The following is a 57,671-nucleotide window of genomic DNA, read 5'->3' as shown; positions in this document are numbered from 1 at the left end:
TTGCTGAAAACGGCAGTAGAGTCGTGCTGACAGACATCAATAAAACAGCCGTGGAGAAAGCGGCTGAATCGCTGCAAAATAGCGGGTATGAGGCGATTGGCTTAAAGTGCGATGTCACATCTGAAGAAGAGGTTAAAATGGCCTTGGATGAAACGTTGAATCGATTCGGGCGGATTGACATTCTGATTAACAATGCGGGATTGCAGTATGTAGCCAATATTGAAGATTTTCCGACGCAGAAATTTAAACAACTTATTGATGTTATGCTCGTAGCCCCATTCATGGCTATTAAACATGTTTTTCCGACGATGAAGCAACAAAACTATGGCCGTATTATTAACATCGCATCCATTAACGGCTTGGTTGGGTTTGCCGGAAAAGCGGCGTACAATAGCGCGAAGCATGGGGTCATTGGTTTAACAAAGGTGGCGGCCCTTGAAGGAGCACCGTATGGAATTACTGTCAATGCCCTATGTCCAGGATACGTTGATACACCGCTTGTCCGCAACCAATTGAGTGATTTAGCTGCTACAAGAAATGTTCCGTTAGAAAAAGTATTGGAGGAGGTCATTTATCCACTTGTGCCGCAGCGGCGTCTGTTGTCGGTTGAGGAAATTGCAAACTATGCGATGTTTTTAGCGAGCGAACAAGCAAGAGGTGTCACCGGGCAGGCGGTCGTAATCGATGGAGGATATACGGCGCAGTGAAGATTGTATGTGATGAAGAAGGGAGCGACAGAGAATGAGAGAAGTGGTCATTACAGCGGCCGTGCGTACGCCGATTGGAACATTTGGCGGCGTCTTTAAAGACCTGTTGCCGACGGATTTAATTGTTCCTGTTTTAGAGGAAGCAGTAAAACGCAGCCAAATTGAGAAAGACGAAGTAAACGAAGTGATTTTAGGTCATTGCATTCAGAGAACGGATATACCCAATACAGCAAGAACGGCTGCCTTGCTAGCAGGATTCCCTCATACAACAACCGGTTTTACGATTCAGCGCCAGTGCGCTTCTGGAATGCAAGCAGTTATTTCGGCGGCTATGCAAATTCAAGTCGGGCTGAGCGATGTGGTCATTGCCGGCGGTGTTGAATCCATGAGTTCTAGTCCGTATATATTAAAGCAGCATCGTTGGGGAGCGCGTTTACAGCACCAGCAAGTCCGTGATAGCGTTTGGGAAGTTCTTGAGGATCCGATTCACCATGTGATGATGGGAGAAACAGCCGAGAATCTTGCGGAACGGTATGGGATCACAAGGGAGGAGCAGGATGAACTGGCGTTGTTAAGCCATCGGCGAGCTATTTTGGCGATGGAATCGGGATACTTTGATTCTCAAATTGTTCCGATCACGGTAAAAACACGAAAGGAGGAGATAGTCGTAACAAAAGATGAGCATCCACGAGCCGATGTGACGAAAGAAAAATTGGCTTCCTTAAGACCTGTATTCCGAAAAAATGGGACGGTAACAGCAGGGAATGCATCGGGAATTAATGACGGTGCTGCTGCGCTTGTGCTCATGTCTGCCGAGTATGCACAGCAACGAGGGATCGAGCCGCTTGCAAAAGTAGTTGGTTATTCTGTTGCCGGAGTGGATCCTCTAGTGATGGGACGCGGCCCGGTTCCAGCGGTACAAAAAGGATTAGAAAGGGTAAATTGGACGTTAGCGGAAGCCGATTTAATTGAAATCAATGAAGCATTTGCTGCTCAGTATTTAGCTGTAGAAAGGGAACTGCGTTTAGATAGAGATAAAGTGAACGTAAACGGAAGCGGCATCAGCTTGGGACATCCGATTGGATGCACAGGAGCGCGTATTGTCGTCAGTCTTATTCATGAGTTGCAGCGCCGTCAGCTTGAAAAAGGAATTGCCTCTTTATGCGTGGGCGGTGGAATGGGAACGGCGGTGTTTATTGAGGCTTTGTAAAGACTGGGCATAATATTTGTGAGGTGTTCCTAGAGTCAAAAATCGAACAACGAAGGGAGTCCAAAAGCGTCTGCTTTTAGGCTCCCTTGATCTATTTTTTGTTTCTTTCTCCTTTGTGGAGCAATTCACAACAATGGCATGAAAATCGAGTAGGATTTTTTCTGGCAACTGTCGAATAATCCACTATTGAGAATCTAGAGATGTGCTCAGTTCAACAGGAATTGTTCATCAGAGGGGGGATTGAATGAACTATCTATCTTCAGTTATAGAGACAAAGTTTATTCCGCCTTATCTCAAGGAAACGGTGATTGTACGCCCATCCTTGATGAAAAAATTAATTCGTATGAAAAATTATCCCCTCACCATTATTCACTCGGGACCGGGTTATGGCAAAAGTACATCGTTGGCTTTGTTGCTTAGCAATTCATATACACCGTTTTGCTGGTATACGGTTTCAGAACAGGACGATAACTTTTTTCCTTTTCTTATCCATATGGTCTATTGTGTTCGTACGTTATTTCCTGATTTTGGAGTGGAACTGCTGACGGTCCTTGAACAAGAGGCTTCTTCTAACTATGATCAAGAAAAAGTTGAATTTATTTGTTCAAAGTTTATTAATGAGATGAAAGCCCTTCGCGAGGAATTTATCCTTGTACTCGATGATTTTCACTTGCTTGACCGTTCGGAATGGATCAGTCAATGGATGAAACTGTTTATCGTGCACAAGCCAGCGAATGTTCATCTTGTGATCTCAAGCAGAGGCCGCCCTCCTTGGGATATTTTAGAGACGATGAAAGTCAAAGGGGAAATGTTAGAAATCACGGAGAAGGACTTAGTATTTTCGAGAGAGGAAATAGATGTCTTGTTTTCTGATTCCTACGGAATTCCTTTGGACTGGGAGACTGTCGAACAAATCTATACTATGACAGAGGGATGGATCATCGCTATCCAGATGATTTGGCACCAAATGAAAATGAAGCCGGATTATTCATTTTCTAACACTCAATCGGCCTCTATGGATGATTTATTTCGTTTTCTGGCTTTAGAAGTGTTTTTTAAGCAGCCAGACGTGGTGCGTGATTTTTTAGAGCGGACCAGTGTGTTTGAAGAATTCTCGGAATCGGTTTGTCATCTATGGTTTTCAGAGGAAGATACACGTTATATTTTAGACTACTTAATGAGGCAAAATTTATTTATCAATCCGATTAGTGAGGGACGATACCGTTATCACGCATTGTTCCGGGAATTTCTGCAATCACAAATCAGTAAAAAGGCAGACGTTTTTTATCATACTCATCAACAAGCTGCTGATTATTATATTCGTTCGCAAAACTACGAAAAAGCGATCCTTCATTTGTTAGAGATCAAGGAGTACGAGCGGATAGCTGTCATCCTTCAGCCCAACGGCAGATCGATGTTGGAAGAAGGGAAAATCGAGACACTTCTCAAAGTTCTTCTTCAAATTCCCGAACATGTAAAAAACCAGTACTATATGCTTTGGTTTTATCAAGGGGAAATTTATCGATATCGATCACAATACGAAGAGGCCCTCGATTGCTATCGACGGATGGAAAGCCATGCGGAGACAGCAAATGATGAAATAGGTATGGGTTTAGGGGTCGAAGGACAGGCACGGGTATATCTTGATACGGTGCAACCGAGCAAAGCAGATCCATTGTTAAGAAAAGCGGTTTTATTACTAGATCATCCACCCTTGGATTGGCTTGACGGGAATGAGAGAAAACGATCGCTTTACGTTCTCATGGCTGAAAATTTGCTGAATATGGGGAATACTGCGGATGCGGAAAAGTGGTATTTACAAACCAAATCGTTTGAATATGGCACAAAACATCTAAAAATGATTGAATTAGAAGCGCGACTCTATTTAAGAACAGGGCGGCTTAAACAAGCGAAAGAAATCTTGAAAAACTATAGGGAAAAACAAAACCAGCAGTTATATTTATCGAGAGCTCATCGGACCAGTGAAATTTTACTGGCGCTCATTTGTGTGTATATGGGAGAGATCAAAGAAGCCAAAAAACTAGCTGAGTCAGGAATCCTCCAAGGGATCAAATGGAAAGCTCCTTTTGTTGAAGCTTGCGGATGGATGAGAAAAGGACACGCTCTGCAGTTGAATGATGTATATGAACAAAAAATGGCTATTCAGTGTTATGAAACAGCGATCTGTATGATGGATGACATGAACATTTCACGCGGAAAAGCAGAGCCTTGGATGGGATTATGTTTGTTGTATGGAAGAAGCGGATGCTATGATCTAGCGTTGGAATGTGGGATGAGAGCGCTTTCGGAAACGGAAAAGGTCAAGGATATTTGGCTGTCATCATTTATTCTCCTTGCCCTAGGAATCGCATCATATTATGGCGGTGATATTCAAAAAGCGCGACAAATGTTCCACCAGTGTTTATCGATGTTTCGTCAATGCGGTTGCCAATACGGTTTAATGGTTTCATATTTTTGGATCTCGTTGCTTGAATTTGAGCAAAAAAACGAACAGGCATTTCATGCATCCTTTGGACAATGTTTGCATCTTATCGATGAGCAAGACTATTCATTTTTTGTTGAGAAAAAAACATTGTTTGGTCCGAATGACTTGCAAAGCATCGTACCGATGTTAATGAAAGCGAAAAAACAAGGAATTGAAACACACACCGCCAGTCGATTGCTTGAACGCATGGGGATGAAAGATGTTTCTTTTCATCCCGGCTACACCTTGAAAGTTCGCACTTTGGGAGAGTTTAAACTGTTTTTGGGACAGAAAGAAGTGAGTGAACGGGAATGGAAGCGGGAAAAGGCGAAAGAACTGTTTCAATTGTTCATTACCTGGCGTGGCCAGCTGTTGTCGCGAAGCAAAATATTATCTTTGCTTTGGAAGGATAGTCATGAAGCGGCAGCGGAACGGGATTTTAAAGTGGCATTAAATGCGCTAAACAAAGTCATCGAACCCCATCGTAAAGCGCGTTCGGAATCATTTTTTATCGAAAGACGGGGATTGTTATACGGATTAAACAGCAGGGCGGTCATTGAAATTGATGCTGTCCGGTTTCAAACGCTTATCGAAAAAGGTTTGGAAGAGAGGGATCGAGATGCGGCTGCCGAAATGTTAAAGCAAGGGCTCAGTCTATACCAAGGCGATTATTTACCAGACCGTCTTTATGCGGACTGGTGTGCCGAAGAGAGAGAAAGACTGCTCCTTTTATTTTTGAAGGGAGCAGAGCGGTTGGCGCAAATTAACGTATCCAAGGAGAATTTTGATGAAGCGATTTACTGGTGTAATCAAATACTCGCTAGAGATCGTTGTTGGGAAGAAGCCTATCGGCTGCTGATGTACTGCTATTATCGGAAAAACAACCGCGCTTATGCGGTCAAGCTATATAAAAAATGTTGCGAGCAATTGAAAAACGAGCTTGGCGTCGAACCGTTGGAAACGACAAAGCAAATGTTTGAAATGATTACAATGAATTGACGGCTCGCTTGTCTGCGATAATATCGATTTTCATGATCTCACGTTATGGTATATCTCCCCATCTAGTCCTATCTATCATTCATCAAGATCGCAAGCAACGTAACGCGAATTTTTGCTGTTGTAGGGGGAGTTTCCTTCAAGGGGCACAGAGTTGTTTTCCTTATCCATGTGGTTGACGTACGTTCAGTCGCTTCCTGGCTCTAAGTATATTAAGTGCTTAAGGGCTGGAAGCAATTTGTTTTGTTAGTAAGTGTCACACTCGTGAATCATATTTGCCCATGTGTTCCGCCGCTTAGCAGGCGGTTTTTTTATGCAGAGGAGCTTGTAACTGAATTGTAACTGTTTTATTCCATAATACATTCAAACGATGTTGAAACCAAAGGGGGAAGGCGAGTTGAAAAGAAAGAAAAAGTTGTTCAACTGGATGGGGTTGCTGGCTGTTGCTGCACTTCTGTTCGTATCGGCGTGCAACGCCAGAACAACCGGAGGCGATCAGGACGATGGAGAAAAAGGAGGTTCTGTGGGCAAAGGAACGATCAAAATCGGTGTGCTTGCGTCCTTAACAGGTGCGTTGGAGGCGTATGGAAAGCAGACGGTTAACGGGTTCGAGCTGGGACTCGATTATGCGACAAATGGCACTCGGGAAGTGGCGGGTAAAAAAATCAAAGTCATTTACGAAGATACGGAAACGAAGCCGGATACGGCCGTACAAAAGGCGACGAAACTGCTCGAAGACGACGGCGTGGATATCCTTGTCGGTTCCAGTTCGTCAGGGGATACGCTCGCTGTTCTGCCGCTTGCTGAAGAGTACAAAAAGGTGATGATCGTTGAGCCAGCTGTAGCCGACAGCATTACCGGCGCAAACTGGAACAAGTATATTTTCCGCACCGCTAGAAATTCCTCGCAGGATGCGATTGCTGGAGCGCAGGCGATTGCCAAAGAAGGAGTCAAAATTGCTACACTTGCCCAGGATAGTGCGTTTGGACGCGATGGAGTCGCTGCATTTAAAAGAGCCGCTGAAAAATTAGGCGCTCATATTATCTTGGAGGAGTATGCCGATCCGCAAGGAGTGGACTTTACATCGAATATTCAGCGAATCATCGAAAAGAAACCGGATTATTTGTTTGTTATTTGGGCCGGCGCGAATTCTCCTTGGAAACAGCTGTCCGACATGAAGGTGCAAGAAAAAGGCATTAAAATTTCGACTGGCGCTCCGGATATTGCTGCGTTGAAGACGATGGACGGCATTGTTGGTATGGAAGGATTTACAGTGTACCATTACACTCTTCCGAAAAATAAAATTAATGATTGGCTTGTCGAAGAGCACAAAAAACGGTTTAATGGTCAAGTTCCGGATTTATTCACTCCGGGAGGAATGTCTGCGGCGATCGCGATTGTCGAAGCGCTGAAAAAAACAAATGGAGATGCCAGCGGGGATGCGCTCGTGAAGGTGATGGAAGGCATGTCGTTTGACACCCCGAAAGGCAAGATGACATTCCGAAAAGAAGACCATCAAGCGTTGCAGACGCTATATGCCGTTAAACTGGAACGAAGGGAAGGATTTGATTATCCGGTTCCTGTATTGATCAGAGAGCTGACTCCTGAAGAAACGGAGCCGCCGATCATGAATAACCGGTAGTCATCCAAGGGCGGAGAAGGGGTTGATTCACATGCATCGACTGATCAGCCAACCTCCGCCTCCCTGAAATGAGAGGGGAGCTGGGAAAGTGGGAACGATTTTGGAAACGAAACAATTGACGGTTTGTTTCGGAGATCATGTGGCTGTGGACGATGTTAGCATCCAAGTCGAACAGCACCAGTTAAAGTCGATTATCGGTCCGAACGGGGCGGGAAAAACAACGTTTTTTCATTTGTTAAGCGGACAGTTAAAACCAACATACGGACGTGTTTTCTTCAAAGGAGAAGATATCACGAACTTGTCTCCTGCATTAAGGACAAGAAAAGGCATTGGACGATCATTTCAAATTACAAACATTTTTCCCCATCTAACTTGTTTTGAAAATGTCCGCCTTGCTGTTCAATCGAAGGAGAAAGTTTATTTTAACTGGTTTTCGCATGTGAAGCGTTTCAAAGAAATAGAAAGAAAGACATATGAATGGCTGGAGCTCGTTCTTTTGAACCATAAAGCGGGTGAATTGGCCGCTCACCTTGCACATGGAGAAAAGCGGAAGCTAGAAATCGCCATGCTGCTTGCACTAGAGACAGAGCTGCTTCTTTTAGATGAGCCGACGGCGGGCATGTCTCTTGAGGAAGTTCCGAAAATTCTGGAGGTGATTAAAAGAATTAAAGAACAAGGAAATCGAACGGTTTTATTAATCGAACATAAAATCGACATGGTTCTCGATTTATCGGATACGATTATGGTGCTTTTTAACGGGCGGCTGCTTGCTGATGGAAAGCCTGAGGAAATTATCGAAAATGAGCAAGTTCAGTCCGCGTACTTAGGGGGAATGTAAATGGCGCTTCTGAAAGTGGAAGGCGTTCATACGTTTATTCAGCAATATCACATTTTGCAAGGTGTATCATTTGAAGCGCAAGAAGGAAGGGTAACGGTTCTGCTCGGGAGAAATGGGGCAGGCAAAACGACGACATTGCGTTCCATTATGGGATTCTATAAAATCAACCAAGGCACGATCTGTTTTGATGGTGAACCGATTCATACGCTGCCCACTCACGAAATCGCCCGTAGAGGAATTAGCTATGTTCCCGAGGATCAAGGAATTTTTAGCGGATTAACGGTAGGAGAAAACTTAAACATTGCCATGCGGAAAAATGATGAAAACGATATGGAAAGGCTCGATTATGTGTTGAAACTTTTCCCGGATTTAAAAACATTTTGGCATAAAAAAGGCGGCCATTTAAGTGGTGGACAAAAACAAATGCTTGCCTTAGCGAGGGCGTATATTCATGACAGTCGGCTAATGCTCATTGATGAACCAAGCAAAGGGCTTGCCCCGATCATGGTTGAGAAAGTCATGGAATCCATTATACAACTGAAAGAAAAAAGAACAATCGTTCTCGTCGAACAAAATTTTATGATGGCAAGCGCGATTGGCGATGACTTTTACATTATTGACAACGGACGGACGGTGCATAGCGGGCGGATGGAACAATTGAAAGAAGACAAAGAAATGCGCCAACAGTATTTAGGGATTACGTAACAAGGAGGGTGAGATCATATGGACATTATATTCAGTTTAATCATCAACGGCTTGGCGACAGGCATGTTGCTTTTCTTGCTTGCGGCCGGCCTCAGCCTTATTTTCGGCTTGATGGATGTACTAAACTTTGCTCATGGGGCGCTGTTTCTTTGGGGGGCGTACGCCGGGATTTGGATCTATACATTAACCGATAGCTTTTTGCTCGGGATGGTGGCTGCGGTCGCCGCAGGGATTGTTCTTGGATATTTGTTGGAACGGTTCATTATTCTCCCTGTTTATGGAAATCATATTCAACAAATTTTAATCACTTTAGGCGCTATGCTTGTGTTAAGTGAATTGGTGAAAGTATTTTGGGGGCCGAATCAAATCGTGGCACAGCCACCGGAATATTTAGCGGGGAGTTGGGGGATTGGCGATTTCGTATTGATTAAATACAGGCTGTTTGTTATTTTGGTCGGGTTCATCGTATGGATTGCCTTGTTGCTTCTCCTAAACAAAACTAAGATCGGTTTAATTGTCCGTGCTGGTGTGATGAATAAAGAGATGGTACAGGCGTTAGGAATCAATATTCGAAAAGTATTTTTGTTTGTGTTTATTCTCGGGGCATCGATGGCCGGGCTTTCCGGCATCCTCCTTGGGCCGTATTCGGGGGTCATTCATTCGGGGATTGGTTTGGAATACGGAATTTTGGCGTTCATTGTGGTCATCATCGGAGGAATGGGAAGTATGCTTGGTTCGGTATTGGCCTCGGTGCTTGTTGGACTTGCCGGTTCATTTGCAGCTTATTATGTACCAGAGATTTCTGTCGGTGTCAATATGTTGATTATGCTGTTGATTTTGCTGTTTAAGCCGTCAGGATTAGCCGGGGATCAGGGGGCGGTGTAAGAGTGAGTCTGTCAAGGCGTTCCATCTCGTTGATGTGCGTGTTGCTTGTTCTAATCGCGTTGCCTTTTCTTTATGATTCTCGAACATTGCTTATATTGTTTAGCCAAGTTTTTATCTTTGCCGTATTTGCGATGAGTTATGATTTGCTGCTCGGGTATACGGGAGTGGTGTCATTCGGTCATGCCATGTTTTTCGGGATTGGTGCATATACGTTAGCTATTTTCATGAGAAGAATGGACGAATCGACTATGGCTGGCGTGTTTTTGGCCGCTCTCGTGACGCTCATGCTGTCGATGATTCTCAGCTTTACTATTGGTATGTTGACATTAAGGTTAAAAAGCCATTACTTTGCAATGTTGACTTTGGCTGTCGCCGGCTTGCTGATGGTAGTAGCGGAAAAATGGCGGTCCTTGACGATGGGAAATGACGGATTCACTTTTATGGTGCCAGATCCGTTTCGTGATCGACTGTCCTTTTATTTCATTTCCCTCTTGTTTATGGTGATCACTTATTTCTGTTTACAACGGTTTACAGAATCGCCCCTTGGAAGAGTACTAGTGGCGATCCGGGAAAATGAGGTACGCGCGGAATCTCTCGGTTACCGTGTGCTCTATTATAAGGTGATTGTCAATGTGGTGGCCGGCATTTTTGCCGGATTCAGCGGCATTTTATATGCAGTGAGTTTGCGTTTTGTCAATACATCGGTTTTCTCGACTGAGATCACGCTCGATGCGCTGTTAATGACAATCATCGGCGGTGTCGGCACTTTAATCGGGGCCATCATCGGCTCAGGGCTCATCGAATTGGCGAAACATGGTTTGATGGGTCTAGCAAAGGTGCATTGGATTTTTGAACGATGGATGATCTTTTTTGGAATTGTGTATATTCTCGCTGTCATGTTTTTTCCAAAAGGCATTGTCGGGGCATTAGGACAATGGAGAGATCGAAGAAAAAGAAAACAAACGGTTGTACATTCGGTTGCAAAAACGCAGTATGAAAAAACACTTTAGTCCACGGATGGAAAAAGTGAAGGAGATGGAATCTAATGAAAGACAAAAAAATAAAAATCAACGGTATTGATCTTCACCTCGTTGATTTTGGCGGTACAGGCGAAACAATTATTTGTGTCCATGGGTTAACGGCCAACAGCCGTTATTGGGATTCAGTGGCGGAACGTCTGGTGGACAGTTATCGTGTATTAGCCATCGATTTGAGAGGGCGTGGCGACAGCGAGAAGCCGAAATCCGGCTATAATATCCGCCAGCATACTGAAGATATTTTACAAGTTGTTAACCACCTTGGATTAGAGAAAATCATTTATATGGGACATTCCCTTGGCGCATTAATTGGCGCCAGTTTTGCTGCCACCTATCCACAGCGTTTATCTCGCTTGATTCTTGTTGATGGTGGGGTAAATATTGATGAACGAGTATTCGTGAAAATTCGCCCAGCCATTGACCGACTGGATACGGTGTTCCCCGATTTTGACACATATTTGAACGAAATGAAGAAAAATCCTTTTTTTGATGAATGGAACGAATATGTGGAGCAATATTTTTATGCAGATGTCGAGCATCGGTTTGACGGTTCTGTCTGTTCAAAGGTATGTAAGCAAGCGATCATGGAGGAATTGAATATGTTGAAAGAGACATCCATTGATGGATTTTACCAGCACATCAATATTCCAACTCTATTGTTATGGGCTCCCGACTCTTTTAAAGATGGGGAGACGTTTATGGTGACGAAGGAAAAATGGGAACGATTAACATCCTCTTTGCCACATAGTTATTTTGTGGAAATTCACGACGCCAATCATTACTCGATCATTTTATCAAAATATGAGCAACTGGTGGATGAGGTCAAGAAATTTTTGCATGACACTGAAAAGATTTGTTTCCAAAATCAACTCTAAGGGAAGGAAGCAACATGAAACGGATAGGGCTAAAATCAGTTGTATTGCCCAATGGGGAAACGATCGGTTATCGTGAGAGGGAAGGCGGAGAAAAACACGTCCTCCTTGTTCACGGCAACATGGTCTCGTCCAAGCATTGGGATTTGATGTTTGAACAGATGGATGAAACGTATAAGCTGTACGCTATCGATTTGCGCGGCCAAGGAATTTCATCGTACACCCGTCCGATCCACTCACTAAAGGATTTCTCTGAAGACGTCAAGCAATTTGTCGATATGCTTGGCCTTAAAACGTTTTCCCTTGTCGGCTGGTCAATGGGCGGCGGTGTGTGCATGCAATTTGCTGCTGATTACCCGGATCAAGTAGAAAAACTGGTTTTATTGGCTTCCGTTTCTACAAGAGGATATCCATTTTACAAAGTGGATGAGCGCGGGCAACCGATTTTGACGGAACGCTTGAGAACAAAAGAAGAGATCGCCCGTGATCCTTTGCGCAGTGTTCCGATCACTGATGCATACCGAAGAAAGGATAAACATTTTTTAAGGCAATTGTTTAATGCAACGATGTATGTGCATAACCAGCCTTCGCCAGAGAGGTATGAGGTTTACTTAGACGAGGTGTTGATGCAAAGAAATTTGCTTGACGTATACCATGCACTGAATCATTTTAATATCAGTCATTTTGATAATGGCCTAACCAAGGGAACAGGTGAGGTGGATCGTATTGTGGCTCCCACGCTTGTTGTTTGGGGAGAGCATGATCAGGTCGTCACGAAGAGTATGCAGGAAGAGATTGTTCATGATTTTGGCGAGAGAGCCAAGTTTACCATATTATCTAATGCCGGCCACTCACCGTTTACTGATAATCTTGAAGAGTTGTTGCAAGAACTTCAAAGTTTTCTTAGTTAGCGGGATCTATATAGAGCAGGAAGGTGAAAGGGCGAACAAGCCAAAGGCGTCACCGGCCAGGCGGTCGTGATCGATGGCGGGTATACGGCGCAGTAAACTCCCCCTTCGCCTTGCTTGAAGCGGGAGTCTTTTTTCGGGATTGACGATCTAACGTTTTGCCGCATGTCCATGCTGAGTTCAACGCGGCCGTTTTCTCTCGCAACGATAAAACGCCCCCGGCATTTTTAGCGACGGGGGCGTTTCGCTTCGAACGCTCAGCTCAAGGCAAATTCGAAGCTGGCTAGGATTTTGACTTCTTTCCCGACGAGGAATCCGCCAGTTTCGAGCGCGACGTTCCATACCAACCCGTAGTCTTCGCGGTTGATCGTTCCTTCGACATCAAAACCGACCGAGATGCCGCCGGTGAGCGGGTTTTTCACTTGGCCGTTGTATTCGACTTTGAACGTTTCTGTTCTCGTCACGCCGCGGATCGTCAGCTTCCCGGTCACTTCATATTCCGTGTCGGACAGCTTGCGCACGGATTCACTGACAAACGTAATGGTTGGATAGTTCTCGACATCGAAAAAGTCGGCCGAGCGGAGATGGTTGTCGCGGTCGGCGTTTTTCGTGTCGATCGAGGCGGCATCGATCGTCGCTTTGACTTTCAGCGACTCGAGTTCGTTGATGTCGCCTTCGACCTCAACGTCAAAGTTGGTGAATTCCCCTTTCGCTTTGGAGATCATCATATGTCTTACTTGGAAGGCGACAGAGCTGTGCGCTTTGTCGAGTTGGAATGTTGTCATCGCTTTTCCTCCTCTTTATGATTCATATTCGCACCACTATCATAACAAATGTATATCTCGAAATCAAATATTTTTTATTAAAGATTATTAGTATGGAGCACAGGGGGCTTTCCATGATAAGATGAAAGAAAAATGATGTGCGGAAAGGGAGAATAAGATGAATGAAATCGGCCTTTTAGCGAAAATCAAACAGCAAATGGAACGGTTTTCACCGGCGGAAAAAAAGATAGCCGCCTACATTCTCGACCATGCCGAACTCGTGCCGAATATGACGACGAAGGATTTGGCCCAGGCGGCTGACACAAGCGAAGCGAGCGTCGTTTGTTTTGCCTCATTCGTTGCTACTGAAGAAAAGAGCAGTTGGCCTGACGACGGAAAACATTTGACCTGTTTCGCAAGGGGACAGCATCATGATTTAGAAGGCTGGCGATTGAACAGGAAGCGGAGCGTCGTCCCTCGTTTCAAGTTGAGAACCTTTTATAAAACGTCGCTCTTCTTCGCATTCGCGCAACCGCCGGCTTATATATAAAGAAGCAGCTATTTTATGGCCTTTTAGACCCGCTTCAGCTCGAGAAAAAAAGCCGTTAAAAACTTCCGCACATTCATCCGGCATTCCGTCTCCATTTGGCCGCGCTCGAGTTCATTCATCCGCCGGCGGATGTCACCGAAATCAAACAGCCTCGGTGCGAAATGCTCAAACGTCGGGTTCGTGTAGTCAGTCAGGCCGAGGGAAGCGAGATGGGTGAACGCCTGCAGGACGAGGCGGCGGATGCGCTGTTCCATCGCCCGCGCTTCCTTGGCAGTTTCGCCAGGGGGGAGGCCGTATTCCCGCTCGACGAGTTCGGCGTACAGCTCTTTGAGCGGCGGCAGTTCGCGCACAGGCTGGCCTTTTGCTTCCTGTTCTGCCAACCAGCGCACCACGAGAAGCACGTCCGCGCTGCCCGCTTCTCCAGCGACCCCGAGAAGAAGGAGAAGCTGTTCGGCCTGCTGTTCCATGATGGACGGCTTGGAAACGGCGGTGTCGGCCGTTTGCGGCTCAAGCCCTTTGAGCACTTGACGGATTGACTCGAGCGAGCGGACGGCGGAGAGATGATCGGCGACGCGCTTGAGCACAGACAGCACTTCATAACGGTTGATCGGTTTTTGAATGTACGTGTCAATGCCATGCAAATAGGCTTGGCCGATCATTTCTTTGTTTTCCACTTGCGAGATCATGATGAATGTCCCCGGGAATCCTTCTTGGCGCAGCGCTTTGATCGTCTGAATTCCGTCGCGCCCCGGCATTAACAAGTCAATGAGCACGACGTCTACGTGAAGCAAGTCGGCCGCGCGGACGTTTAGCCCGTCTTCTGCACACCCGACCACCTCACCGAGCCCGGATTCATGAATTAATTTTTCAAGCATCTTTCTGACAACAGGGTCATCTTCGATTAGAAAAAAACGGAGCCCCATCTTCCCGTTCTCTCCCTTCCTTGACTTGCCTATATGACGGCATTTCCTTGCCGATCGGCGTTGCGATCGGAGAACATTTCGGCGGCGGACGGTGTGTCTTGCAGGAGGCGGGCTGTCGGCACGGCAAGACGAAATACCGTCTGCCCCGGCTCGCTTTTGACAAGCTGGAGATGCCCCCCAAGTGTTTGGGCGATATCGCGCGCATGGGTGAGACCGATGCCAGTCGACGGGTTGCCGCGCCGGTCGTATTTCGTTGTAAATCCGGGCTGGAAAATCCAGGCGATGTCATCAGCCGCAATGCCGGGGCCGGTGTCTTCCACTTCGATGATCAGCTCGCTTCCGCGGAGACGCGCATGCAAGGTGACGTCGCCTGCCTTCTCAATGGCTTCGACGGCATTGGATACTAAGTTGTTGAGCACGGAAAGAAGCGGATACAGCTGATCGGTCATAAGATCGATATGGCCGTTGTACGAAAAGGTGATCGTTTTTCCGGATAAGTTGGCGTATTTTTCATTGGCGCGAATGACCATGGCGCACAGTTCGGCGATCGGCACGCGTCCGCGCACCGATTGGCGGCCGATGAGCTTAGACAGGCCGGCGAAAATACGTTGCATATCTTTTTTCATCTCGTGAATATGTTCGGCAAGCTCCAGGGCGACGCGCGGTTCAACGTGTTTTCGTTCGATCAGCCGCGAGTAAAGGTCATAGCTTTGGCGCGTCATGTCTTCCATGAGAGCCATTGATTTTTGCAAGTAAAACATTTCTTCGTATAATCCGCTGCTCACCATCATGAGCCGCTCGAGTTCTTGCTTTCTCGCTTCAGCGAGTGAACGGACATGCTTTGTCACCCACATATTGTAAACGCCAATCACGCAAAAACTGCGCAAAATGGCGAACAACCATAAGACGATGATCGTTTGGCCGCTGAAGGAAAACGGTTCGCCCATCCCATATCGGATCCCTAGTTCACAGGTGTTCGCCAAAAAGTCGAGCGCTGCTCCAACCGTTCCAGCCTGAATCGGTGCGGCCATTCGTTGGCGAAACCGAACAGCAGCCGCCATCATGGAAAAGCTGATATAATACCCCGCTGCCGGGAGATGGGTCAGCAGACTCTCAGAAATCGACATTTCTCCGGTCAACGAGTCCAGAAAGACACGAAACCCAACGACCGCTGCTCCGGTGCTTGCGCCGATGACAAGCGGCGAAAGGGAGCGAAAGGCGACAAGCCCGAGAAAAAAGACGGCGCTGCCGAGTGAGACGCGAAACGGGCTGTCAAACGGATTCATTTTCATTTCACCTAGAAACGCAGCAGCCGAAAGCAAAAGCAAAAGAAGCCAAAGCGGTTCTTTTTTTGCTGGTGTCAGTGGACGTCACCGCCTTTGTGAAAGTCGTGAACGAATCTCCAATTCTATTATATAACAGGAAAGCGAAAACAACGGATGATTTTCGTGAAAAAATCTTCATTTCCCTTTTGGCGCCTCAACGAGTGATGGAAATGAACGCTCAAGGAGCGAGCGGTGCCGCGAATGGCAAGAAAAAACCGTATGCCCCAGCTGAAGAAGGGGATACGGTTTCCTTATCGCTGGCGGTATTCCAACCGGCGCGAAACGAGCGACAGCGAATAGTTGACGATAAAGTACATGAACGCCACCAGGATGAAAATCGGGATGACGAAATTGACGTTGCGGCCGTTAATGATTTGCGCATGGTTCATCAATTCCGGCAACGAAATGACAATGGCGAGCGACGTATCTTTCAATAAAGAAATGAATTGGCTGACGATCGGCGGAACCATGCGCCGCAATGCTTGCGGCAAAATGATGTACCATAGCGTCTGCCCATACGTAAGCCCCGATGAGCGCGCCGCTTCGATTTGCCCTTTGTCGATTGACTGCAGGCCGCTGCGGACGATTTCCGACAGCATGGCCGATTCAAAAATGACCAAGGCCGAAATGGCGGCATATAGTTTATCCAGCTTTAATCCAACTTCCGGAAGGGCAAAATACGTAAAGAAAATGATTAATAACAGCGGCAAATTCCGGATCGTTTCGACCAGCACGGCGAGCAGCTGGGAAAGCACTGGGATTTTCGTATAGCGAATGACCCCGATGACAATGCCGAAGATAAAACTCAAAACAATGGAAATGAACGCCACTTCCAACGTGACGAGAAACCCTTGAAGCAAAAACTTCAAATGGGCGGGCGCGTAAGCACCGGCAAAATCCATCATTTGGCCTCCTTTCCTACCGCGCCTTGAGCAACCGGCGCTCTAAGTAGCCGACGCCAAGGCTGAGCGGGATCGTTAAGACGAGGTAAAACAAGGCGACGAAAATATAAACGTCAAAGGTGACGAACGTTTTCGAGGAAATCAAGTCGCCGTAATACATTAAATCCAATCCGGCGATGACGCCAAGCACCGAAGAGTTTTTCACCAAGTTGATGAACTGGTTGCCAAGCGGCGGAATGACGATTTTCACCGCCTGCGGCAAGATGACGTAACGCATCGCCTGTAAGTAGGTCAACCCGGAGGAACGGGCCGCTTCCATTTGTCCTTTCGGAACGGCTTGAATGCCCGAGCGGATCGCTTCGGCGATAAAAGCAGCGGTATACACCATCAGTCCGAGCGTTCCGGCGGTAAACGAGTCAAACCGGATGCCGACGGCGGGCAAGCCCATAAAAAAAACAAAGACGATCAACACAAGCGGGATGTTGCGGATAAATTCCACGTACGCCGTTCCGACCCAATTGAGCGGGCGAATCGGCGCGATGCGGAAAATGGCGATGATGGTCCCTAAAGCCAAGCTGCCGATGAGGGCCAGCACGCTGGCCTTGATCGTATGGCCAAACCCTTGCATATACAAATCCCAATGTTCAACCAAAATGGAGAATCGTAGCAAGACGAAGCGCCTCCTTTCTTTGCGGAATCATAGCCCATCCTTTGGGCAAACAGGTGGGCGGATATGTTCCGCCCACCGTTTCGCCTGTTATTGTTGCGGCTTTTTGCCGATCCATTTTTCGTAGATCTTATCGTATTCGCCGTTTTCTTTAATTTCTTTCAAGTATTCGTTGATGACTTGCAGCAGTTCTTTGTCTCCTTTGCGGACGGCGATGCCGTACGGTTCTTCGGTGAACGTTTCATCCAGGACGCGATAGTTCGGATCTTGTTTCGCCATCCCCCAAAGCAGCGCGTTGTCCGTTGTCAGCGCATCGCCTTGGCCCGCTTTCAATGCGGTAAACGCTTCCGCGTAGTTTTCAAATTCAAGCACGTTGACTTGCGGGGCCGCTTTGCGGATGTTTTCCGCCGATGTCGAGCCTTTCGCCGTCAAGACCGTCATGCCTTTTTTCAAGTCTTTTACGCTGTTGATCGGGCTGTCTTTTTTCACAAGCAGCGATTGGCCTGCCATAAAGTACACATCCGAGAAATCGACTTCTTTTTTCCGTTCCTCGGTGATCGTCATGGTGGCGATGATCGCATCAATTTCCCCGTTGTTCAACATCGGGATGCGCGTTTTGGACGTCACTTCTTTCAATTCAATTTTGTTTTCATCACCGAGAATTTTTTTCGCCAGCCCTTTGGCAATATCAATGTCAAATCCTTCGACTTTTCCGGTTTCCGGGTTTTTCAACCCGAATAAGTTCAGATCGTATTTGACGCCAACAACAAGCTTGCCGCGTTGTTTAATTTTTTCAAGCGTATTGGCCGCTTCCGTTTTTTCTGACGATGTTCCGCCTTCCCCTTTGTCCGTCGTGCTGCAGCCCGTCAACGCGACAGCGCTCAATAAGGCCGTCAAGGCGACGGCGATCCACCATTTCCATGTTTTCTTTTTCATGAACAAAACCCCCTTTGATTGACCGGAATTAATGGTTTAGAATGCGGCTTAAAAACACGCGCGCCCGCTCCTCTTTCGGCGCCGCGAAAAACTCCTCAGGCGGCGCTTCTTCTAAAATGCGGCCTTGGTCCATAAAGACGATGCGGTCGGCCACCTCGCGGGCAAACCCCATTTCGTGGGTGACGACAACCATCGTCATCCCTTCTTTCGCCAGCTGCTTCATGACATCGAGCACCTCGCCGATCGTTTCCGGGTCAAGCGCCGATGTCGGCTCGTCAAACAGCATGATTTTCGGTTTCATCGCCAGCCCGCGGGCGATGGCGACGCGCTGCTGCTGGCCGCCGGACAGCGCGGACGGATAGGCGTTCGCTTTGTCTGGGATTCCGACTTTTTCTAAGTAATACATGGCGATTTCATTCGCCTCTTTTTCGGACATGCCGAGCACTTTGCGCGGCGCCAACGTGATGTTTTGCAAAACAGTCATGTGCGGGTATAGGTTGAAATGTTGAAACACCATGCCGATATTGCGCCGCAGCTCGTTGATGTTGACGCCTTTGTCGTTCACTTTGACGCCATCCACGATCAATTCGCCGCTTGAGATCGTCTCGAGCCGGTTGATGCAGCGCACGAGCGTGCTCTTGCCCGATCCGGATGGCCCGATGATGACGACGACTTCCCCTTGGTTGATCGTCAAGTTAATGTCTTTCAACACATGAAAATCGCCGTAGTATTTGTTGACTTGGTGGAAATAAATCAATAGCCCCCCTCCTTTGTGACAAATTTGTGAATGTTTTTCGAATTCATTGTAAATACACACCTACGAAAATCTACGGAAATCTACAAAAATTTTGTGAACCAAAGAAAAATCGAGGATGGACGCAAAGAGACGGAAGCTGTTTTTTGAATAGTAAGGCAAATGTCTTTGCAAATCCGCAGTTGAGGATTATAATGGGACATGAAGAATTTGGCATTGATTGCCGTCAAAAGGAGAGGGGAGCGAAGGTGAAGTATCGAAAACTCGGCCGCACGGGGCTGAAAGTCAGTGAGATTAGTTTAGGCAGCTGGCTTACATATGGAAATTCAGTGGAAAAAGAAGCCGCGATCCGCGTCATTGACAAGGCGTACGAACTTGGCATCAACTCGTTTGACACGGCGAACGTCTACGCGCGCGGGGAAGCGGAAAAAATCGTCGGCGAGGCGCTGCGCAAATATCCGCGCGAATCGTATGTCATCGCGACGAAAGTGTTTTGGCCGATGGGCGATGGTCCGAACGACCGCGGCCTGTCGCGCAAGCATGTGTTTGAGCAGCTCCATGCGAGCTTAAAGCGGCTGCAGCTTGATTATGTCGACATCTACTATTGCCACCGCTATGACAAAGAAACGCCGGTCGATGAGACGTTGCGCACGATCGACGACCTCGTCCGCCAAGGAAAAGTGCTGTATGTCGGCGTGAGCGAATGGACGGCCCAACAAATTCAAGAGGCGCTCGGCGTGGCCGACCGCTACCTGCTCGATCGGATCGTCGTCAACCAGCCGCAGTACAACATGTTCCATCGCTATATTGAAAAGGAAGTCATCCCGGTGTGCGAACAAAACGGCATCAGTCAAATCGTCTTCTCGCCGCTCGCCCAAGGGGTGCTGACCGGCAAATACAAGCGTGGCCAACAACCGCCAGCGGACAGCCGCGCTGCCGATCCGAAGGCGAACGCCTTTATCCAGCGGCTGCTGAACGATGATGTGTTGTCAAAAGTGGAACAACTCGAAAAAATCGCGGCTGAGCTTGGCATTACGTTGTCCCAGCTCGCCCTCGCCTGGGTGCTGCGCCAGCCGAACGTCGCCAGCGCCTTAATTGGCGCCAGCCGTCCGGAACAAGTCGAAGAAAACGTCAAGGCGGTCGATGTCGCGTTAAGCGAAGAAGTGATTGAGAAGATTGAGGGGGTTTTGGCGTAATCGAAAAATGGGGACAGGCTGACGCCTGTCTCCGTTTTCTTTTTTGATCCGTCCCGCATCGAAGGAGACTCCGTTTTCACGGGAGAGCGGAAAAGAATTGAGAGCGGCGATTGGATGATCGATTGACTTCTTTCCTTCTTCCTTCAAGCTGATCATAGACACGTTTGTGCTGGTGAACTACCCACCACCTGCGCTTGGCTTAGAGGTGGGGGCTTCAAGCGACTTGTGTGTGTTCGCCGAACGGTAAGCCGCACACAAGAACCCTTTACGCTTCCCTTCGTTCCGAAGGTGCCCGTTCTAGCCATATTCTATTATATTCGTTGGCTAACGCCAACCGACATTCATCTCCCCCTTTCACTTCGCTTAAAAGTGGGAGACTTCTTTCGGAAGAAAGATGTTAAAAGAGGATTTTTCTTACGGGTGGCGAACGATACAAACAAGTGAACAAGCAAGGGAGGGATGGCGATGACCGCTGTTCGCCGTATAGGGCTGACTCTTAGCGGCAGCCAAACGATGCACGAGGCCATCCAGTTGTTGGCGGAACATGGGATAGCTGCGGTTGATGTGGTTGACGAGCACGGCCGAACGATCGGGCGGTGCACACAGCGGATGCTGCTATGGGCAGCAGCGCGTGAGATGGACCGCACGACGCCGATCAGGAATGTATTGGCGGCGTTTTCATCGGAAGCAGGACGTGAAGACAGCGGCGCAGAGACAATGAACATGGAAGTCGACTCCGCCGCGGCTGCCGAGTTGGAACGCTTGCGGCATGAACTTGAGGAAGCGCATCGTCTGGCGGAGACGATGAAAACCGTATTGGATGCGGCGTATGAAGGCGTAGTCGTTGTTGACGGGAACGGTGTGATCCGCGAAATCAACCGGGCGTATTGCCAGTTTCTCGGCATCCGCCGGGAAGAAGCGATCGGGAAGCACGTGACGGAAGTGATCGAAAACACCCGTCTGCACATTTGCGTTCAATCCGGCATTCCTGAACGTGGATACATTCAAAAGATTTACGGCCAGCCGATGGTCGTGCACCGCATTCCGATTTGGCGGGACGGCAAGGTGATCGGGGCGATCGGCATGCTTATTTTCCAAGGGGTATCGGAAGTATACGAAATTTTCCGCCGCCTGCAGGAGCTGTCGCGTGAAGCGAGCCGAAAAGAATCGAAAGAAGATGAAGAATCAAAACGCAAGGCTGCTGCGCCTGCGGCCGTCGGAGTCGAGCGCATCATCGGCCGCCACCCGGCGATCGCCGCTGTGAAGCAGATGATCCGCCGAGCGGCGCGCGTGCCGTCGACGGTGCTCATTACCGGTGAAAGCGGAACGGGGAAAGAGGTGGTGGCGCGGGCGATCCATGAGGGGGGCCCGCATGCGGACGGACCGTTTGTCAGCGTGAATTGCGCCGCCATCCCTGAGTCGTTGTTGGAAGCGGAGCTGTTCGGCTATGAAGATGGGGCGTTCACTGGCGCGAAAAAAGGGGGGAAGCCCGGCAAATTCCAGCTCGCCCATCGGGGGACGCTGTTTTTGGATGAAATTGGCGATATGCCGCTGGCCATGCAGGCGAAAATTTTGCGCGCCCTCGAAGAAAAGAAGGTGGAGAAAGTCGGCGGGGTGTCGGAAACAGAAGTCGATGTGCGCATCATCGCCGCGACGAACAAACCGCTTGAAGACATGGTGCGGGAAGGAACGTTCCGGGAAGATTTGTTTTACCGCCTGAACATCATTCGCATTCATCTTCCGCCGCTGCGCGAGCGGAAAACGGATATTCCGGCGCTGCTCGCCCACCATATGGAACGGATGTGCCGGCAGTTTGGCGTCGCGTTGAAGTCGTTTACCAAAGAGGCCATGGAAGTGCTTGTCGACTATTCCTGGCCGGGAAACATCCGCGAGCTGGTCAACGTCGTCGAATGGCTGATCAGCATGGTTGAAGGAGATGTGATCGAACGCGAACACTTGCCAGCGTATTTGTCGACCGTTCAACCGGCCGTCTCCGCTTTGCCAGATCAGGGTGTGAGAATAGCGGACCTATGGAAAGAAATGGTTTACCAATCCGAGCGGGAACGAATCGCTGCGGCGCTGGTGGCGGCGGGCGGCAATAAGGCGGAAGCGGCAAGGAGGCTCGGCATTCACCGCTCGACGTTATATGAAAAATTGAAAAAATACGGATTATAGACACAACGGCGGAACAGCCGTTGTTTTTGTTGTGATGTCGGATTAGTGTCTGGTTATTGTTTGATAGATGTCTTGTTTGTGTCGGTGATGGCGCTTTTGTTTTGAATCGACTTCCTTGTTGCGGTGCGCTTTGTATGTTGGCACGAAACTTGCTTTCTAAAAGAGGTGAAACCGTTATCAAAATCAGGAGGGGACGCGATGTACGAATTGTTGGTGCCCAGCCGGGTTGTGTATGGGCGCAATACGTTCGCCGAAGTCGGCCCACAGGCAAAAGCGCTCGGAACGAAAGCGCTCATCGTCAGCGACCCGGTGATGGAGAACATCGGGGTGGTTGCCCGCTGTGAGCAATATTTGCAAGAAGCAGGGCTGCCGTTTGTGAAGTATACAGGAGTCGACAGCGAGCCGACGAATGTGCATGTGAAAGAGGCGCTTGACGTCTGCCGGAGCGAGCGGTGCGATGTCGTCATCGCCATCGGCGGCGGCAGCAGCATTGACGCCGCCAAGGCGGTCGCCGTCATGATGACAAATGAAGGGGAGATCAGCGACTATATCGGCAATCAAAAGCGGTTTGCCGAAAAACCGCTGCCGCTCATTGCCATTCCGACAACGGCCGGAACGGGTTCGGAAGTGACGAAAGTAACGGTCATTATCAATACGAAGACGGACGTCAAAATGATGATTTCCCAACCGGAGCTGCTTCCAGCCGTGGCGATCGTCGACCCGTTGCTCACGGTTTCGTGCCCGCCGTCCGTCACCGCGGCCACGGGCGTCGACGCCCTCTGCCATGCGATCGAGGCGTACATTTCCCGACGCGCCCACCCGGTGACCGATGCGCTGGCGCTCTCTGCCATCGAAGCGATCGTCGGTCATTTGCGCCGGGCGTATGAAAACGGTCAAGACATCGAAGCGCGGGAAAAAATGGCGATCGCCGCCATGAAAGCCGGCATGGCGTTTTCCAACGCCTCGGTGACGCTTGTGCACGGCATGTCGCGGCCGATCGGCGCGCTTTTCCACGTGCCGCACGGCGTATCGAACGCGATGTTGCTGCCGGGGGTGCTGGAGTTTACAAAAGACAGCGCCATCGAACGATTGGCGGTGATCGCCCGAATCATCAAGCCGCCGCTCAAAGACGTTTCCGATACGGAAGCAGCTGAGGCGCTTGTTGAAGAAGTGAAACAGCTTTGCCGCGATTTGCGCATTCCGAATATGAAAACGTGGGGCATCGACAAAGCGGCGTTTGACAAAGCGGTTGATAAAATGGCGGCCGATGCGCTCGCGAGCGGCAGTCCAAGCAACAATCCGAAAGTGCCGACCCATGAGGAAATCGTCGCCTTGTACCATTATTGTTATGACTATCAGTACGACACCAAAACCGTAAGTTCGTAAATGAGTCCGACGGCTGGGATGGCGATTGCAGGACGCATGACAGCGACCAGCAGCAAACGGACAGCAAAGAACGCCGCTTTTTGGAAGCGTTCAGCCCGCCGGCCGTTTCCGCGAAAGGAAGCGCTCGTCGATCATCCATAGCCCTTGTGTGCGTTCATGAACCAATCTTTTGAAAGATCGACTAGAAAGGTGGTTTCATCCATGAGTTCCGTGACCGAAACGAAAACATTGAAAAATTTTATCGGCGGCCAATGGGTCGCGTCAACATCCGGAAAAGAAGAAATCGTGCCGAACCCGGCGACAGGAGAAGTGCTGGCGAAAGTGCCGCTCTCTTCGCGCGAGGAGCTTGATGCGGCGGTGGCGGCTGCGAAAGAAGCGTTCCGCGAATGGCGCAAAGTGCCCGTTCCGCGCCGCGCCCGCATTTTGTTCCGCTACCAGCAGCTCCTTGTCGAGCATTGGGAGGAGCTTGCCCGCCTTGTGACATTGGAAAACGGCAAAGTGTACGAAGACGCCTACGGCGAAGTGCAGCGCGGCATCGAATGCGTCGAATTTGCGGCGGGAATTCCGACGCTTATGATGGGCCAACAGCTGCCGGATATCGCGACCGGCATCGAATCGGGCATGTACCGTTACCCGCTTGGCGTTGTTGCCGGCATTACGCCGTTTAACTTCCCGATGATGGTGCCGTGCTGGATGTTCCCGCTTGCCATCGCTTGCGGCAACACGTTTGTGTTGAAGCCGTCCGAGCGGACGCCGATGCTCGCCAACCGTTTGGCAGAGCTGTTCACCGAAGCCGGCCTGCCGGCGGGGGTGCTCAATATCGTCCACGGAGCGCATGAAGTCGTGAACGGCATTTTAGAGCACAAAGATATTAAAGCCGTCTCGTTCGTCGGCTCACAGCCGGTCGCCGAATATGTGTACAAAACGGCCGCCGCCCACGGCAAGCGCGTACAGGCGCTGGCTGGCGCGAAAAACCATTCGATCGTCATGCCGGACGCCGACCTTGATATGGCGGTGACGAACATCATCAACGCCGCGTTCGGTTCGGCGGGCGAGCGGTGCATGGCGTGTTCGGTCGTCGTTGCTGTCGGCGATATCGCTGATGAGTTAGTGAAACGGCTCAAAGAAGCCGCCGATCGCATCCAAATCGGCAACGGGCTCGACCAAGGCGTCTTTTTAGGCCCGGTCATCCGCGAGTCGCACAAAGAACGGACGATCAAATACATCGAAATCGGCGAAAAAGAAGGGGCGCTCCTTGTCCGCGATGGCCGCCGCGACTCGGCGACGAGCGGAAAAGGGTATTTCATCGGCCCGACGATTTTCGACCATGTCAAACCGGGCATGACGATTTGGACGGACGAAATTTTTGCCCCGGTTCTGTCGGTCGTCCGCGCCCGCGATTTGGACGAAGCGATTGAGATCGCCAACCGGTCGGAATTCGCCAACGGCGCCTGCATCTACACGGACAGCGCCAAAGCGATCCGCCAGTTCCGTGAAGAAATCGACGCTGGCATGCTCGGTATCAACGTCGCCGTCCCAGCGCCGATGGCGTTTTTCCCATTCTCAGGCTACAAAAACTCGTTCTATGGCGACCTCCACGCCAACGGCCGCGACGGCGTCGAGTTTTATACGAGAAAGAAAATGGTGACGGCGAGATATGAATAGGAAAACAATGAAGCAGCCCGCTTGGATTCGGGCTGCTTTTTTATCACCTCACACTGAGTCGTGACGGCATTCAAAAGGCGCGAAGTGTGATAGAATAAAATAAAAAAGGGTGTGAGCTTCATGGCTATGGACTACTTTCAGGTGAACTTGCCGAAAGAGTTTTTGCCCGCCATTAATGAATTGGAAGGCAGCACTGTTGAGGCGAAAATAAAGCTTTCATTGGCGATTGGGCTGTTTGTTGGAAAACAGGTGACGCTAGCGAAAGCGGCTGAATTGGCAGGAAAATCCTTAGGGGAATTTATCGATGTATTGCGTTCGAAGGCGATTCCTTGGATGGAATATTACGGAGGAACACATCAAAGATGATTGGGACACGGTGCAACAATTGAGCAATGAAAATAGGGATCGCAATGAGTAGGGTTACGGTCAACTCTACACCGATTATAGGTCTGTCGATCGTTGGTCAATTGACTCTTTTGTCTGACCTATTTGATGAAGTATATGTTCCGGAAGCTGTCTATCAAGAAATTGTTCATCACCATGCCCCACGCCATTATGGAAAAGAAGAGCTCAAACGATTGGTCAACGAGGGGGTGTTTCGACTATACCATGTAAAAAATCGCGGCCTTGTTGAAAGTTTGTATGGAAAATTCCATGCCGGGGAGTTAGAAGTTATTATTGGAGCGAAAGAACTTGGTGCTCAAGCCGTTGTGATGGATGAGCATGCTGCTAGACCATTGTCGAAACAATTCTTTTTAACATCTTTCCGAAAGAAGTCTCCCGCTTTGAAACGAAGTGAAAGTGGGAGATGAATGTCGGTTGGCGTCAGCCAACGAATAGGATAGAATATGGCTAGAACGGACACCTTCGGAACGAAGGGAAGCGTAAAGGGTTCTTGTGTGTGGCTTACCGTTCGGCGAACACACACAAGTCGCTTGAAGCCCCCATCTCTAAGCGAAGCGTAGGTGGTGGGTAGTTCACGGCCTATCGGTACAATTGGAGTTTTGATTCTAGGGAAGAAAAACAGGAAAATAGCGGAAGTCAAGCCGCTGTTAGACACTCTGCTTGACAATGGATTTTATCTCTCCCAACGTCTCTATCGAGAGGCGTTGTCGTTGGCAGAAGAAACGCCGTAACCCCGCCCGCCGCGCGGGGTTTTCTTTTTTAACCCCTGTCAACAACCCCCTTGACAAAATCGCGTTTACTTATCATTGAAGGGCCGGTTGTAAGCGTTTTAAGATAAAGATACAGTCAAGCAAAAGGAGGAGCGACGTTATGACGCATACAACCGGAAATGAAACAGGATTCCGTGTGAAGATTCAGCGGTTTGGCAGTTATTTGAGCGGCATGATTATGCCGAATATCGGCGCGTTTATCGCCTGGGGGCTGATTACCGCCCTATTTATCCCGACCGGCTGGCTGCCGAACGAGACGTTTGCCAAGCTCGTCGGGCCGATGATTACGTATTTGCTGCCGCTGTTGATTGGCTATACGGGCGGCAAAATGATTTACGACGTCCGCGGTGGCGTCGTTGGGGCGACGGCGACGATGGGGGTCATCGTCGGTTCGGACATCCCGATGTTTTTAGGCGCGATGATCATGGGGCCGCTTGGCGGTTATGTGATCAAAAAAGTGGATGGATTGTTCCAAGGGAAAGTGAAGCAAGGATTTGAGATGCTTGTCAACAACTTCTCAGCCGGGATTATCGGCGGCGTGTTGACGCTGCTCGCCTTTAAAGGAGTCGGCCCGGTCATCTCGCTCATCAGCAAAACATTAGCGGCCGGAGTGGAAAAAATCATTGATTGGCATTTGTTGCCGCTGGCGAACTTGTTCATCGAGCCAGGGAAAGTGCTGTTCTTGAACAACGCAATCAACCATGGGATTTTAAGTCCGCTTGGCGTCGAGCAAGCAGCAAAAACCGGGAAATCGATTTTGTTCTTATTGGAAACGAACCCTGGTCCAGGGTTGGGGATTTTGCTCGCGTATTGGCTGTTTGGCAAGGGGATGGCGAAACAATCGGCGCCGGGGGCGGTCATCATCCACTTCCTTGGCGGGATTCATGAAATTTACTTCCCGTACATTCTCATGCGCCCGATTTTGATTTTGGCAGCCATGGCAGGCGGCGTGAGCGGGGTGTTCACGTTTACCATCCTCAACGCCGGGCTTGTGGCCGTGCCGTCGCCGGGAAGCATTTTCGCCTTGCTGGCGATGACGCCAAAAGGGAATTACTTTGGCGTGCTAGCCGGCGTGTTCGTCGCCGCAGCGGTATCGTTCCTCGTCGCGTCGGTGTTCTTGAAATCGGCGAAACAAAACGAAGAGGAAGAAGACTTGGCCAAGGCGGCAGAAAAAATGCAACAGTTAAAAGGGAAACAAAGCCAAGTGGCGGCCGCGTTGCAGCAACAAGAGGAAGTGGCAACGGCGGTGGCGGAACAGGCCGTCCCTGCACGGGTCAAAAGAATTGTCTTTGCGTGTGACGCCGGAATGGGCTCGAGCGCGATGGGAGCGTCGATTTTGCGCAACAAAGTACAAAAGGCCGGGCTCGATATCGAAGTGACGAATACAGCGATCAACCAGCTTCCGGCCGACGCCGACATCGTCGTCACCCATCAAAATTTAACCGACCGGGCGAAGGCAAAATTGCCGAACGCCTACCACGTATCGGTCGAAAACTTCTTAAGCAGCCCGAAGTACGATGAGTTGATTGAACAATTGAAAAAGAACGCGTAAATCGGCATGAAACGCAGGGGAAATGGCGTTCCCCCTGCGTTTTGTTTTACGGCAGCCTGCTGTTTCGAGTCGGTTTTCCGGCCAGCAGGGTTGGTTTTGGCGCCGAAAAAGGAATCATGAATGTGAAATTAAAAACTGTCAACAATAACAATGACGAAAATGAAACATCTCTTCATTGTCAAATCAAGAAAAAAGCCCTTACAATAAGAGATGAAGAACCGATTGGCCAATTTAAACCTGTCAACAATACGATCGAAGATGGGAGGTGAACGGCGATGTACGTATCGGCAAGGGAGCGGAAGCTGCTTGAGCGTTTGTTAGCAAGCGACCGTGATTTGACCGTCGGCGAACTGGCCGAGGATCTGAATGTCAGCGCCCGTACGGTTCACCGCGATTTGCAAGGGCTCGAATCGGTGTTGCGTCGTTACGGGCTGGAGTTGGTGAAAAAGGCAGGAGTCGGCGTTCGGCTCATCGGAAGGGAAGAAAACAAACAGGCGCTAGCCACAGAGCTGCTCCGTCTTTCCCATCATGAATATACACCGGAAGAGCGGCAGCTCATGATTTTAATCGCCCTGTTGGAAGCGGCCGAGCCGGTGAAACTTGTCTCCTTGGCAAATGACTTGAATGTGACGGTGGCGACCGTCAGCTTTGATTTGGACAAATTGGAACAAACAATCGAAACGTATGGGCTTTCGCTCATCCGCAAGCGTGGATACGGGGTGGAACTGGCCGGTTCAGAATCGGCGAAACGGCGCTTGATGAGCGATTTGTTGTTCCGCCATGTGAATGAACACGAATTTTTGGCGCTCATGAAAGAGACGATCCAAAGGCGCGCTGACGAACCGCTTGATACGATGGCGGAAAAACTGCTCGGGTTCATCGACCGGAAAAAGCTTGCCATCATTGAGCAGCAAATCGAGCAAGTGAAAGAAACGCTCCCGTTTCCGATGGCCGATAGCTCGTACATCGCCTTTGTCGTCCATTTGGCTCTAGCGATCGAGCGCATCAAGCGGGGAGAAGCGATCCACTTCGATCCGCGGGATTTGCAGGCGCTTCAAGCGACGAACGAATACGAAATCGCTCGCGTGCTCGCCGAATCGTTGGAAAAAGTCTTTGGCGTTGCCATCCCCAGCGAGGAGATCGGCTATATGACGATGCACTTGATGGGAGCGAAATGGCGCAGCCGCCAAGGGACGATGATGGAGGAGGCAAGTTTGGCGGTTGGCATGAAAGCGCAGCAACTCATCCGCTTTGTCAGCCGCGAACTTGGCGTCGATTTGTCCGCCGACCGCACGCTGTATGAAGATTTGGTCGTCCACTTGAAGCCAGCCCTGTACCGCTTGGAGCACGGGATGGGGGTATCCAATCCGCTGCTTGAGCAAATTAAGCGGGACTATGCGGAGCTGTTCGCCATTGTCGCAGAAGGGGCAAAGCAACTGTTTGGCAACGTCCCGATGCCTGAGGAGGAGATCGGCTATTTAGTGCTCCATTTTGCCTCCGCGCTCATGCGGGAGAAAAAAGGCTGGCGGGTGTTAGTCATTTGTTCGAGCGGGCTTGGGACGGCGAAAATTTTAGCGACGAGGCTGAAAAAAGAGATTCCGGACATTGTTTCGCTGGAACAAGCGTCCGTGTTTGAATGGAAAGAGAAAGATGCAAGCGCGTATGACCTTGTCGTCTCGACCGTGCCGCTGGCCGATGAAGGCGGCCCATATTTCACCGTCAGCCCGATGTTGACGGAAGAGGAAGCGCGGGCGATTCGTGAATTTTTAGAGCGAAAATCGGCCGCTGAAAAGCGGATGAGGAAAGAGTCAATCGCACAGAGAAACAGGCCAGCGCTCGAGGCGATGAAGGCGGTTCGGCGCATCAGCGAGACGGTCGTCCACCTGTTGGACGGTTTTTCCCTCGAGGTGGTCAAGAGGCGCTCTGTTCATGAACTATTGACGGACGCGTGCCGCCGCCTCGAACGAAGCGGCGTCATCGTCGATGCCGATGTCGTCATCGAGGAGCTGCGGCGCCGCGAGTCGCTTGGCGGGCTTGGCGTCCCTGGCACGACGCTGGCGCTTTACCACGCTCGAAGCTTCGCTGTCCTTCGTCCATCTCTGACGATGTACCGACTTGATGCGCCGCAAACGGTGCCCGGCATGGACGGGGAGCCGATGGAGATCAACACGGTTGTGCTGCTGCTCGGGCCGTCAGATGCCGATAAGGAGATGCTCGCTGTGTTAAGCGAGGTCAGCTCCTTGCTCGTGAAGGATGAGCAAAGCCTTGCCGTTTTGGCGCATGGCGGCGAGGAAGAAGTGTATTCACTTGTCAGCGCCCATTTGGAGCAATTTTTTGATCATTACTGGACATCAATGAAGGAGTGAAAACGATGGTAACCCATTCGATTTTAAACAAAGAAAACATTGTGCTAAATGCCCAACCCAAAACGAAAGAAGAGGCGATCCGTCTCGCCGGCGAGGTGTTGGTTAAGCAAGGATATGTCGCCCCGGCATATGTTGATGCGATGCTTGAGCGGGAAGAACTGACAACCACGTATATCGGCAACAACGTCGCCATTCCGCACGGAACGGAAGCGGCAAAAGCGCTCGTGAAACAGTCCGGCATTTCGATCGTGCAAGTTCCAGGCGGCGTCGATTTTGGCGGCGGCAACATGGCCACGATCGTGATCGGCATTGCCGGTAAAGACGGCGAACATTTGGACATTCTCTCCCAACTCGCGCTTGTATGTGCGGAAGCGGATCATGTAGAAGCAATGGCGAACGCCAAAACAGAAGAAGAAATTCTTGCGCTGCTCCATGAGGTGAACGGCTGATGCGGGCCGTCCACTTTGGCGCCGGCAACATCGGCCGCGGCTTTATCGGCAGTCTGCTGGCGGCGTCGGGATATGACGTCGTGTTCGTTGATGTCAATGGACAAATCGTCCGTTTGCTGAAAGAGCGGGGGGAGTATCGCGTCATTGTCGCCGGCGAGCAGCGAGAAGAACAATGGGTGCGCGGCGTCTCGGCGTTGAACAGCCAAACAGAGCGGGAGCAAGTCATCGCGGCGATCGCCGCCGCTGATTTGGTCACGACCGCCGTCGGCCCGCACATTTTGCCGGCCATCGCCCCGGTCATCGCCGCCGGGCTCAAGCAGCGGCTGGCCGCCCGGCAAGCTCCGCTTCATGTCATTGCGTGCGAAAATATGATCGGCGGCACGGAGACGTTGAAGCAGCACGTGTTTGCCCATCTTTCCGAAGCCGAACAACAGCTGGCGGGCGAGTCGGTCGGCTTTCTCAACTGCGCGGTTGACCGCATCGTGCCAAACCAAACGAACGATGATCCGCTGGCGGTGACGGTCGAGCCGTTTTTCGAATGGGCGATTGAAACGCGCAACGTCATCGGCGCGGTTCCGCCGATTCAAGGAGCGCATTTTGTCGCTGACTTAGGGCCGTATATTGAACGAAAGTTATTTACTGTCAACACCGGCCATGCCCTTGCCGCCTACTTAGGCTACCTCAAGCAATACGAAACCGTGCAAGACGCGATGAAAGACAGCGCCATTCGGGCGGATGTCGAACAGGCGCTCAGCGAATCCGGAGCGGTGTTGGTGAAAAAGCACGGTTGGAAGGCAGATGAGCACCGCGCGTATATCGAGACGACGATCGGGCGCTTCATGAACCCGGCGCTGTCCGACGACATCATCCGTGTCGCCCGCTCGCCGATCCGCAAACTTGGGCCGAACGACCGCCTCGTCGCTCCGGCAACGCAATACTGTGCGCTATTGGGCAGCGTCCCCGCTGGTCTTGCCAAGGGCATTGCCGCGCTGCTCTTGTTTGATCATCCGGAAGACAGCGAGGCGGCCGAGCTCCAACAAACGATCCGACAACGCGGGGTCGAAGAGGCGCTTCGGCAATACGCCGGGCTCGAAAGTGCGCACCCGCTTGCGGCCGCGGTGAGGGAAGAGTACGAAAAAATGGCTGAAAAGAAAAGGGCATAATGATTTATGATGGCACACCGTTGTCGTCGACCTCCAATCGTGCAAAAATCCCGGGGGATCGACGACAATGTTTTTTTGCGTCAAAATCCTACAACCAACACGGCTCAGCAGTATTGACAGAATTTTTGAAACGTGATATTCTGAAAACAGCCAAAAGGGGAAAAGCTTGATTTTATGCGCATTCTTTGGGTTTTTATCGTACCTATGAGGGATTGAAACACGGCACATTTTGCAGGTTTCATTACGATATTTTTTCAGTTTTTATCGTACCTATGAGGGATTGAAACGCAATATATTGGGCATATTTTGTTGCCCTACCAGCATGTTTTTATCGTACCTATGAGGGATTGAAACCGTTCGTTGCCGCGCTTGCCCAGTGGGAACGGGAGAACGTTTTTATCGTACCTATGAGGGATTGAAACAAAACTGCACTTCATCGGCAAGCACAATATCAGGCATAGTTTTTATCGTACCTATGAGGGATTGAAACCATCGTCGTTAAAGAGCAAAAGACCGGCAAGACGAGTTTTTATCGTACCTATGAGGGATTGAAACAAGGCAATCCTTCGCAATCCTTTGAAAAAGTATTACGTTTTTATCGTACCTATGAGGGATTGAAACAATCATTTGATTGAGGAAATATGTCACTTTCTTTCGCCAATAGGTTTTTATCGTACCTATGAGGGATTGAAACATGCGACAATAACCAACACTCATTATATAACGATGGTTTTTATCGTATCTATGAGGGATTGAAACAATGTTTATCCAACAGAGGACCATATTTCTCTCCGGTTTTTATCGTACCTATGAGGGATTGAAACTAGTGACCTTCCACTGGAATTTGACCAGTTACCCAGGTTTTTATCGTACCTATGAGGGATTGAAACTACTCACTCGTACCGTTCCAATCGGACTGTTTCAGGCTTTTATCGTCCCCATCAGTGATTGAAACACTGTGTAGTACGGCACAACTTTTTCTGTCTCCCATGCAGGATTTTCACCCCCTGCTTGCGAATGGATAGAATCGAACACGTTCAAAGAGGGGTGATCGAATGGCCATTGACCATGACCGATTGTTCAAAGAGCTGATTCAAACGTTCTTCGAAGAGTTTCTTCTCCTCTTTTTCCCCGACATGCACGAACACATTGATTTCCGCCATTTGTCCTTCCTGTCCGAAGAACTGTTTACCGATGTCACCGCAGGTGAAAAATACCGCGTCGATCTATTGGTCGAGACGAAACTGAAAGGAGAAGATGGGCTGATCATCGTTCATGTGGAGAATCAAAGCTATGTGCAACCATCGTTTCCAGAGCGCATGTTTGTCTATTTCAGCCGTCTGTTTGAAAAATACCGCACCCGCATCGTTCCGATCGCTGTCTTCAGCTATGAGGCCCTTCGCGAGGAACCGTCCGTGTTCTCAATCGAGTTTCCCTTTGGCGACGTGCTGCAGTTTCGCTTTTTCCCGGTGGAGCTGCGCAAGAAACATTGGCGGGACTACATCCGGCATGACAATCCGATCGCGGCTGCCCTCCTTGGCAAAATGGGGTATACTGAAAGTGAGAAAGTCGAGTTGAAAAAAGAGTGTTTGCGCATGTTGGTGCGATTGGAGCTGGATGAAGCGAGGCAGCGGCTGCTCTTGGGCTTTTTTGAAACATATGTGAAGTTGTCGGAGGAGGAAGAGCAACAACTGCAAAGAGAGGTGAGGGCGATGGAAACGAAAGAAAAAGAGCAAGTGTTGGAGCTGATCATTTCCTATGAGCAAAAGGGAAGGAAACAGGGGATAAAACAAGGAATGAAACAGCTGATCCGCAACATGGCGCGCAAAGGAATGAAGGCGGAAGACATTGCTAGGTTGGTGGATCTTCCAGAGGAAGATGTTTGGGAATTGCTTGAAGAGTAGGGGAATCAAATACAAGTGGCGGCCATCTAACGAGGACAGTTGGCGGCGGCAAAAGAGGTAGATGAAATCACTGATTCGTAAGTGATCGATTGTAAAAACGAATGATCGTCCTGCCACATGAAAGATGAGGAACGAACGTCAGAAAGTATGCACTGTACCAACGTTTTATGTACCGTCGGCCTTGAAGGCTGGCGGTCTTTTTTTGCTTTGAGACTCCAGCGTTCCCCGAGGCGTCTTGGCCATATCAGGTCATGTTGATTATACGTCCATGAACAAAATGCACAAAATTCATTTTATTTTCAAAAACTTCACGTTCACCCTGGGGCATGGTAAGGTTGAGTTTGAAAACGTTATCAAAAACAAGGGGGCAGGGAGAAATGAAGAAAACGAAATGGTGGGGATTGCTCGCTGCAGGGATGATGACACTGGCTTTGGCGGCCTGTGGGGGCAATGAATCGGCGGGGTCGAAATCGTCCGGTTCGAACTCTGGCTCATCGGCCTCAAACTATCCGACGAAGCCGATTACGATTGTTGCTCCGTCTGGAGCGGGCGGCGGTTGGGATTTAACGGCCCGCGCGGTCACGAAAGTGTTGGATGAGACAGGGCTTGTCAAACAGACGATGACGGTCGAAAACAAACCGGGCGGCGGCGGGGCGGTCTTTATGGCTGAGTACGCCACCCAGGATGTCAAAAACGATTACAAACTGTTTGTCAACTCGCCGCCGATTATCATCAACAACCTGAAAAAAGAAGGGAACAGCCCGTTCGGCTACAAAGACACAACCCCGCTCGCCCAGTTGACAAAAGACTTTGGCGCGATTGTGGTTAAAGCCGATTCAAAGTTTCAAACGTTGACCGACTTGCTGAACGCCATTAAACAAAATCCGAAATCCGTCACCATTGCCGGAGGGTCGGCGCCAGGGTCGATGGACCACTTAGTGGCGATTTTGCCGATCTATAAGTCGGGCATCGATCCAAAATCAGTCAAGTATGTTTCGTACGATGGCGGCGGAGAAGCGATGGCGGCGCTGCTTGGCGGCAATGCGGATGTGATTGCGACGGATGCGTCTTCGGTTGGCGAATATTTGAAAGCCGGCAAAGTGCGGGTGCTGGCGGTTTCCGCTCCTGAACGCCTCGACGGAGTGCTGAAAGACGTGCCGACGATGAAAGAGCTTGGTCTTGATGCCGAGTTTACGATTTGGCGCGGCGTGTTCGGGCCGAAGGAAATGTCTTCGGAAGCAAAAGCGTTTTGGGAAGAGACATTGAAAAAGCTGTCTGAGCATGAAAAATGGAAAGAAGAGCTGCAAAAGCAAGGTTGGGAGGCAGAGTACCGCAATTCGGAAGAGTTTACGAAATTTTTGCAAGAGCAAGAGCAGCAAGTCGGCGACCTGCTGAAGTCGCTTGGGATGCATAAATAACTCGAGGGGGAAGAGCATTCTTCCCCTTTTTCCAAAAGCGGGAGGGAAAGCGATGAACAAAACGGCTGACCGGATCGCGGCGGTGGCGTTTTTGGCTGTGGGCGCTTTGTTTATGGTGGAAAGTTTGCGCATATCGAAAAGCGCCTACGGCAGCGCTGTCGGGCCGAATGTGTTTCCGTTTTTGCTTGGACTTGTGTTGGTTTTATTAAGCATAAAACTGCTGTTTGAGACAAGAAATTATTCAGGCGCAACAGGGGAGAAACTGCCGCGGCAATATAAAAAGTTTCTTGTCATTTTCATCGCCGCCATTTTCTATGCGGCGTTGCTTGAAACGGTTGGATATGTGATCACGACATTTCTCTTTCTTGTCATCGGCTTTCAAACGATGGAAAAAGGGGCGCTGTGGAAATCGATCGCCATTGCGGCTGGTTTTTCGTTAGGCGTATATGGCCTTTATGTGAAACTGTTGCAAGGAACATTGCCGAGCTGGCCGATTTGGTTCCAATGAAAGGAGGGGCATCATGGACACACTATCGTTTTTGTTTGACGGATTTCAGACGGCGCTTCAGCCGCATAACTTGCTGTTTGCGTTTATCGGGGTGTTGATCGGCACGGCGGTCGGCGTGCTTCCTGGGATCGGGCCGATGAGCGGGGTGGCGCTGCTCATTCCGGTGACGGCGTCGATGACATCGGGTTTGAGTCCCGAGCAGGCGGCCGCCAGTTCGATCATTTTGTTGGCCGGCGTCTATTACGGGGCGATGTACGGCGGGTCGACGACGTCAATTTTGTTAAACACGCCCGGGGAATCATCGTCTGTTGTCACGACGCTGGACGGCTACCAAATGGCGCGGCAAGGCCGGGCTGGAGCGGCGCTGGCGATTGCGGCGATCGGTTCGTTTGTGGCGGGGATTGTGTCGCTCATCGGTCTTGTATTATTAGCGGAGCCGCTGTCCAATGTCGCCTTGAAGTTCGGTCCGGCGGAGTATTTTTCGCTTATGCTGCTGGGGCTTGCTGCGGTGAGCGGCCTTGCCGGCAAATCGATGACGAAAGCGTGGATCATGACGGTGTTCGGCTTGTTGCTTTCCACGATCGGGCTCGACAACGTCTCTGGCGTCGCACGCTTCACGTACAACATTTCCTATTTGTATGGGGGGCTGGAGTTTTTAACCGTAGCGGTCGGGTTGTTTGCGTTGGGAGAAGTATTCAAGTCGATTCTCCACGACGAAATGAACAGCGGGGAAATTGCGAAAATTGGCCGCGTGTTGCCGACGAAAGCGGACTTGAAGGAAAGTGCCGGCCCGATTGCCCGCGGGTCGCTGCTCGGATTTTTCATCGGCGTGCTGCCGGGAGCCGGAGCGACGTTGGCCTCATTTTTCTCTTATATTCTTGAAAAGAAAATCAGCAAACATCCAGAAAAATTCGGCCAAGGGACGATCGCCGGCGTCGCGGCGCCCGAGTCGGCGAACAACGGTGCGTCTGGAGGCGCGATGATCCCGCTGTTGACGCTGGGCATTCCAGGATCGGGAACGACGGCCATTTTGATGGGTGCACTCATTATGTACAACGTCCAGCCGGGTCCGCTGTTGTTTGATGAACATCCGGCTGTTGCCTGGGGATTGATTGCGAGCATGTTTATCGGAAATGTGATGTTGTTAATTCTCAACATGCCGCTTGTGAAACTATTTGCGAAAATCATCCAAACACCGACGAAGTATTTGTTGCCGCTCATTATCGCCATCTCTGTATTCGGCGTGTATGCGGTGCAAGTGACGACGTTTGATGTGTTTCTGTTGTTGGCATTTGGCTTGCTCGGCTATTGGCTCGCGGAACACGATTACCCGCTCGCGCCTCTTGTATTGGGGCTTGTGCTGGGGCCAATGATTGAAAACAACATGCGCCGGGCGTTGACGGCATCCAACGGGGACTATCTCGTGTTCGTTGAAAAGCCGATTTCGCTCGTCTTGTTGGTCATCGCCTTATTGTGGATTGCCGTGCCGTTTTTCATGAAATTACGAGGAAAAACCGTCATTGTCAATGAAGATATGTAATAATAGAAAGAAAGGCTTTCTTCCTTTAGTGGAGGATGGTCTTTCTTTTCATTTTTCCGTTTGGAGGACAGCACGATGAAACTGCAAACACGGTTGATGATGATCATTTGTTCGCTGCTTTTGTTTGTCATCGTGTTTCTTACATTTTTATTCCAACATATGTTTGCTGAGACGCTCAAGCAGCAAATCGGCATGCGGGCGCTGAACGTGGCGGAAACCGTCGCGTCCACCCCGCTTGTGCGCGAGGCGTTCCGCGACCCCGATCCGTCCGTGCGCTTGCAGCCGTTTGCTGAATATATTCGCCGAAAGACAGGGGCGGAATACGTCGTCATCGGCAACCGCCAAGGAATCCGCTATGCTCACCCGCTGCCGGATCGGATCGGCAAACCGATGGTCGGGGGCGACAACGGTGAGGTGCTTAAAGGCAAGGCCATTATTTCAGAGGCGGTCGGTTCACTCGGTCCGGCAATCCGCGGAAAAGCGCCGGTTTTGGATGAAAACGGACAGGTGATCGGCATTGTTTCGGTCGGTTTTTTGCTAGAGGATATTCGACAAACGGTGTGGTCATATAGCCTGAAGATTTTTCTCTTCTCTGTTCTTGCCCTTTTGCTCGGAGCGGTGGGGGCCGTGGCGATCGCCAAGGCGGTGAAGAAATCGATTCATGGCCTTGAACCGGAAGAAATCGGTTTGCTCTACCAAGAAAAGCAAGCGATTTTAGAGGCGATTCGCGAAGGAATTGTGGCCATCAATCAAGAGGGAACGATTACAATGGTCAACCGAACGGCACTGAAGCTGCTTGGGTATGAGAACGAACGCGATGTGCTGGGAATGCCGATCTTGCAGCTTATTCCCCACTCGAGGCTGCCTGAAGTCATTCGGACGGGGCAGGCGGAATTTGACGATGAAATGGTGTTAGGTGAAGAAACGGTCATTGCCAATCGCATTCCGATTAAAGATAAAGCGGACCGCGTGATCGGGGCGGTGTCGACGTTTCGCAATAAATCAGAACTGTATCGCCTGACAAAAGAGCTGTCACAGCTGCGAAGTTATGCCGATGCCTTGCGCGCGCAAACGCACGAATTTTCCAACAAGCTGTATTTGATCTCTGGCCTGATTCAACTGGAATCGTATGAGGAAGCGCTTGAACTGATCGCAAAAGAGACCGACTTGCAACAAAACATCGTCCGGTTTGTCATGAAAGAAATTCCAGATCCGATCATCGGCGGTCTGCTGATCGGCAAGTTCAATCGCGCCAACGAGCTGAAAATTGTGTTTGAAATTGATCGGGAAAGCAGTTTCCGTGATGTGCCGTCATGGATGGACCGGGACCATCTGGTAACCATTATTGGGAATGTCGTAGATAACGCCATGGAAGCCGTTCTCCATAACGGAAAGGAAGAGAAACGGGTGGCCGTTTTTTTGACTGACCTTGGCGATGATTTAATTATTGAGGTTGAGGATAACGGATTAGGCATTGACCCAGCTGTAGCGGAACGGATCTACGAGCGCGGCTTTTCAACGAAGGCGGCCGGAGGGCGGGGGTATGGGCTTGATCTAGTGAACCGGGCGTTGACAATGCTCGGGGGGCAAATGACGCATCGATCGGAGCAAGGAGCAGGCACGGTATTTACCATCATGATCCCAAAGCGACCGGCCCATGTCGGTCGGCAGTGCCGCCAAGGCTAGAAGGAGGGAACCGATGTTGCCGATTCGTGTACTGATTATTGAAGACGACCGTCGCATTGCGGAAATCAATCGGCGCTTTGTTGAGAAAGTGAACGGTTATGAAGTGGTCGGCATCGCCACGAACGCTGAAGAGGCAAGGGAATTGACGGAGGTGCTGCGGCCAGACGTGTTATTGCTTGATGTCTATTTTCCCGACATGGACGGCCTTTCGTTTTTGAAATGGGTTCGTGAACATTTTTCTGATATTGATATCATTATGATTACCGCAGCCCGGGAAGTAGATGTACTGAAACAAGCGCTGCATGGCGGGGTGTTTGATTACATCATCAAGCCGATTATGTTTGACCGTTTTGCGGAAACGTTAAATCGATACAAGGAGTATTATGACAAAATGCAACGGTGGGTGAAAGAGAAAGAGTGGATTGGCCAAGAAGATGTTGATGCATTAATTGGAAGAGAAGTGTCCGTTAAGGACCAGCCCATGTTGCCTAAAGGCATTCAGCCATTGACCCTAGAAAAAGTGTTGGCGGTTGTGAGACAGTGCCCGGAAGGCATCACCGCTGAAGAAGTGGGGCGGCAAATCGGAACCAGCCGGACGACGGCCCGCCGTTACTTGGAGTATCTCGTCTCTGTCGGCCAGGTGACGGCCGATATTGCCTATGGATCCGTTGGGCGGCCGGAACGAGTTTACAAGAAGAAAATGTAGATATGGATTTTCAAAAATGAAACATCCATTATATGGATAAAGAAAGAGAGGAGAGCGTCTTGGCTGTTTTTAGCGGCATTTTATTGCAAGTGATGGTTCCGATGTTGTTGATTGTCGGCTTGGGGGCAGGGCTTCACCGCTTCTTTCATCTTGACCTCAATACGTTATCCAAATTGAACATGTACGTCCTGCTGCCGGCAGTCGCATTCATCAACGTGTATGACAGTGAGTTGAATGGAAAGGTGTTGGCGGCCATCTTAGGATTTCTCTTGTTGCAAAACAGCGGACTGATCGTTTTGAGTATGATGATGGCCAAGTTATTCAAATTGGAACGGAGTTTGTCAGCCGTATTTCAAAACACTATTGTGTTGAACAACTCAGGTAATTTCGGCATCCCGGTCAGTCAGCTTGTATTTCATCAACATCCGCTCGGGGCGACGATTCAAATTATGGTGACGATCTTTCAAAATTTCTTGACGAATACATATGGGGTATACCAGTTTGTATCCGGGAATGGAAAAAGAGGGAAATGGACTGCGGAGATATGGAAAAATCCCGTTCTTCACGCGCTGTTGCTTGGCGTAGTTTGTCGATGGCTTCATATCCCCATCCCATCATTTTTATGGGCGCCGCTTCAGCGGGTCGCCGATGCGTTTTTAGCCATCGCTCTCTTTACGTTGGGAGCGCAAATCGCCTACGCCCGTTTTACTGCCTTGCCGCCGCTTGTGTATGTGAGTGTGTTCGGGCGCTTGATTTTGTCGCCGCTGTTGGCTGCGTCTTTGATCTTTCTATTAGGAATGGATGGAGTGACGGCTCAGGCATTGCTCATTGCCAGTTCCTATCCGTGCTCGCGCAATACGGCGCTGTATGCACTCGAGTATGACTGCCACCCAGATTATGCCGCCCAGGCGGTGTTGGTGTCGACCTTGTTGAGCGCCATTACCGTGACAGGCGCAGTATATGCGGCCCGGCTGCTGTTTCCGATTAGCGGATGAAAACGGGGCAAGCTGTCGTCGATCCCCAATCGTGCAAAAATCCCGGGGGATCGACGACAATGTCTTTTCGCGTCAAAATCCTACAACCAACACGGCTGAACAGTATTGACAGAATTTTTGAAACGTGTTATTCTGAAAACAGCCAAAAGGGAAAAAGCTTGATTTTACGCACATGGTTTGGGGGTTTTTATCGTACCTATGAGGGATTGAAACTCTTTATCACAGACCATCCAGTTTACGATTTCTTTTACGTTTTTATCGTACCTATGAGGGATTGAAACAACACATCGTCATGCGGAATGACATCTATATTTTTGTTTTTATCGTACCTATGAGGGATTGAAACTAACGATGTTCTATTTTTAGCAGGGATGAAAAGACGTTTTTATCGTACCTATGAGGGATTGAAACTGCTAGTCGTGATTCCACCTCCTTGATCAATTCTTCAAGTTTTTATCGTACCTATGAGGGATTGAAACGCTAATCCCTGCTTTTCAAGTGATTTCATAACGTCATTTGTTTTTATCGTACCTATGAGGGATTGAAACTATGAATCAGACAGTAGCGACAGAACAAAATGCAGTGTTTTTATCGTACCTATGAGGGATTGAAACATATCTTTCAGATACATTTCGAGGCTTTCCAACCTCTGTTTTTATCGTACCTATGAGGGATTGAAACTTGCGTTTTTAATAGTTCTAATCTCTTCCTCGACATGTTTTTATCGTACCTATGAGGGATTGAAACGCTACAACCGCCATATCGAGTTCCGTTGCTACCGTTGTTTTTATCGTACCTATGAGGGATTGAAACAGAAAGCAAGTAAAGCGGCTTGCCGTTGTAATTCCTCCGTTTTTATCGTACCTATGAGGGATTGAAACAATCAAACCGAAGAAGATTTTGAACTGATTATTGTGTTTTTATCGTACCTATGAGGGATTGAACCTATCTCCCTGCCACAGCTGAACCACTGCTGAGTTCAGCTTGTTTTACCGCTCGACATAGAAGACCGGTGAAAAACGGTGGCTTTCGCGTAATCAGCGTTTTGGGGCGCGAGAGAAGGCCTAGTTTTAAAAGACTTATCCACTTGAGAAAATAGTGTTTTTCGCGGTTTTTTCACTACATCACCACCCTTATAGGAAAAGGACGAATGCGAAATGGCGCATGCCAAAAAACGTGGGAGGGATAAGGAGGAGTTCGGCCGCGAAGGGCGAATACAGTACGGTGAATCCGACATTGCCGGGAGGGAAAACGTGGCTAGGAAGCGAATCGATCATGACCGGTTGTTCAAAGAGCTGCTGTCGACATTTTTTGAGGAGTTTTTGCTCCTTTTCTTTCCCGATGTGTACGAGTACATTGACGTTCACCATCTCTCTTTCCTCTCCGAGGAACTGTTCACCGATGTGACGGCCGGAGAGAAGCACCGCGTCGACTTGTTGGTCGAAACAAAGGTAAAAGGGGAAGACGGGCTCGTCATTGTCCATGTCGAGCATCAAAGCTACACCCAGCGGACCTTCCCCGAGCGAATGTTCCTCTACTTCAGCCGCTTGTTTCAAAAATACCGCCGCCGCATTCTCCCGATCGCCATCTTCAGCTATGACGAACAATACGACGAACCTTCCTCATTGGTCATGCAGTTTCCGTTTTTGACCGTTCTCGACTTCCACTTTTTGACGGTGGAGCTATGCAAACTGCCGTGGCGCGCGTACATCCGTCATGACAACCCCGTCGCCGCTGCCTTGCTAAGCAAAATGGGGTATAATGAAGATGAGAAAGTCGACGTGAAAAAGGAATTTTTGCGCATGCTCGTCCGCCTCGAGCTGGATGAAGCGAAACAGCGGCTGTTGTTCGGTTTTTTCGAGACGTATTTGCGGCTATCCGAAGAGGAGGAAGCGAAACTGCGAAACGAGGTGAGCCAAATGGAAACGAAGGAAGCAAAGCGTGTGATGGAACTCATCGTCTCATACGAACAGCGGGGGATGGAAAAGGGAATCCAACAAGGAATCGAACAGGGGATGAAGCAAGGACGCCAACAAGGGATCGAGGAAGGGAAGCTCGACGTGGTGAAGAGAATGCTGGCGAAAGGGTACGATGTCGACACGATTCACGAACTGACTGGGCTGCCGGTCGAGACGATTGAAAAGGTGAAGAAGTAAGTCGGATGCTCTCTGGCTGGAGCGAACGTCGCCGCCCGCAATGGCGTCAAATCCCTCATAAAGGGCGGCGGCCGTCTTGTTAGAGCCTTCGGACGTTTCGTTCCCAGGGGAGGTTTTTGGAAACGCCGTGTTTTGGGAACTTTTTCGATTTATGAACGGCGTTTTTCTTTTATGATCAGTCTTCTAATTTTTTACCGTTTTCTCACGAATTTAAAAACCATAAAAACAGCTAAAATAACGACACCTATAAAAAGGTAGCCTAAAATAGACGTCATGGTAGTCAGCATGTCCCATTCTCCTTTTTGTTAATTGGTATCGGTATACAATTGTGCTTGTGAAGCTCTAATAAACTCATTATGTTCTTCTGCGGCTTTCACAGATGTTTCAGAAACGCCAAACGATAATGTAGAAAATACTAAAACAAACGACAGGATCATAAAAATTTTCCTCAAAAAAATCACTCTCCTCTAGAAGGCTGGTGATTTAGTGAAAAGTCGCAGAAAACGGATTTCCTTCTCAAATTGAGAAATCCTTTAAAATCAACGCTTTTCGTTCATCCAAAAGCAACTGATTCAGCGAAATCGGTTGTTTTTCACTAGCCTCCTAGAAATGTTTCTTTTTCGGTATAAGACCTCCTAAATCCCTGTCTTAGAGTGTGCATTTTTCAACGATCTTCTATACCCGTGGTGCTAGTTGAGCTTTAGCGCTCAACTAGCCCAAGTGTAACCAGGGAATAAGCTAACAATATACCGTCTAGTGCCACTTCAAATCCGATAATCGAATTGGCTCGGATCCCCGTGATGCGATAGTGGTCAACCAGAACCGAGAACACCGTCTCGATCACTTTGCGTTTTTGTTGGATCCACTGCTCCCATGTCTCAGACGCACGATGTTTCTGGTTTTTTCGAGACGGAGTCCAAAGCGCCATTTGGTATTCTTCGTACAGCCTTTTTTGCAAGTCACGGCTAATGAATCCTTTGTCCCCAAAGTTATACGGGTGGGGAATTTGGGTCATCACGCTTTCGGCTGCGATTCGATCGTGGCAAGATGCTTCCGTCACCACATACCCCATTGGCAGCCCTTGATCGGTCACTTGAAGGTGCAGCTTCAACCCGTAGTACCATTGCTTTTTGGAAGCGCAATACCCGATGTCGGCGATCTCTTGAAACCGTTTGACGCGATGCATTCTTGCCGTATGGCACAATGGGAGCGGCAAGCTGTCCACGACGGCATAGGCATGATGTTGGCCACGTTTTGCCAGCTCATGGCGGATCCATTTGATAGCGAAGCCAAGCGCCCGGCAGCGGCGGTTATACCGGGAACGTTCGAGAAACGAGCCGTTTGTGAACAAATTTCCCGTGACAAAACGATGCCACGCCCGTTCAGAAGTAAAACCGAGCAGCTTTCCTAAAAGATGAATGGCGATGATGACAGCGTCCTCTTGCTTGACCAAATGGCGATTTCGACGATGAAGATGCACCTGAATGCATGAAAGTTGAGCAGAAACAAAAACGAAAATGGCGGCATATTGCTTTTGAATCTTGGCCCGATCTGTAGTAAAATGAAAGTGCTCTTGCATAGGGATCCTCCTTTTTAATGGTTGGTTGCACTTTCATTTTAAGGGGATCCTCATGCAAGGGCTATTTTTATGCTTGTTTGAGTTTATCTAGCACCACGGGTCTTCTATATAATTTTATTGGAAATTTGGAAAAGAAGGAATTTTATGACCATATTAAAAATAGGTATTTGTTCATAAAAATGAATCAATGCATTGCTTAGTGCAAAATGAAAGTACAATCTATGAAGCCGTTTGGCGCGATCCATTCGGGCGGAATGACATCACTCGATCGGCAAGCTGTCACGGCCGTATACCATTCATTGATTTTTTTAGATTTCAAACAAAAACTATTGTAAACCGCTTTCACTTGGTTTATAATAAAGCTAAACCGGTTTATGAAAACGCTTTTGAACTAAATCGATTTAGTGCGAGAGAGGGATCCCTTTTGAAAAAAGTAACGATGGCCGATGTCGCGAAATTGGCCAACGTTTCGAAAAGTACGGTGTCACAATACTTAAATAAGCGCTATGAGTATATGAGCGAGGAGACGAGAAAACGCATCGCCGAGGCGATCGAAGAGCTTGGGTATCAGCCGAACATCATCGCCCGCAGTTTGAAGCAAAAGACGACAGCGACCATTGGCGTGATTGTTTTTAATATGCTTCATATGATGACAACGCAAGTGCTGCACGCCGTTGAAGAGGAATGCCAAAAGCGCGGGTTTCAAGTCATTGTCTGCAATTCCGGCGATGATCCGGACAAGGAGAAAACATATGTCGATACGCTGCTGGCGAAGCAAGTGGACGGGCTGATCGTGTTTCCGACAGGAAAGAACGAGGACGTCTACCGCCGTCTTGTCGAGGAACGGTTTCCGCTCGTCTTTGTCGACCGGATGGTGCCGGGAGTGGAGGCGGACAGCGTGCTTCTGGATAACTTCGCTGCCGCGGAGATGGCAGTCGATTATTTCGCTTCCAACGGTTATCGGCGCATCGCTATTGTCACCCCTCCGCTTGTCCCTTACAACGTGCCGCGGATGGAGCGGTTGGAAGGGTTTCGGGCGGCCATGCGCAAAAGAGGACTGGACGTTGAAGATGGGAACATCATCGCCGCTGATCCGGACGCGCTGCCTAGGGAGCTGAAGAAGCGGTTCGTGGAACCGGAGCGGCCTAATGCCTTGTTTGCGATCAACGACTTGACGTTGATGGGGGTTTTGCGGTTTGTGAAAGACGCAGGGGTTCGTGTGCCGGATGAGGTGGCGATCATCAACATCGATGATGTGCCGTTTGCCGACATTTACACGCCGGCGCTGACAACCATCGCCCAGCCGACGTTTGCGATGGGGAAAAAAGCAGCCGAGCGCGTGTTTGAACAAATGAAAGCGAAAAAAGCCGACGGTCCGCGCGTATTTCGTTTCTCCCCGACATTGATGGAACGGACATCGATCAGGCGGGGGAAGGCATGAAGAAGGGAGGAGAAACGATGGCGATTCACGGGGACGTCGTCATTGGGATTGATATTGGGACGACAAGTACGAAAGCGGTCGTGTTTGACGGGCGGGGGAAGGTGCTGGCTTCTCACGCCGTCGACTATCCGATCATCCAGCCGCATCCGGGGTTTGCCGAGCAGGATCCGGATGAACTGTTCGCGGCGGTCGTTCAGGCAGTGGGGGCGGTGACGATTCGCCACGGCATCCGCCCAGAGCAGGTGAAAGCGATGGGCTTGAGCGCGGCGATGCACTCGATTATGGCGCTTGACGAGTCGGGCCGGCCGCTCACCTGCCTCCTCATTTGGGCGGACAACCGAAGCGTGGCTCAAACGGAGCGGCTGTTGAAAGAGCAAAACGGGCTTGCCATTTACCGGCGGACGGGGACTCCGATCCATCCGATGTCGCCGCTATCGAAATTGCTTTGGCTCAAGGAAGAGCAGCCGGACGTATTTCAGCAAGCACGGCGGTTTGTGTCGGTGAAAGATTACGTGTTGCACCGTCTGTATGGCGACTATGTCGCTGACCATTCCATGGCATCGGCGACGGGTTTATTCCGATTGGACACGCTCGATTGGGACGAGGAGGCGCTCGCCCTTGTCGGCATCCGCCGCGACCAGCTGCCGCGGCTCGTTCCCGCCACGCATATCATGACTGGGATGAAAAGAGAATGGGCGGAAAAAATGGGAGTCGCTTCGGATGTGCCTGTTGTCATCGGGGCGAGCGACGGCGTGCTCGCCAACGTCGGCGTCGGGGCGGTGCTCCCAGGTGAAGCGGCCATCACGATCGGAACGAGCGGGGCGGTGCGGACGATTGCGGCAAAACCGACGACCGATGAAAAAGGGCGGACGTTTTGTTATGCGTTGACGCCCGGCTATTGGGTCGTCGGCGGACCGACGAACAACGGCGGCATTTTGCTTCGCTGGCTGCGCGACGAGTTCGGCGCCCACGAGCGGGAAGTGGCGAAAAAGCTCGGCATGGATCCGTATGACTTGTTGACGAAATACGCGGAACGCGTCCCGCCGGGGGCGGAAGGGCTTGTGTTTTTGCCGTTTTTGTCGGGCGAGCGGGCGCCGTACTGGAATGCGAATGCGCGTGGGACGTTTTTTGGCCTTGGCCTTCATCATAAGCGCGAGCATTTCATCCGTGCTGTCATGGAAGGCGTCTGCTTCAGCATTTTGTCTGTCGCTTTGGCCATTCGCGACGTCACGGGGCCGATGTCGGAAATCCGCGTCTCAGGAGGATTCGCCAAATCGCCGTTTTGGCGGCAAATGCTTTCTGATATGCTCGGCAAACCGCTCATCGTGCCGCAGACGCACGAGGCGTCGGCGCTAGGGGCGGCTGCCGTGGCGCTTTACGCGTTAGGCGAGCTGCCGTCGCTCGAAACGGTGAAAACGTGGATCGACACAACGGCCCGCCATGAGCCGAAGGAAGAACATACGCTCATTTACGCTGAACTGTTTGATTTGTATGCCCGCTTGTATGAGCGATTGAAAGAGGAATTTGACATCATCGCTGCGTTTCAGCGGCGGAGTGGGTAAAGGGAGGAAGACTAAATCGATTTAGCTGGCTATGATCGGGCGCTAAATCGATTTAGCCCTTGCCTTCAAAGAACTGAAAACGTTTGCTTTGTTCACTAAATCGATTTATCTCAAAGATAAAGGGGGAGCTTGTGATGGAAATCGCCATTGTTGTTGCTGCTATTATCGTGTTATTATTGCTCATTACTATGGCGAAAATGCATCCGTTTGTCGCACTCATTTTAGTGTCCGTCGGCGTCGGGCTGGCGATGGGCATGCCGCTTATCGCGCCGTCTCCGGAAACGCCGGGCATTATTGACTCGATCAAGGCGGGGCTTGGCAACACGCTCGGCTTTTTGGCGATCGTCTTGGCGCTCGGGACGATGCTCGGCAAAATGATGGCCGAATCAGGCGGCGCCGAGCGCATTGCGAAAACGTTGATCGACCGCTTTGGCCAAAAACGCGTCCATTGGGCGATGATGGTCGTCGCCTTTTTAGTCGGCATTCCGGTCTTTTTCCAAGTCGGATTCGTCTTGCTTATTCCGCTTGTCTTTACGATTGCGATGGAAACGGGCATTTCATTGGTCACGATCGGCATTCCGCTTGTCGCTGGCTTATCGGTCGTTCACGGCCTTGTCCCGCCGCACCCGGCGGCGATGGCGGCAGTCGGCATTTTTAAGGCGGATGTCGGAAAAACGATTCTTTACTCGATCATCGTCGGCTTGCCGACCGCCATTATTGCCGGTCCGCTGTATGGCAAATGGATCGGTTCGCGCCTGCACAAAACAGTGCCGGCGGAGATTGCCGAACAGCTTGTGCAGCATAAAGAAGCACGTGAGCTTCCTGGCTTTGGCAATACGCTGTTCACGATTTTGCTTCCGGTCATTTTGATGTTGGTTGCTTCCATCGCCAATGTCACGCTTGATCAAAAGTCGGAAGCAGCGAAAGTGCTGCGTTTTATCGGCGACCCCATTGTCGCGCTCTTGATCGCGACGGTTTATTCGTTCTTCAGCCTTGGCTACGCCCGCGGCTTCAACCGCGATGCCGTGCTGAAATTCGCCAACGACTGCCTCGGTCCGGTCGCGAACATCTTGCTTGTCATCGGGGCGGGCGGCGCATTCAACAAAGTGCTGCTTGATTCCGGCATCGGCGAACAAATCGCGGAAGTGGCGAAACACTCGCACTTGTCTCCGCTCCTGTTAGGCTGGGGCATTGCGGCGCTCATCCGCGTAGCGACCGGGTCAGCGACTGTGTCAATGATGACCGCTGCCGGCATCGTCGCGCCGATTGCCGCCACCATGCCGGGAACGAATATGGAACTGCTTGTCTTGGCGACCGGCGCGGGTTCGTTGATCTTGTCGCACGTCAATGACTCCGGCTTCTGGATGATCAAGGAGTATTTCGGCATGACGGTGAAAGAAACGCTCATGACATGGACAGTCATGGAAACGATTATTTCGGTGGTGGCGTTTGTCTTCATTTTGTTGTTGAATATGGTTCTCTAGCCTTTTCCAGGCAAGACGCTCGTTTTTAGAAGAACGGGCGTCTTATTTTTATATGTTCTTTTGTTATATCTTATATTATAATTATGTAATAAAAAATGACATAAGGAGTGACGCCTGTTGATTTTTGCGAGACGTGCGGAACGAAAAATAAAGCGCGAACTGGATCAGCCTCGACGTGAGGAAACGCAGGGAGGACCGCAACAAATTGCAAGGCAAATTGTTGTGGCGGTTGATCAGCTCAAAGCAGCGATGGAACAGATGAAGATGGCGGCACTTTCGCTGAATGACATTTCCGATTCAAGCCGGAATAGTGCGGCAGAGCTGATGGACCATAGCGAGAAAACGGTGGAGTATACGGAAAAAGTGGCGAACAAAATGCGAACAATCGAGGAGGCGGCTAGGGAAATCGCTGCATCTTCGCGTGATATGTATGCGAGCAGCCGGCAGTTTTCTGAACAATGGCTGCATTCATGGAATTCATTAGAAACGTTGCAAAAGGAAATTCGAGCATTGCGCTCCCATCATGAAACGTTGTTGAAACAAATGGACCATCTCGTTCATCATTCGCGACGCATCAATGAAATTATATCGGCGATCGGCGATATTTCGCAGAAAACGAAAATTTTGTCGCTCAATGCCAATATTGAAGCAGCCCGTGCGGGAGAACACGGGCGCGGGTTTGCGGTCGTCGCGCGCGAGATCGGCATGTTGGCGAATCAAACGTCGGAAGCTGTCCAGCAAACACAGGATATTTTGTCCCTTATTCAACGCGAAATCGCAGCGACAACCGATATCGTTCGCGAAGAAACAAAGCAAATCGATGTCGAAGAGAAAGAAATGGAAGCGATTATGTCGTTCCTTCATTTGCTGCAGCGACAGCTGAATGATATGACGGACCTCGTCTCCTCTTCTGTCCGGTCAGCGTCTGGGCAGTCGGACAGCGTGAAAGAAATCGCCGTTCTCCTAGAAGAAATCGTGCAATTGAGCCGGGAAAATCAACGGTTTGTCGAGCGAGTGACGGCGGATATGAACGAACAGCATGAAAGCGTCGAACAGATTTTGCGCATTAATGAAGCGCTGCAAAAGACAGCGGAGGAGCTGCAACAAACGGTCGGACGTGATTGGATGAGAGAAACGATTTCTGTCGATGATGCGGTCGTGAAAAACACGATTCAGAAACTATCGGCTTTGCTTCAGTCAGCTCCGTTGGAACAAATGGATGAGGCCATGCATCAACGCGTGCTGGATCGATTTTTATCTGAGAATGGAGAGATTGAGGCTGTCTGGTCGAATCGTCTTGATGGGGCGTTTGTCTATTCGAATCCGCCGGCGGGCTTGGTCAACGCCAAAGTCCGGTCGTGGTTTCAGGAAGCTTGTAGAGGAACAGTGTATGTTTCCGATCCGTATGTATCGGCATTGACGAAACATCTTTGCGTCACGGTGTCCGCTCCCATTAGGGATCATAACGGTCAAATTGTCGGAGTCATCGGAGCGGATTTGGCGCTTTCGAAATGAAAGACGCCCCAAAAAGGCGCATGTGTGCCTTTTTGGGGCATGTTTTGTTTTTCGACCTGGCTGATTGGTCGGAAGATGATTGATAATAAATATAACAAAAATATGTAATAAAATATGACAAATATGTTGAGTCCGTGAAACGTGGGCCTTATACTGCTAATCAAGAACAAATCCTCAACGTGGAGAACATGCATCGCTTTTGAGGAACAAGGGAGGGATGCGCTCTTTTAGATGAACGAGGGGCAGGAATTCATCGATGTTTCAAATGAATAGGGGGAAGGGTGTGCGAATGAAACCAGCATTCATGTGGAAATTATGGCTGCTTTTATGCGTCAGTGTTTTTGCTCTTGGGGGATGTGCGGCGTCATCAGCAGTGGATCAAGCCAAAAACGAGAATCAAAATGATTCATCTTCGGCTGGAAAAGAAGGGGATGTGGTCAAAGTAGGAATCCTGCACTCGTTAAGCGGAACGATGGCCATCAGTGAAGTGTCGCTGCGCGATGCCGAGTTAATGGCGATCGAGGAAATCAATGCATCGGGCGGGCTGCTCGGCAAGAAGATTGAACCGGTTGTGGAAGATGGGGCGTCGGACTGGCCGACGTTTGCCGAAAAGGCGAAAAAACTGCTGCAAAAAGATCAAGTGGCCGCCATTTTTGGCGGTTGGACATCGGCGAGCCGCAAAGCGATGCTTCCGGTTGTGGAGCAAAACAATGGGCTGCTTTGGTATCCGGTGCAATATGAAGGGATGGAGTCGTCTCCGAACATCTTTTACACCGGGGCGACGACGAATCAACAAATCGTTCCGGCGGTCAGCTGGCTCTTGAAAAACCGCGGCAAGACGTTTTTCTTGCTTGGATCGGATTACGTCTTTCCGCGGACAGCGAACAAAATCATCAAGGCCCAGTTGAAGGCCGAAGGTGGGCAAGTGGTCGGGGAAGAATATACGCCGCTCGGCCATACCGATTATAGCACCATTATCAGCAAAATCAAACAAGTGAAACCGGCTGTCGTCTTCAATACGCTCAACGGCGATAGCAATGTCGCCTTTTTCAAACAGTTGAAAGACGCTGGCATCACACCGAAAGATGTGACGGTGATGTCCGTCAGTATCGCGGAAGAAGAAATCCGCGGGATCGGGCCGGATGTGTTGGCTGGTCATTTGGCTGTGTGGAACTATTTCCAGACGACCGATACACCGGAGAATAAGGCATTTGTACAAAAGTATAAAGAAAAGTACGGGCAAGACCGCGTGACTGATGACCCGATTGAAGCGGCGTATACGGCCGTTCATTTATGGGCCGAAGCGGTGAAAAAAGCCGGTTCCTTTGATGTGGATCAAGTGAAAAAAGCGGCGGCCGGCCTTGAATACAAGGCGCCGGAAGGAACGGTGAAAATTGACGGGGAAACGCAGCATTTATGGAAAACGGTGCGCATTGGCGAAATCCAAGCGGACGGACAATTCAAAGAGTTATGGAATTCCGGCCAGCCGGTGAAGCCAGATCCGTATTTAAAGAGCTACCCATGGGCGAAAGGATTAAGTGAATAGTTGCATGGGGAGGAAGGCATGTCCTTCCTTCTCGCCCAGCGGACATGAAAGGGGGACGGCGATGCTTATTGACCAATTATTCAACGGGCTGAGCGTCGGTTCGATTTTGCTTTTGATCGCCATTGGGTTGGCGATCACCTTTGGATTGATGGGCGTCATCAATATGGCGCACGGTGAACTGATGATGGTCGGAGCGTACACAACCTACGTCATTCAACAAATCTTTGCCCATCATGCGCCGCAATCAGCGGGGATGTACTTTGTCATTGCCATTCCGTCGTCGTTTCTCATCGCTGCCTTGTTTGGGTGGGGGTTGGAAAAAAGCTTGATCCGCCATTTGTACCACCGCCCGCTGGACAGTTTGTTGGCGACATGGGGGATCAGTTTGATTTTGCAACAGACGGCCCGCCTCATCTTTGGGGCGCCCAACGTGGCGGTTGTGCCGCCAAGCTGGCTGGATGGTGGAATCCGCTTGTTTGGGGCGGTGTTTCCGTATAAACGGTTGTTTATTCTCTGTCTTGTATTGGCGATCGTGTTCTTTCTTTATATGTATTTAACGAGAACAAGAGCTGGCCGACGCATTCAGGCTGTCACCATGAACCGGCCGATGGCGGCCTGTCTCGGCATTGCCACGCAGAAAGTTGATGCATACTCGTTTGCGATCGGTTCAGGATTGGCGGGGGTGGCGGGATGTGCGTTGACCTTGCTTGGGCCGATTGGGCCGACGATCGGCACGTACTATATTGTTGATGCATTTATGGTCGTCATTTTAGGAGGAGTGGGAAAACTGGCTGGGACGCTGCTAGGAGCGTTTGGCCTCGGCTTAATCTCCACCTTTGTCGAATATTCCACAAGCGCCACCATCGCCAAAGTCATTGTGTTCGTTCTCATTATTGCGTTCTTGCAATGGAAACCGTCCGGTCTTCTTAGCTTGAGAACGCGGTCGCTCGATTGAGGGGAGGAAGCATCGTGAACAAACGTTGGGGATACTGGCTGTTTTTCGTTGCTTTGTTTTTGGCGCCATTTTATTTAACGGAGTTTCGCCTGTCTTTGCTTGGCAAATTTCTTTGCTTTGCCATCGTGGCGGTCGGCATTTCTCTCATTTGGGGATATACCGGCATTTTGAGCCTCGGCCATGGGGTGTATTTTGGATTGGGTGCTTATTGCATGGCGATGTATTTGAAGCTCGAAGCTTCGCGAGGGCATTTGCCTGATTTTATGGAATGGAGCGGCGTGCGCGAACTGCCGTGGTTTTGGAAGCCGTTTGCGCATCCTATGGTGGCCATCGCCGCCGCGATCGCTCTTCCTACGTTGCTCGCTGCGCTATTAAGCTATTTAACGTTTAAAAATCGGATTAAAGGTGTCTATTTTTCTCTCCTTTCCCAGGCGGTTGTTGTCGTGTTTGTTACGTTGTTTATCGGCAAGCAAGAATGGACAGGAGGAACGAACGGCTTGACCAATTTTTCGACCGTGTTCGGCTTTTCGTTGTCATCGCCGCTCACGCAAATTGTTTTGTATTGGCTGACAACGGCCTGTCTCGCTCTTATTTTCGTCGCGGCGCGCCGCTTGACGTCCGGACGGTTGGGGAAGGTGCTTATCGCGATTCGCGACGCGGAAAACCGGGTTCGTTTTTTAGGATTCAATCCGACCGTCTATAAAGTGTTTGTGTATAGTTTGTCAGCCGCCTTTGCCGGGGTGGCTGGGGCGTTGTTTGTCCTGCAAGTCGGGCTCATTTCCCCGGAGATGATGGGGATTATTCCTTCGATTGAAATGGTGTTATGGGCTGCTGTCGGCGGACGCCACTCGCTCATGGGCGCGATTATGGGCGCGATCGTCATGAACACGGCGAAAAGCTTTTTAAGCGAAAATTATCCAGATCTATGGCTGCTTTTGTTAGGCGCCTTGTTTGTCGTTGTTGTGCTGTTTGTTCCGAAGGGATTGGCGGGCATTTATGAATCGCTCGCTGCCGTTCGCATCAAAGCAAAAAGGGGGCATGAACGTGAAGCCCGTGTTGATGTGTCGTGACGTCGTCGTTGACTTCGATGGATTTCGTGCTTTGCAAGGTGTTGATCTCGCGGTTTACCCTCATGAAGTGCGGTTTTTGATCGGCCCGAACGGAGCGGGAAAAACGACGCTGCTCGATGTCATTTGCGGGCGGACGAGAGCGACGGACGGGCGGGTGCTGTTTTTCTCCCATGACATCACGCAACGGCCGGAATACGAGATCGTGCAAATAGGGATCGCCCGGAAGTTTCAAAGCCCTTCCATTTTTCCGTTTTTGACGGTATGGGAAAATATGGAGTTAGCCATGCGACAAGATCGGCGTCTGCGTTCCGTTTTGCGGGCGAAGTTGACTGGAGAAGAGAAAGAAATGATGGCAGCACAGCTAGAGAAAATTGGATTGCTCGATGAACGTCATCGCTTAGCGGGCTCACTGTCTCATGGCCAAAAGCAGTGGTTGGAAATCGGCATGCAGCTCATTCAGCGTCCGCAGCTCCTCCTATTGGATGAGCCGATCGCCGGCATGAGTGCGGCGGAGCGGGAGCGCACGGGGGAATGGCTCCATGAAATGGCCGAACATTGTGCGGTCATTATTGTCGAGCATGATATGGACTTTGTCCGCCGCTATTCCAAACAAGTGACAGTCATGCATGAAGGAAAAGTATTGTGCGAAGGATCGATGGATGAAGTGCAGCAAAACGAACAAGTGATCGATGTGTACCTTGGAAGGGGGAAAAACGCGTGCTGCGCCTCCGGGATGTAACGGCTGGCTATGACGGAAGTGTGGTGCTCGATCATGTTGACATGGATGTTCCTCTTGGTCGGGTGACGGCGGTGTTGGGCAGAAACGGGGTCGGAAAAACGACGTTGATGAAAACGATCATCGGGTTGATTCGCCCGATGTCAGGCGTCATCGAATGGGAGGGGGAAGATATCACGCGATGGCCGCCGGAGCGGCGGGCGCGAGCGGGGATCGGCTATGTGCCGCAAGGGAGGGAAATTTTTTCGGCGTTGACGGTGGAGGAAAATATTCTTCTCGGGCTGGAAGCGCAGGCCGAAAAAGTCCGTCCTCAGCCGATCCTTGAGGAAATGTATGCATTATTTCCAGTCTTAAAAGAGATGCGCCAGCGAAAGGGAGGGGATTTAAGCGGCGGACAGCAGCAACAGCTGGCCATTGCCCGCGCGTTGGCCGGCCGGCCGAAACTGCTCTTGCTTGATGAACCGATGGAAGGCATTCAGCCCTCGATCGTTGCGTTGATTCATGATGCGATTATGAAAATTGCCAAAGAAAAGCAGGTTGGCATCATATTGGTCGAACATAACGTGGAGCTGGCGTTTTCTTGTGCCGATCGTTTCTATATTTTGGATCGCGGCGCTGTCGTGGCGAAAGGGGATGTCGATGGGGCTGATTTGAATTATATTCAATCATTTCTTGCTGTTTAAGCAGCAGACAGCGGTGTTAGCGAATGAGAGATTTTTTGAACCTGCGAGTATAGGCGGGAGCATTCAATGAGGGGGAAGAGATGAGTGAAACTGACTCCGCGCGAACAGGAAAAGCTGTTGATCGTCGTGGCCGCCGATTTGGCGCGCCGCCGGAAAGAACGAGGATTGAAACTGAATTATCCGGAAGCGGTGGCGCTCATTACGTATGAGCTGTTGGAAGGCGCCCGCGACGGGCGGACGGTGGCGGAGTTGATGCAATACGGCGCGACGATTTTGACACGCGATGATGTGATGGAAGGCGTCGCTGACATGATCGACGAGATTCAAGTCGAGGCGACGTTTCCGGACGGCACGAAACTCGTCACTGTCCACCAGCCGATCCGGTCGTAATAGCGCCGGCCGATTCCGATAAAGGTGGATTAAAGGAGTGGTCCTATGATTCCAGGAGAATACCGATTGCGCGACGAACCGATTGTGTGCAACCGGCAAAAGCCGGTTACGAAGCTGACGGTCATAAACCGCGGCGACCGCCCGGTGCAAGTCGGTTCCCATTTTCACTTTTTTGAAGTCAATTCGTTTCTCGAATTTGACCGACAGGCCGCATACGGAAAACATTTGAACATCCCAGCCGGGACAGCGGTCCGTTTTGAACCCGGGGATGCGAAGCAAGTGGAGCTTGTCCCGTTCTCCGGCAAGCGCCGGGTGTACGGATTAAACAATATGGTCAACGGTCCGCTTGATGACAACGGGAAGGAGGGAGCAAGAGAATGAGTTTTTCCATGTCAAGACGGCAATACGCGGATATGTTTGGACCGACGACCGGGGACTGCATCCGGTTGGCGGACACAGACTTATGGATTGAAATTGAGCATGACTATACCGTTTACGGCGATGAAGTGAAATTCGGCGGCGGGAAGGTGATTCGCGACGGGATGGGGCAGCATCCGCTCGCTGTCCGCGACGAAGCGGTCGATTTAGTGTTGACGAACGCCGTCATCGTTGATTACACCGGCATTTACAAAGCCGATATCGGGGTCAAAGATGGAAACATCGCCGCCATCGGCAAGGCGGGGAATCCGCTGTTAATGGACGGCGTCAATATTGTCATCGGCGCCTCAACGGAAGTGATCGCGGCCGAAGGGAAAATCGTGACCGCTGGAGGAGTGGATGCCCATATCCATTTCATTTGCCCGCAGCAAATCGAAACCGCCCTGTCATCCGGCATTACGACGATGATTGGCGGCGGGACCGGGCCGGCGACCGGAACGAATGCCACGACGTGCACGCCGGGAGAGTGGAATATTTACCGGATGCTTGAAGCCGCCGAAGCGTTCCCAATGAATCTTGGGTTTTTAGGAAAAGGCAACGCGTCGGCGAAAGAGCCGATCGCGGAGCAAGTGCGCGCCGGAGCGGTGGGACTCAAGCTTCATGAAGACTGGGGAACGACGGCGGCAGCGATTGATGCGTGCTTGCGAGTGGCGGATGAGTACGACGTGCAAGTCGCCATTCATACCGATACGTTGAATGAAGGCGGGTTTGTCGAGCATACACTGAAGGCCATTAACGGACGCGTCATTCATACATACCATACGGAAGGAGCCGGAGGGGGGCATGCGCCCGATATTATGAAAGTCGCCAGCTTCCCGAACATTTTGCCTTCTTCCACGAACCCGACGCGGCCGTATACGAAAAACACGCTCGATGAGCATTTAGATATGTTAATGGTGTGCCATCATTTAGATCCGTCCGTTCCAGAAGACATTGCCTTTGCCGATTCGCGCATCCGCAAAGAAACGATCGCGGCAGAAGACATTTTGCACGACATCGGCGCCTTCAGCATGATCAGTTCCGACTCGCAAGCGATGGGACGGGTCGGTGAAGTCATTTTACGCACGTGGCAAACGGCCGACAAAATGAAAAAACAGTTTGGCCGCTTGCCGGAGGAAACGGGGCG

General features: G+C 50.2%; 51 protein-coding genes and 2 CRISPR repeat arrays (2 of these 53 running past the window's edge). Of the genes, 43 read left to right on the top strand and 8 right to left on the bottom strand.

Annotated features, from left to right (window positions below; translation table 11 throughout):
• The 10 genes from GHH_RS10050 to GHH_RS10005 form a co-directional block, all read left to right on the top strand.
• Nucleotides 1-707: the 3' portion of a 3-hydroxybutyrate dehydrogenase gene (locus tag GHH_RS10050; RefSeq protein ID WP_015375065.1), read on the top strand. Its footprint begins 73 nt before the window's first position; the window shows 707 of its 780 coding nt (coding positions 74-780); its start codon lies off the left edge, out of view; it ends in the stop codon at nucleotides 705-707.
• A gap of 34 nt (nucleotides 708-741) precedes the next feature.
• The gene (locus GHH_RS10045; RefSeq protein WP_015375064.1) at nucleotides 742-1,917 is read left to right on the top strand and encodes an acetyl-CoA C-acetyltransferase; all 1,176 of its coding nucleotides are present in this window, start codon (nucleotides 742-744) and stop codon (nucleotides 1,915-1,917) included.
• Between the two features lie 244 nt (nucleotides 1,918-2,161).
• A complete protein-coding gene (locus GHH_RS10040; RefSeq protein ID WP_015375063.1) occupies nucleotides 2,162-5,401 on the top strand; it encodes a BTAD domain-containing putative transcriptional regulator in 3,240 nt (1,079 codons plus the stop codon).
• A gap of 394 nt (nucleotides 5,402-5,795) precedes the next feature.
• Complete coding sequence (locus GHH_RS10035; protein ID WP_015375062.1) at nucleotides 5,796-7,040, top strand: substrate-binding domain-containing protein; 1,245 nt, start codon at nucleotides 5,796-5,798, stop codon at nucleotides 7,038-7,040.
• An 88-nt stretch (nucleotides 7,041-7,128) separates the two neighbouring features.
• On the top strand, nucleotides 7,129-7,878 hold the full coding sequence (locus GHH_RS10030) for an ABC transporter ATP-binding protein (RefSeq protein ID WP_015375061.1): 750 nt from the start codon (nucleotides 7,129-7,131) through the stop codon (nucleotides 7,876-7,878).
• Nucleotides 7,879-8,583, top strand: a complete 705-nt coding sequence (locus tag GHH_RS10025) for an ABC transporter ATP-binding protein (RefSeq protein ID WP_015375060.1) — start codon at nucleotides 7,879-7,881, stop codon at nucleotides 8,581-8,583.
• 18 nt (nucleotides 8,584-8,601) lie between these two features.
• Nucleotides 8,602-9,468: a branched-chain amino acid ABC transporter permease gene (locus tag GHH_RS10020; RefSeq protein WP_015375059.1), complete on the top strand. Its 867-nt coding sequence runs from the start codon at nucleotides 8,602-8,604 to the stop codon at nucleotides 9,466-9,468.
• A 32-nt stretch (nucleotides 9,469-9,500) separates the two neighbouring features.
• Nucleotides 9,501-10,478, top strand: coding sequence for a branched-chain amino acid ABC transporter permease (locus tag GHH_RS10015; RefSeq protein ID WP_051049832.1), 978 nt, complete (start codon nucleotides 9,501-9,503; stop codon nucleotides 10,476-10,478).
• 35 nt (nucleotides 10,479-10,513) lie between these two features.
• Nucleotides 10,514-11,380, top strand: a complete 867-nt coding sequence (locus GHH_RS10010) for an alpha/beta fold hydrolase (RefSeq protein ID WP_015375057.1) — start codon at nucleotides 10,514-10,516, stop codon at nucleotides 11,378-11,380.
• A gap of 14 nt (nucleotides 11,381-11,394) precedes the next feature.
• A complete protein-coding gene (locus GHH_RS10005) occupies nucleotides 11,395-12,288 on the top strand; it encodes an alpha/beta fold hydrolase (RefSeq protein ID WP_015375056.1) in 894 nt (297 codons plus the stop codon).
• A 254-nt stretch (nucleotides 12,289-12,542) separates the two neighbouring features.
• On the opposite strand, the gene GHH_RS10000 is transcribed toward GHH_RS10005, so the two are convergent.
• The gene (locus tag GHH_RS10000) at nucleotides 12,543-13,070 is read right to left on the bottom strand and encodes a YceI family protein (RefSeq protein WP_015375055.1); all 528 of its coding nucleotides are present in this window, start codon (nucleotides 13,068-13,070) and stop codon (nucleotides 12,543-12,545) included.
• A gap of 157 nt (nucleotides 13,071-13,227) precedes the next feature.
• Here GHH_RS10000 and GHH_RS18290 point away from each other — a divergent pair, with 157 nt between their 5' ends.
• Entirely contained in the window at nucleotides 13,228-13,599 is a 372-nt protein-coding gene (locus tag GHH_RS18290) for a MurR/RpiR family transcriptional regulator (protein ID WP_015375054.1), read from the top strand.
• Between the two features lie 23 nt (nucleotides 13,600-13,622).
• On the opposite strand, the gene GHH_RS09990 is transcribed toward GHH_RS18290, so the two are convergent.
• From GHH_RS09990 to GHH_RS09965, 6 genes are all read right to left on the bottom strand, one after another.
• The gene (locus GHH_RS09990) at nucleotides 13,623-14,522 is read right to left on the bottom strand and encodes a response regulator (protein ID WP_015375053.1); all 900 of its coding nucleotides are present in this window, start codon (nucleotides 14,520-14,522) and stop codon (nucleotides 13,623-13,625) included.
• A gap of 29 nt (nucleotides 14,523-14,551) precedes the next feature.
• Nucleotides 14,552-15,808, bottom strand: coding sequence for a HAMP domain-containing sensor histidine kinase (locus tag GHH_RS09985; RefSeq protein ID WP_015375052.1), 1,257 nt, complete (start codon nucleotides 15,806-15,808; stop codon nucleotides 14,552-14,554).
• A 290-nt stretch (nucleotides 15,809-16,098) separates the two neighbouring features.
• A complete protein-coding gene (locus tag GHH_RS09980; protein WP_015375051.1) occupies nucleotides 16,099-16,749 on the bottom strand; it encodes an amino acid ABC transporter permease in 651 nt (216 codons plus the stop codon).
• Between the two features lie 16 nt (nucleotides 16,750-16,765).
• Nucleotides 16,766-17,419, bottom strand: coding sequence for an amino acid ABC transporter permease (locus GHH_RS09975; RefSeq protein ID WP_015375050.1), 654 nt, complete (start codon nucleotides 17,417-17,419; stop codon nucleotides 16,766-16,768).
• 87 nt (nucleotides 17,420-17,506) lie between these two features.
• Entirely contained in the window at nucleotides 17,507-18,352 is an 846-nt protein-coding gene (locus GHH_RS09970; protein WP_015375049.1) for a glutamate ABC transporter substrate-binding protein, read from the bottom strand.
• Between the two features lie 28 nt (nucleotides 18,353-18,380).
• Complete coding sequence (locus GHH_RS09965; RefSeq protein ID WP_015375048.1) at nucleotides 18,381-19,109, bottom strand: amino acid ABC transporter ATP-binding protein; 729 nt, start codon at nucleotides 19,107-19,109, stop codon at nucleotides 18,381-18,383.
• Nucleotides 19,110-19,354: 245 nt separating this feature from the next.
• Here GHH_RS09965 and GHH_RS09960 point away from each other — a divergent pair, with 245 nt between their 5' ends.
• From GHH_RS09960 to GHH_RS09870, 20 genes are all read left to right on the top strand, one after another.
• Nucleotides 19,355-20,302, top strand: a complete 948-nt coding sequence (locus GHH_RS09960; RefSeq protein ID WP_041470499.1) for an aldo/keto reductase family protein — start codon at nucleotides 19,355-19,357, stop codon at nucleotides 20,300-20,302.
• A gap of 459 nt (nucleotides 20,303-20,761) precedes the next feature.
• Nucleotides 20,762-22,477, top strand: coding sequence for a sigma 54-interacting transcriptional regulator (locus GHH_RS09955; RefSeq protein ID WP_371198444.1), 1,716 nt, complete (start codon nucleotides 20,762-20,764; stop codon nucleotides 22,475-22,477).
• A 198-nt stretch (nucleotides 22,478-22,675) separates the two neighbouring features.
• Nucleotides 22,676-23,863, top strand: a complete 1,188-nt coding sequence (locus GHH_RS09950; protein WP_015375045.1) for an iron-containing alcohol dehydrogenase — start codon at nucleotides 22,676-22,678, stop codon at nucleotides 23,861-23,863.
• 201 nt (nucleotides 23,864-24,064) lie between these two features.
• The gene (locus GHH_RS09945) at nucleotides 24,065-25,528 is read left to right on the top strand and encodes a CoA-acylating methylmalonate-semialdehyde dehydrogenase (protein ID WP_015375044.1); all 1,464 of its coding nucleotides are present in this window, start codon (nucleotides 24,065-24,067) and stop codon (nucleotides 25,526-25,528) included.
• Nucleotides 25,529-25,648: 120 nt separating this feature from the next.
• Entirely contained in the window at nucleotides 25,649-25,894 is a 246-nt protein-coding gene (locus tag GHH_RS09940) for a UPF0175 family protein (protein ID WP_236612563.1), read from the top strand.
• A 44-nt stretch (nucleotides 25,895-25,938) separates the two neighbouring features.
• Nucleotides 25,939-26,340, top strand: coding sequence for a hypothetical protein (locus GHH_RS09935; RefSeq protein ID WP_015375042.1), 402 nt, complete (start codon nucleotides 25,939-25,941; stop codon nucleotides 26,338-26,340).
• 153 nt (nucleotides 26,341-26,493) lie between these two features.
• Complete coding sequence (locus GHH_RS18285) at nucleotides 26,494-26,664, top strand: DUF3368 domain-containing protein (RefSeq protein WP_081601531.1); 171 nt, start codon at nucleotides 26,494-26,496, stop codon at nucleotides 26,662-26,664.
• A 139-nt stretch (nucleotides 26,665-26,803) separates the two neighbouring features.
• Complete coding sequence (locus tag GHH_RS09930; protein WP_015375041.1) at nucleotides 26,804-28,255, top strand: PTS mannitol transporter subunit IICB; 1,452 nt, start codon at nucleotides 26,804-26,806, stop codon at nucleotides 28,253-28,255.
• 41 nt (nucleotides 28,256-28,296) lie between these two features.
• Nucleotides 28,297-28,524, top strand: a complete 228-nt coding sequence (locus GHH_RS09925) for a hypothetical protein (protein WP_020756938.1) — start codon at nucleotides 28,297-28,299, stop codon at nucleotides 28,522-28,524.
• Nucleotides 28,525-28,530: 6 nt separating this feature from the next.
• Nucleotides 28,531-30,621, top strand: a complete 2,091-nt coding sequence (locus tag GHH_RS09920) for a BglG family transcription antiterminator (RefSeq protein WP_015375040.1) — start codon at nucleotides 28,531-28,533, stop codon at nucleotides 30,619-30,621.
• Between the two features lie 5 nt (nucleotides 30,622-30,626).
• Nucleotides 30,627-31,070 (top strand): PTS sugar transporter subunit IIA, encoded by a 444-nt coding sequence (locus tag GHH_RS09915; RefSeq protein WP_015375039.1) that lies wholly within the window; start codon nucleotides 30,627-30,629, stop codon nucleotides 31,068-31,070.
• Complete coding sequence (locus GHH_RS09910; RefSeq protein ID WP_015375038.1) at nucleotides 31,070-32,233, top strand: mannitol-1-phosphate 5-dehydrogenase; 1,164 nt, start codon at nucleotides 31,070-31,072, stop codon at nucleotides 32,231-32,233. The genes GHH_RS09915 and GHH_RS09910 overlap by 1 nt, the downstream gene beginning before the upstream one ends.
• Before the next feature lie 189 nt (nucleotides 32,234-32,422).
• Nucleotides 32,423-33,237: a CRISPR direct-repeat array (repeat unit 30 nt; unit sequence GTTTTTATCGTACCTATGAGGGATTGAAAC).
• Nucleotides 33,238-33,288: 51 nt separating this feature from the next.
• Nucleotides 33,289-34,137 carry an Rpn family recombination-promoting nuclease/putative transposase gene (locus GHH_RS09905; RefSeq protein WP_015375037.1) on the top strand — a complete coding sequence of 283 codons (849 nt, stop codon included), beginning with the start codon at nucleotides 33,289-33,291 and terminating at the stop codon, nucleotides 34,135-34,137.
• 377 nt (nucleotides 34,138-34,514) lie between these two features.
• A complete protein-coding gene (locus GHH_RS09900) occupies nucleotides 34,515-35,555 on the top strand; it encodes a tripartite tricarboxylate transporter substrate binding protein (RefSeq protein WP_015375036.1) in 1,041 nt (346 codons plus the stop codon).
• A gap of 52 nt (nucleotides 35,556-35,607) precedes the next feature.
• Nucleotides 35,608-36,063, top strand: coding sequence for a tripartite tricarboxylate transporter TctB family protein (locus GHH_RS09895; protein WP_015375035.1), 456 nt, complete (start codon nucleotides 35,608-35,610; stop codon nucleotides 36,061-36,063).
• Nucleotides 36,064-36,076: 13 nt separating this feature from the next.
• A complete protein-coding gene (locus tag GHH_RS09890; RefSeq protein WP_015375034.1) occupies nucleotides 36,077-37,603 on the top strand; it encodes a tripartite tricarboxylate transporter permease in 1,527 nt (508 codons plus the stop codon).
• A gap of 75 nt (nucleotides 37,604-37,678) precedes the next feature.
• Entirely contained in the window at nucleotides 37,679-39,289 is a 1,611-nt protein-coding gene (locus tag GHH_RS09885) for a sensor histidine kinase (RefSeq protein ID WP_015375033.1), read from the top strand.
• Nucleotides 39,290-39,302: 13 nt separating this feature from the next.
• Nucleotides 39,303-39,995 (top strand): response regulator, encoded by a 693-nt coding sequence (locus tag GHH_RS09880; RefSeq protein WP_015375032.1) that lies wholly within the window; start codon nucleotides 39,303-39,305, stop codon nucleotides 39,993-39,995.
• A 59-nt stretch (nucleotides 39,996-40,054) separates the two neighbouring features.
• Nucleotides 40,055-40,990 carry an AEC family transporter gene (locus GHH_RS09875; protein ID WP_015375031.1) on the top strand — a complete coding sequence of 312 codons (936 nt, stop codon included), beginning with the start codon at nucleotides 40,055-40,057 and terminating at the stop codon, nucleotides 40,988-40,990.
• Between the two features lie 183 nt (nucleotides 40,991-41,173).
• A CRISPR array of direct repeats spans nucleotides 41,174-41,936; the repeat unit is 30 nt; unit sequence GTTTTTATCGTACCTATGAGGGATTGAAAC.
• 307 nt (nucleotides 41,937-42,243) lie between these two features.
• On the top strand, nucleotides 42,244-43,146 hold the full coding sequence (locus GHH_RS09870) for an Rpn family recombination-promoting nuclease/putative transposase (protein ID WP_033005793.1): 903 nt from the start codon (nucleotides 42,244-42,246) through the stop codon (nucleotides 43,144-43,146).
• Between the two features lie 700 nt (nucleotides 43,147-43,846).
• Here the strand turns inward: GHH_RS09870 and GHH_RS09865 are convergent.
• The gene (locus tag GHH_RS09865; protein ID WP_011230510.1) at nucleotides 43,847-44,725 is read right to left on the bottom strand and encodes an IS982 family transposase; all 879 of its coding nucleotides are present in this window, start codon (nucleotides 44,723-44,725) and stop codon (nucleotides 43,847-43,849) included.
• Between the two features lie 424 nt (nucleotides 44,726-45,149).
• Here GHH_RS09865 and GHH_RS09860 point away from each other — a divergent pair, with 424 nt between their 5' ends.
• From GHH_RS09860 to ureC, 12 genes are all read left to right on the top strand, one after another.
• Nucleotides 45,150-46,166, top strand: a complete 1,017-nt coding sequence (locus tag GHH_RS09860; protein ID WP_015375028.1) for a LacI family DNA-binding transcriptional regulator — start codon at nucleotides 45,150-45,152, stop codon at nucleotides 46,164-46,166.
• A 17-nt stretch (nucleotides 46,167-46,183) separates the two neighbouring features.
• On the top strand, nucleotides 46,184-47,728 hold the full coding sequence (gene gntK / locus GHH_RS09855) for a gluconokinase (RefSeq protein ID WP_015375027.1): 1,545 nt from the start codon (nucleotides 46,184-46,186) through the stop codon (nucleotides 47,726-47,728).
• Between the two features lie 134 nt (nucleotides 47,729-47,862).
• Nucleotides 47,863-49,212 carry a GntP family permease gene (locus GHH_RS09850; RefSeq protein WP_015375026.1) on the top strand — a complete coding sequence of 450 codons (1,350 nt, stop codon included), beginning with the start codon at nucleotides 47,863-47,865 and terminating at the stop codon, nucleotides 49,210-49,212.
• A 117-nt stretch (nucleotides 49,213-49,329) separates the two neighbouring features.
• Complete coding sequence (locus tag GHH_RS09845; RefSeq protein WP_015375025.1) at nucleotides 49,330-50,727, top strand: methyl-accepting chemotaxis protein; 1,398 nt, start codon at nucleotides 49,330-49,332, stop codon at nucleotides 50,725-50,727.
• Between the two features lie 289 nt (nucleotides 50,728-51,016).
• Nucleotides 51,017-52,273: an urea ABC transporter substrate-binding protein gene (urtA, locus tag GHH_RS09840; protein WP_033005789.1), complete on the top strand. Its 1,257-nt coding sequence runs from the start codon at nucleotides 51,017-51,019 to the stop codon at nucleotides 52,271-52,273.
• A gap of 61 nt (nucleotides 52,274-52,334) precedes the next feature.
• The gene (urtB, locus tag GHH_RS09835) at nucleotides 52,335-53,228 is read left to right on the top strand and encodes an urea ABC transporter permease subunit UrtB (RefSeq protein ID WP_015375023.1); all 894 of its coding nucleotides are present in this window, start codon (nucleotides 52,335-52,337) and stop codon (nucleotides 53,226-53,228) included.
• 11 nt (nucleotides 53,229-53,239) lie between these two features.
• Nucleotides 53,240-54,298 (top strand): urea ABC transporter permease subunit UrtC, encoded by a 1,059-nt coding sequence (gene urtC, locus GHH_RS09830; protein WP_041470712.1) that lies wholly within the window; start codon nucleotides 53,240-53,242, stop codon nucleotides 54,296-54,298.
• Nucleotides 54,273-55,037: an urea ABC transporter ATP-binding protein UrtD gene (gene urtD, locus GHH_RS09825; RefSeq protein ID WP_015375021.1), complete on the top strand. Its 765-nt coding sequence runs from the start codon at nucleotides 54,273-54,275 to the stop codon at nucleotides 55,035-55,037. Before urtC ends, urtD begins: the two co-directional genes overlap by 26 nt.
• Complete coding sequence (gene urtE / locus GHH_RS09820; RefSeq protein ID WP_015375020.1) at nucleotides 55,016-55,717, top strand: urea ABC transporter ATP-binding subunit UrtE; 702 nt, start codon at nucleotides 55,016-55,018, stop codon at nucleotides 55,715-55,717. Before urtD ends, urtE begins: the two co-directional genes overlap by 22 nt.
• Before the next feature lie 84 nt (nucleotides 55,718-55,801).
• The gene (locus tag GHH_RS09815) at nucleotides 55,802-56,107 is read left to right on the top strand and encodes an urease subunit gamma (protein WP_011231418.1); all 306 of its coding nucleotides are present in this window, start codon (nucleotides 55,802-55,804) and stop codon (nucleotides 56,105-56,107) included.
• A 45-nt stretch (nucleotides 56,108-56,152) separates the two neighbouring features.
• Nucleotides 56,153-56,488, top strand: coding sequence for an urease subunit beta (locus GHH_RS09810; RefSeq protein WP_015375019.1), 336 nt, complete (start codon nucleotides 56,153-56,155; stop codon nucleotides 56,486-56,488).
• On the top strand, nucleotides 56,485-57,671 hold the 5' portion of the coding sequence (gene ureC, locus GHH_RS09805) for an urease subunit alpha (protein ID WP_015375018.1). Its footprint extends 523 nt past the window's final position; only the first 1,187 of its 1,710 coding nucleotides appear in the window; the start codon lies at nucleotides 56,485-56,487; the stop codon falls past the right edge of the window. The genes GHH_RS09810 and ureC overlap by 4 nt, the downstream gene beginning before the upstream one ends.

It is taken from the genome of Geobacillus sp. GHH01 (genome assembly GCF_000336445.1).
Taxonomy (GTDB): domain Bacteria; phylum Bacillota; class Bacilli; order Bacillales; family Anoxybacillaceae; genus Geobacillus; species Geobacillus zalihae.
The sequence above is the reverse complement of the archived record's forward strand: the minus strand, read 5'-3'. Positions and strand labels throughout refer to the sequence as shown.

What these genes read in the sequence shown, in the direction of transcription:
- GHH_RS10045 (WP_015375064.1), top strand. Translation starts at nt 742, where the DNA reads ATGAGAGAAGTGGTCATTACAGCGGCCGTGCGTACGCCGATTGGAACA.
- GHH_RS10040 (WP_015375063.1), top strand. Translation starts at nt 2,162, where the DNA reads ATGAACTATCTATCTTCAGTTATAGAGACAAAGTTTATTCCGCCTTAT.
- GHH_RS10025 (WP_015375060.1), top strand. Translation starts at nt 7,879, where the DNA reads ATGGCGCTTCTGAAAGTGGAAGGCGTTCATACGTTTATTCAGCAATAT.
- GHH_RS10020 (WP_015375059.1), top strand. Translation starts at nt 8,602, where the DNA reads ATGGACATTATATTCAGTTTAATCATCAACGGCTTGGCGACAGGCATG.
- GHH_RS10015 (WP_051049832.1), top strand. Translation starts at nt 9,501, where the DNA reads ATGTGCGTGTTGCTTGTTCTAATCGCGTTGCCTTTTCTTTATGATTCT.
- GHH_RS10010 (WP_015375057.1), top strand. Translation starts at nt 10,514, where the DNA reads ATGAAAGACAAAAAAATAAAAATCAACGGTATTGATCTTCACCTCGTT.
- GHH_RS10005 (WP_015375056.1), top strand. Translation starts at nt 11,395, where the DNA reads ATGAAACGGATAGGGCTAAAATCAGTTGTATTGCCCAATGGGGAAACG.
- GHH_RS10000 (WP_015375055.1), bottom strand. Translation starts at nt 13,070, where the DNA reads ATGACAACATTCCAACTCGACAAAGCGCACAGCTCTGTCGCCTTCCAA.
- GHH_RS18290 (WP_015375054.1), top strand. Translation starts at nt 13,228, where the DNA reads ATGAATGAAATCGGCCTTTTAGCGAAAATCAAACAGCAAATGGAACGG.
- GHH_RS09990 (WP_015375053.1), bottom strand. Translation starts at nt 14,522, where the DNA reads ATGGGGCTCCGTTTTTTTCTAATCGAAGATGACCCTGTTGTCAGAAAG.
- GHH_RS09985 (WP_015375052.1), bottom strand. Translation starts at nt 15,808, where the DNA reads ATGAATCCGTTTGACAGCCCGTTTCGCGTCTCACTCGGCAGCGCCGTC.
- GHH_RS09980 (WP_015375051.1), bottom strand. Translation starts at nt 16,749, where the DNA reads ATGGATTTTGCCGGTGCTTACGCGCCCGCCCATTTGAAGTTTTTGCTT.
- GHH_RS09970 (WP_015375049.1), bottom strand. Translation starts at nt 18,352, where the DNA reads ATGAAAAAGAAAACATGGAAATGGTGGATCGCCGTCGCCTTGACGGCC.
- GHH_RS09955 (WP_371198444.1), top strand. Translation starts at nt 20,762, where the DNA reads ATGGCGATGACCGCTGTTCGCCGTATAGGGCTGACTCTTAGCGGCAGC.
- GHH_RS09950 (WP_015375045.1), top strand. Translation starts at nt 22,676, where the DNA reads ATGTACGAATTGTTGGTGCCCAGCCGGGTTGTGTATGGGCGCAATACG.
- GHH_RS09945 (WP_015375044.1), top strand. Translation starts at nt 24,065, where the DNA reads ATGAGTTCCGTGACCGAAACGAAAACATTGAAAAATTTTATCGGCGGC.
- GHH_RS09940 (WP_236612563.1), top strand. Translation starts at nt 25,649, where the DNA reads ATGGCTATGGACTACTTTCAGGTGAACTTGCCGAAAGAGTTTTTGCCC.
- GHH_RS09935 (WP_015375042.1), top strand. Translation starts at nt 25,939, where the DNA reads ATGAGTAGGGTTACGGTCAACTCTACACCGATTATAGGTCTGTCGATC.
- GHH_RS09930 (WP_015375041.1), top strand. Translation starts at nt 26,804, where the DNA reads ATGACGCATACAACCGGAAATGAAACAGGATTCCGTGTGAAGATTCAG.
- GHH_RS09920 (WP_015375040.1), top strand. Translation starts at nt 28,531, where the DNA reads ATGTACGTATCGGCAAGGGAGCGGAAGCTGCTTGAGCGTTTGTTAGCA.
- GHH_RS09915 (WP_015375039.1), top strand. Translation starts at nt 30,627, where the DNA reads ATGGTAACCCATTCGATTTTAAACAAAGAAAACATTGTGCTAAATGCC.
- GHH_RS09910 (WP_015375038.1), top strand. Translation starts at nt 31,070, where the DNA reads ATGCGGGCCGTCCACTTTGGCGCCGGCAACATCGGCCGCGGCTTTATC.
- GHH_RS09905 (WP_015375037.1), top strand. Translation starts at nt 33,289, where the DNA reads ATGGCCATTGACCATGACCGATTGTTCAAAGAGCTGATTCAAACGTTC.
- GHH_RS09900 (WP_015375036.1), top strand. Translation starts at nt 34,515, where the DNA reads ATGAAGAAAACGAAATGGTGGGGATTGCTCGCTGCAGGGATGATGACA.
- GHH_RS09895 (WP_015375035.1), top strand. Translation starts at nt 35,608, where the DNA reads ATGAACAAAACGGCTGACCGGATCGCGGCGGTGGCGTTTTTGGCTGTG.
- GHH_RS09890 (WP_015375034.1), top strand. Translation starts at nt 36,077, where the DNA reads ATGGACACACTATCGTTTTTGTTTGACGGATTTCAGACGGCGCTTCAG.
- GHH_RS09885 (WP_015375033.1), top strand. Translation starts at nt 37,679, where the DNA reads ATGAAACTGCAAACACGGTTGATGATGATCATTTGTTCGCTGCTTTTG.
- GHH_RS09880 (WP_015375032.1), top strand. Translation starts at nt 39,303, where the DNA reads ATGTTGCCGATTCGTGTACTGATTATTGAAGACGACCGTCGCATTGCG.
- GHH_RS09865 (WP_011230510.1), bottom strand. Translation starts at nt 44,725, where the DNA reads ATGCAAGAGCACTTTCATTTTACTACAGATCGGGCCAAGATTCAAAAG.
- gntK (WP_015375027.1), top strand. Translation starts at nt 46,184, where the DNA reads ATGGCGATTCACGGGGACGTCGTCATTGGGATTGATATTGGGACGACA.
- GHH_RS09850 (WP_015375026.1), top strand. Translation starts at nt 47,863, where the DNA reads ATGGAAATCGCCATTGTTGTTGCTGCTATTATCGTGTTATTATTGCTC.
- urtA (WP_033005789.1), top strand. Translation starts at nt 51,017, where the DNA reads ATGAAACCAGCATTCATGTGGAAATTATGGCTGCTTTTATGCGTCAGT.
- urtB (WP_015375023.1), top strand. Translation starts at nt 52,335, where the DNA reads ATGCTTATTGACCAATTATTCAACGGGCTGAGCGTCGGTTCGATTTTG.
- GHH_RS09810 (WP_015375019.1), top strand. Translation starts at nt 56,153, where the DNA reads ATGATTCCAGGAGAATACCGATTGCGCGACGAACCGATTGTGTGCAAC.